74 protein-coding genes and 1 pseudogene (1 of these 75 only partly in view) are annotated in these 54933 nt (G+C 42.8%); 10 read left to right on the top strand and 65 right to left on the bottom strand.

Annotation, left to right across the window (positions count from 1 at the left end; all coding sequences use genetic code 11):
- On the top strand, positions 1–525 hold the 3' portion of the coding sequence (locus tag ACTNEW_RS07200; RefSeq protein WP_441059483.1) for a LysR family transcriptional regulator. The gene continues 354 nt to the left of window position 1, outside the view; the window shows 525 of its 879 coding nt (coding positions 355–879); its start codon lies off the left edge, out of view; it ends in the stop codon at positions 523–525.
- A 90-nt stretch (positions 526–615) separates the two neighbouring features.
- On the opposite strand, the gene ACTNEW_RS07195 is transcribed toward ACTNEW_RS07200, so the two are convergent.
- The 3 genes from ACTNEW_RS07195 to ACTNEW_RS07185 form a co-directional block, all read right to left on the bottom strand.
- Positions 616–1446 (bottom strand): P-loop NTPase, encoded by an 831-nt coding sequence (locus ACTNEW_RS07195; protein WP_441059481.1) that lies wholly within the window; start codon positions 1444–1446, stop codon positions 616–618.
- A 17-nt stretch (positions 1447–1463) separates the two neighbouring features.
- On the bottom strand, positions 1464–1817 hold the full coding sequence (locus tag ACTNEW_RS07190; RefSeq protein ID WP_441059479.1) for a metal-sensing transcriptional repressor: 354 nt from the start codon (positions 1815–1817) through the stop codon (positions 1464–1466).
- A gap of 68 nt (positions 1818–1885) precedes the next feature.
- Entirely contained in the window at positions 1886–2113 is a 228-nt protein-coding gene (locus ACTNEW_RS07185; RefSeq protein ID WP_441059477.1) for a hypothetical protein, read from the bottom strand.
- A 269-nt stretch (positions 2114–2382) separates the two neighbouring features.
- On the opposite strand from ACTNEW_RS07185, the gene ACTNEW_RS07180 reads away from it, so the two are divergent.
- Positions 2383–2955: a xanthine phosphoribosyltransferase gene (locus ACTNEW_RS07180; protein WP_441059475.1), complete on the top strand. Its 573-nt coding sequence runs from the start codon at positions 2383–2385 to the stop codon at positions 2953–2955.
- A 293-nt stretch (positions 2956–3248) separates the two neighbouring features.
- On the opposite strand, the gene ACTNEW_RS07175 is transcribed toward ACTNEW_RS07180, so the two are convergent.
- From ACTNEW_RS07175 to ACTNEW_RS06950, 46 genes are all read right to left on the bottom strand, one after another.
- Positions 3249–4682, bottom strand: a complete 1434-nt coding sequence (locus ACTNEW_RS07175; RefSeq protein ID WP_441059473.1) for a substrate-binding domain-containing protein — start codon at positions 4680–4682, stop codon at positions 3249–3251.
- Between the two features lie 15 nt (positions 4683–4697).
- Complete coding sequence (locus ACTNEW_RS07170; RefSeq protein ID WP_441059471.1) at positions 4698–5282, bottom strand: WYL domain-containing protein; 585 nt, start codon at positions 5280–5282, stop codon at positions 4698–4700.
- Between the two features lie 107 nt (positions 5283–5389).
- Positions 5390–5551 (bottom strand): rubredoxin, encoded by a 162-nt coding sequence (gene rd / locus ACTNEW_RS07165; protein ID WP_441059469.1) that lies wholly within the window; start codon positions 5549–5551, stop codon positions 5390–5392.
- 125 nt (positions 5552–5676) lie between these two features.
- Positions 5677–6396, bottom strand: a complete 720-nt coding sequence (locus ACTNEW_RS07160; protein WP_441059467.1) for a type 1 glutamine amidotransferase — start codon at positions 6394–6396, stop codon at positions 5677–5679.
- Complete coding sequence (locus ACTNEW_RS07155; RefSeq protein ID WP_441059465.1) at positions 6393–7730, bottom strand: MurT ligase domain-containing protein; 1338 nt, start codon at positions 7728–7730, stop codon at positions 6393–6395. Before ACTNEW_RS07155 ends, ACTNEW_RS07160 begins: the two co-directional genes overlap by 4 nt.
- A gap of 17 nt (positions 7731–7747) precedes the next feature.
- Positions 7748–8650 (bottom strand): phosphatidylinositol-specific phospholipase C/glycerophosphodiester phosphodiesterase family protein, encoded by a 903-nt coding sequence (locus ACTNEW_RS07150; protein WP_441059463.1) that lies wholly within the window; start codon positions 8648–8650, stop codon positions 7748–7750.
- A 281-nt stretch (positions 8651–8931) separates the two neighbouring features.
- Positions 8932–9468, bottom strand: a complete 537-nt coding sequence (locus ACTNEW_RS07145; protein WP_441059461.1) for a bL17 family ribosomal protein — start codon at positions 9466–9468, stop codon at positions 8932–8934.
- A gap of 127 nt (positions 9469–9595) precedes the next feature.
- Positions 9596–10555, bottom strand: coding sequence for a DNA-directed RNA polymerase subunit alpha (locus ACTNEW_RS07140; RefSeq protein ID WP_441059459.1), 960 nt, complete (start codon positions 10553–10555; stop codon positions 9596–9598).
- An 87-nt stretch (positions 10556–10642) separates the two neighbouring features.
- Complete coding sequence (gene rpsD / locus ACTNEW_RS07135) at positions 10643–11236, bottom strand: 30S ribosomal protein S4 (RefSeq protein ID WP_441059457.1); 594 nt, start codon at positions 11234–11236, stop codon at positions 10643–10645.
- Between the two features lie 18 nt (positions 11237–11254).
- Positions 11255–11650, bottom strand: coding sequence for a 30S ribosomal protein S11 (gene rpsK / locus ACTNEW_RS07130; RefSeq protein WP_441059455.1), 396 nt, complete (start codon positions 11648–11650; stop codon positions 11255–11257).
- Between the two features lie 52 nt (positions 11651–11702).
- On the bottom strand, positions 11703–12071 hold the full coding sequence (gene rpsM, locus ACTNEW_RS07125; protein WP_441059453.1) for a 30S ribosomal protein S13: 369 nt from the start codon (positions 12069–12071) through the stop codon (positions 11703–11705).
- Between the two features lie 316 nt (positions 12072–12387).
- Positions 12388–12501 (bottom strand): 50S ribosomal protein L36, encoded by a 114-nt coding sequence (gene rpmJ, locus ACTNEW_RS07120; RefSeq protein WP_003497809.1) that lies wholly within the window; start codon positions 12499–12501, stop codon positions 12388–12390.
- Positions 12502–12658: 157 nt separating this feature from the next.
- Positions 12659–14041 carry a monomethylamine:corrinoid methyltransferase gene (locus ACTNEW_RS07115; protein WP_441059451.1) on the bottom strand — a complete coding sequence of 461 codons (1383 nt, stop codon included), beginning with the start codon at positions 14039–14041 and terminating at the stop codon, positions 12659–12661.
- A 2-nt stretch (positions 14042–14043) separates the two neighbouring features.
- Positions 14044–15141: a BMP family ABC transporter substrate-binding protein gene (locus tag ACTNEW_RS07110; protein ID WP_441059449.1), complete on the bottom strand. Its 1098-nt coding sequence runs from the start codon at positions 15139–15141 to the stop codon at positions 14044–14046.
- 311 nt (positions 15142–15452) lie between these two features.
- Entirely contained in the window at positions 15453–16379 is a 927-nt protein-coding gene (locus ACTNEW_RS07105) for an ABC transporter permease (protein WP_441059447.1), read from the bottom strand.
- Positions 16376–17446, bottom strand: a complete 1071-nt coding sequence (locus ACTNEW_RS07100) for an ABC transporter permease (protein WP_441059445.1) — start codon at positions 17444–17446, stop codon at positions 16376–16378. Before ACTNEW_RS07100 ends, ACTNEW_RS07105 begins: the two co-directional genes overlap by 4 nt.
- A complete protein-coding gene (locus ACTNEW_RS07095) occupies positions 17443–18954 on the bottom strand; it encodes an ABC transporter ATP-binding protein (RefSeq protein WP_441059443.1) in 1512 nt (503 codons plus the stop codon). Before ACTNEW_RS07095 ends, ACTNEW_RS07100 begins: the two co-directional genes overlap by 4 nt.
- 44 nt (positions 18955–18998) lie before the next feature.
- Complete coding sequence (ade, locus tag ACTNEW_RS07090) at positions 18999–20708, bottom strand: adenine deaminase (RefSeq protein ID WP_441059441.1); 1710 nt, start codon at positions 20706–20708, stop codon at positions 18999–19001.
- A gap of 219 nt (positions 20709–20927) precedes the next feature.
- Complete coding sequence (hflC, locus tag ACTNEW_RS07085) at positions 20928–21797, bottom strand: protease modulator HflC (protein WP_441059439.1); 870 nt, start codon at positions 21795–21797, stop codon at positions 20928–20930.
- Between the two features lie 21 nt (positions 21798–21818).
- Positions 21819–22844 (bottom strand): FtsH protease activity modulator HflK, encoded by a 1026-nt coding sequence (gene hflK, locus ACTNEW_RS07080; protein ID WP_441059437.1) that lies wholly within the window; start codon positions 22842–22844, stop codon positions 21819–21821.
- A gap of 529 nt (positions 22845–23373) precedes the next feature.
- The gene (gene infA / locus ACTNEW_RS07075) at positions 23374–23592 is read right to left on the bottom strand and encodes a translation initiation factor IF-1 (RefSeq protein ID WP_005428560.1); all 219 of its coding nucleotides are present in this window, start codon (positions 23590–23592) and stop codon (positions 23374–23376) included.
- Between the two features lie 26 nt (positions 23593–23618).
- The gene (gene map / locus ACTNEW_RS07070; protein ID WP_441059435.1) at positions 23619–24374 is read right to left on the bottom strand and encodes a type I methionyl aminopeptidase; all 756 of its coding nucleotides are present in this window, start codon (positions 24372–24374) and stop codon (positions 23619–23621) included.
- A gap of 3 nt (positions 24375–24377) precedes the next feature.
- Positions 24378–25022 carry an adenylate kinase gene (locus ACTNEW_RS07065; RefSeq protein WP_441059433.1) on the bottom strand — a complete coding sequence of 215 codons (645 nt, stop codon included), beginning with the start codon at positions 25020–25022 and terminating at the stop codon, positions 24378–24380.
- 87 nt (positions 25023–25109) lie between these two features.
- Entirely contained in the window at positions 25110–26426 is a 1317-nt protein-coding gene (gene secY, locus ACTNEW_RS07060) for a preprotein translocase subunit SecY (RefSeq protein WP_441059431.1), read from the bottom strand.
- Positions 26426–26866: a 50S ribosomal protein L15 gene (rplO, locus tag ACTNEW_RS07055; protein ID WP_441059429.1), complete on the bottom strand. Its 441-nt coding sequence runs from the start codon at positions 26864–26866 to the stop codon at positions 26426–26428. The genes secY and rplO overlap by 1 nt, the downstream gene beginning before the upstream one ends.
- Positions 26867–26915: 49 nt before the next feature.
- Entirely contained in the window at positions 26916–27098 is a 183-nt protein-coding gene (gene rpmD, locus ACTNEW_RS07050; protein WP_441059427.1) for a 50S ribosomal protein L30, read from the bottom strand.
- A 14-nt stretch (positions 27099–27112) separates the two neighbouring features.
- Positions 27113–27622 carry a 30S ribosomal protein S5 gene (rpsE, locus tag ACTNEW_RS07045; RefSeq protein ID WP_441059425.1) on the bottom strand — a complete coding sequence of 170 codons (510 nt, stop codon included), beginning with the start codon at positions 27620–27622 and terminating at the stop codon, positions 27113–27115.
- 17 nt (positions 27623–27639) lie between these two features.
- On the bottom strand, positions 27640–28008 hold the full coding sequence (gene rplR / locus ACTNEW_RS07040; RefSeq protein ID WP_441059423.1) for a 50S ribosomal protein L18: 369 nt from the start codon (positions 28006–28008) through the stop codon (positions 27640–27642).
- Positions 28009–28025: 17 nt separating this feature from the next.
- Positions 28026–28565 (bottom strand): 50S ribosomal protein L6, encoded by a 540-nt coding sequence (gene rplF / locus ACTNEW_RS07035; RefSeq protein WP_441059421.1) that lies wholly within the window; start codon positions 28563–28565, stop codon positions 28026–28028.
- Between the two features lie 85 nt (positions 28566–28650).
- On the bottom strand, positions 28651–29052 hold the full coding sequence (gene rpsH, locus ACTNEW_RS07030) for a 30S ribosomal protein S8 (RefSeq protein WP_441059419.1): 402 nt from the start codon (positions 29050–29052) through the stop codon (positions 28651–28653).
- Between the two features lie 62 nt (positions 29053–29114).
- On the bottom strand, positions 29115–29300 hold the full coding sequence (locus ACTNEW_RS07025; protein ID WP_022008349.1) for a type Z 30S ribosomal protein S14: 186 nt from the start codon (positions 29298–29300) through the stop codon (positions 29115–29117).
- A 145-nt stretch (positions 29301–29445) separates the two neighbouring features.
- Positions 29446–29985 (bottom strand): 50S ribosomal protein L5, encoded by a 540-nt coding sequence (gene rplE, locus ACTNEW_RS07020; RefSeq protein WP_441059417.1) that lies wholly within the window; start codon positions 29983–29985, stop codon positions 29446–29448.
- 22 nt (positions 29986–30007) lie between these two features.
- Positions 30008–30319, bottom strand: a complete 312-nt coding sequence (gene rplX / locus ACTNEW_RS07015; protein ID WP_441059415.1) for a 50S ribosomal protein L24 — start codon at positions 30317–30319, stop codon at positions 30008–30010.
- Positions 30320–30330: 11 nt separating this feature from the next.
- Entirely contained in the window at positions 30331–30699 is a 369-nt protein-coding gene (rplN, locus tag ACTNEW_RS07010) for a 50S ribosomal protein L14 (RefSeq protein WP_441059413.1), read from the bottom strand.
- 13 nt (positions 30700–30712) lie between these two features.
- Positions 30713–30967 carry a 30S ribosomal protein S17 gene (gene rpsQ, locus ACTNEW_RS07005; RefSeq protein ID WP_008707264.1) on the bottom strand — a complete coding sequence of 85 codons (255 nt, stop codon included), beginning with the start codon at positions 30965–30967 and terminating at the stop codon, positions 30713–30715.
- A gap of 21 nt (positions 30968–30988) precedes the next feature.
- On the bottom strand, positions 30989–31198 hold the full coding sequence (gene rpmC, locus ACTNEW_RS07000) for a 50S ribosomal protein L29 (protein ID WP_118039832.1): 210 nt from the start codon (positions 31196–31198) through the stop codon (positions 30989–30991).
- On the bottom strand, positions 31188–31625 hold the full coding sequence (rplP, locus tag ACTNEW_RS06995; protein WP_441059411.1) for a 50S ribosomal protein L16: 438 nt from the start codon (positions 31623–31625) through the stop codon (positions 31188–31190). Before rplP ends, rpmC begins: the two co-directional genes overlap by 11 nt.
- Positions 31625–32281 (bottom strand): 30S ribosomal protein S3, encoded by a 657-nt coding sequence (rpsC, locus tag ACTNEW_RS06990; protein ID WP_441059409.1) that lies wholly within the window; start codon positions 32279–32281, stop codon positions 31625–31627. Before rpsC ends, rplP begins: the two co-directional genes overlap by 1 nt.
- Positions 32282–32292: 11 nt before the next feature.
- Entirely contained in the window at positions 32293–32682 is a 390-nt protein-coding gene (gene rplV / locus ACTNEW_RS06985) for a 50S ribosomal protein L22 (RefSeq protein ID WP_441059407.1), read from the bottom strand.
- A gap of 88 nt (positions 32683–32770) precedes the next feature.
- The gene (gene rpsS, locus ACTNEW_RS06980; RefSeq protein WP_015542253.1) at positions 32771–33052 is read right to left on the bottom strand and encodes a 30S ribosomal protein S19; all 282 of its coding nucleotides are present in this window, start codon (positions 33050–33052) and stop codon (positions 32771–32773) included.
- A gap of 15 nt (positions 33053–33067) precedes the next feature.
- Positions 33068–33913, bottom strand: coding sequence for a 50S ribosomal protein L2 (rplB, locus tag ACTNEW_RS06975; protein WP_441059405.1), 846 nt, complete (start codon positions 33911–33913; stop codon positions 33068–33070).
- Positions 33914–33993: 80 nt separating this feature from the next.
- The gene (gene rplW / locus ACTNEW_RS06970; protein ID WP_441059403.1) at positions 33994–34293 is read right to left on the bottom strand and encodes a 50S ribosomal protein L23; all 300 of its coding nucleotides are present in this window, start codon (positions 34291–34293) and stop codon (positions 33994–33996) included.
- Positions 34293–34913 (bottom strand): 50S ribosomal protein L4, encoded by a 621-nt coding sequence (gene rplD, locus ACTNEW_RS06965; RefSeq protein ID WP_441059401.1) that lies wholly within the window; start codon positions 34911–34913, stop codon positions 34293–34295. The genes rplW and rplD overlap by 1 nt, the downstream gene beginning before the upstream one ends.
- A gap of 21 nt (positions 34914–34934) precedes the next feature.
- A complete protein-coding gene (gene rplC, locus ACTNEW_RS06960) occupies positions 34935–35567 on the bottom strand; it encodes a 50S ribosomal protein L3 (protein WP_441059399.1) in 633 nt (210 codons plus the stop codon).
- A 117-nt stretch (positions 35568–35684) separates the two neighbouring features.
- Positions 35685–36002, bottom strand: coding sequence for a 30S ribosomal protein S10 (rpsJ, locus tag ACTNEW_RS06955; protein ID WP_441059397.1), 318 nt, complete (start codon positions 36000–36002; stop codon positions 35685–35687).
- A 429-nt stretch (positions 36003–36431) separates the two neighbouring features.
- Positions 36432–37499 (bottom strand): hypothetical protein, encoded by a 1068-nt coding sequence (locus ACTNEW_RS06950; RefSeq protein ID WP_441059395.1) that lies wholly within the window; start codon positions 37497–37499, stop codon positions 36432–36434.
- A 186-nt stretch (positions 37500–37685) separates the two neighbouring features.
- On the opposite strand from ACTNEW_RS06950, the gene ACTNEW_RS06945 reads away from it, so the two are divergent.
- Positions 37686–38585, top strand: coding sequence for a phosphatase PAP2 family protein (locus ACTNEW_RS06945; RefSeq protein ID WP_441059393.1), 900 nt, complete (start codon positions 37686–37688; stop codon positions 38583–38585).
- A 299-nt stretch (positions 38586–38884) separates the two neighbouring features.
- On the opposite strand, the gene ACTNEW_RS06940 is transcribed toward ACTNEW_RS06945, so the two are convergent.
- The 5 genes from ACTNEW_RS06940 to ACTNEW_RS06920 form a co-directional block, all read right to left on the bottom strand.
- Positions 38885–39139 carry an HPr family phosphocarrier protein gene (locus ACTNEW_RS06940; protein ID WP_441059391.1) on the bottom strand — a complete coding sequence of 85 codons (255 nt, stop codon included), beginning with the start codon at positions 39137–39139 and terminating at the stop codon, positions 38885–38887.
- On the bottom strand, positions 39136–40086 hold the full coding sequence (gene whiA / locus ACTNEW_RS06935) for a DNA-binding protein WhiA (RefSeq protein ID WP_441059389.1): 951 nt from the start codon (positions 40084–40086) through the stop codon (positions 39136–39138). Before whiA ends, ACTNEW_RS06940 begins: the two co-directional genes overlap by 4 nt.
- Before the next feature lie 16 nt (positions 40087–40102).
- Positions 40103–40981 carry an RNase adapter RapZ gene (rapZ, locus tag ACTNEW_RS06930; RefSeq protein WP_441059387.1) on the bottom strand — a complete coding sequence of 293 codons (879 nt, stop codon included), beginning with the start codon at positions 40979–40981 and terminating at the stop codon, positions 40103–40105.
- A 19-nt stretch (positions 40982–41000) separates the two neighbouring features.
- Positions 41001–41912 carry a UDP-N-acetylmuramate dehydrogenase gene (gene murB, locus ACTNEW_RS06925; RefSeq protein WP_441059385.1) on the bottom strand — a complete coding sequence of 304 codons (912 nt, stop codon included), beginning with the start codon at positions 41910–41912 and terminating at the stop codon, positions 41001–41003.
- 135 nt (positions 41913–42047) lie between these two features.
- On the bottom strand, positions 42048–42770 hold the full coding sequence (locus ACTNEW_RS06920; RefSeq protein ID WP_441059383.1) for a tRNA threonylcarbamoyladenosine dehydratase: 723 nt from the start codon (positions 42768–42770) through the stop codon (positions 42048–42050).
- A gap of 347 nt (positions 42771–43117) precedes the next feature.
- Here ACTNEW_RS06920 and ACTNEW_RS06915 point away from each other — a divergent pair, with 347 nt between their 5' ends.
- The 5 genes from ACTNEW_RS06915 (at position 43118) to ACTNEW_RS06895 (ending at position 46228) form a co-directional block, all read left to right on the top strand.
- A complete protein-coding gene (locus ACTNEW_RS06915; RefSeq protein WP_441059381.1) occupies positions 43118–43534 on the top strand; it encodes a stage V sporulation protein AB in 417 nt (138 codons plus the stop codon).
- A 165-nt stretch (positions 43535–43699) separates the two neighbouring features.
- Positions 43700–44170: a SpoVA/SpoVAEb family sporulation membrane protein gene (locus ACTNEW_RS06910; protein WP_441059379.1), complete on the top strand. Its 471-nt coding sequence runs from the start codon at positions 43700–43702 to the stop codon at positions 44168–44170.
- Positions 44167–45240, top strand: a complete 1074-nt coding sequence (locus ACTNEW_RS06905) for a stage V sporulation protein AD (protein ID WP_441059377.1) — start codon at positions 44167–44169, stop codon at positions 45238–45240. Before ACTNEW_RS06910 ends, ACTNEW_RS06905 begins: the two co-directional genes overlap by 4 nt.
- Before the next feature lie 15 nt (positions 45241–45255).
- Positions 45256–45612, top strand: coding sequence for a SpoVA/SpoVAEb family sporulation membrane protein (locus ACTNEW_RS06900; RefSeq protein WP_441059375.1), 357 nt, complete (start codon positions 45256–45258; stop codon positions 45610–45612).
- 1 nt (position 45613) lies between these two features.
- Complete coding sequence (locus ACTNEW_RS06895; protein ID WP_441059373.1) at positions 45614–46228, top strand: stage V sporulation protein AA; 615 nt, start codon at positions 45614–45616, stop codon at positions 46226–46228.
- Between the two features lie 69 nt (positions 46229–46297).
- Here ACTNEW_RS06895 and ACTNEW_RS06890 read toward each other — a convergent pair whose 3' ends face one another.
- The 6 genes from ACTNEW_RS06890 to ACTNEW_RS06865 form a co-directional block, all read right to left on the bottom strand.
- Positions 46298–47122: a carbohydrate ABC transporter permease gene (locus ACTNEW_RS06890; RefSeq protein WP_441059371.1), complete on the bottom strand. Its 825-nt coding sequence runs from the start codon at positions 47120–47122 to the stop codon at positions 46298–46300.
- 100 nt (positions 47123–47222) lie between these two features.
- Positions 47223–47672, bottom strand: coding sequence for a GNAT family N-acetyltransferase (locus ACTNEW_RS06885; RefSeq protein ID WP_441059369.1), 450 nt, complete (start codon positions 47670–47672; stop codon positions 47223–47225).
- A gap of 23 nt (positions 47673–47695) precedes the next feature.
- Entirely contained in the window at positions 47696–48223 is a 528-nt protein-coding gene (locus tag ACTNEW_RS06880; RefSeq protein WP_441026994.1) for a GNAT family N-acetyltransferase, read from the bottom strand.
- Between the two features lie 49 nt (positions 48224–48272).
- Positions 48273–48710, bottom strand: coding sequence for a flavodoxin family protein (locus ACTNEW_RS06875; RefSeq protein WP_441026992.1), 438 nt, complete (start codon positions 48708–48710; stop codon positions 48273–48275).
- Positions 48711–48723: 13 nt separating this feature from the next.
- Positions 48724–49146, bottom strand: a complete 423-nt coding sequence (locus ACTNEW_RS06870) for a GNAT family N-acetyltransferase (RefSeq protein WP_441059367.1) — start codon at positions 49144–49146, stop codon at positions 48724–48726.
- Positions 49143–49505 (bottom strand): MmcQ/YjbR family DNA-binding protein, encoded by a 363-nt coding sequence (locus ACTNEW_RS06865; RefSeq protein WP_441059639.1) that lies wholly within the window; start codon positions 49503–49505, stop codon positions 49143–49145. The genes ACTNEW_RS06870 and ACTNEW_RS06865 overlap by 4 nt, the downstream gene beginning before the upstream one ends.
- Positions 49506–49761: 256 nt before the next feature.
- Between ACTNEW_RS06865 and ACTNEW_RS06860 the strand changes: the two genes are divergently transcribed.
- Together ACTNEW_RS06860 and ACTNEW_RS06855 are read left to right on the top strand one after the other, a co-directional pair.
- Positions 49762–50085, top strand: a complete 324-nt coding sequence (locus ACTNEW_RS06860) for a MobC family plasmid mobilization relaxosome protein (protein WP_173752639.1) — start codon at positions 49762–49764, stop codon at positions 50083–50085.
- A 27-nt stretch (positions 50086–50112) separates the two neighbouring features.
- A complete protein-coding gene (locus ACTNEW_RS06855; RefSeq protein WP_441059364.1) occupies positions 50113–51267 on the top strand; it encodes a relaxase/mobilization nuclease domain-containing protein in 1155 nt (384 codons plus the stop codon).
- Between the two features lie 362 nt (positions 51268–51629).
- Here ACTNEW_RS06855 and ACTNEW_RS06850 read toward each other — a convergent pair whose 3' ends face one another.
- The 5 genes and pseudogenes from ACTNEW_RS06850 to ACTNEW_RS06830 all read right to left on the bottom strand — a co-directional run.
- Positions 51630–52016 (bottom strand): GntR family transcriptional regulator, encoded by a 387-nt coding sequence (locus ACTNEW_RS06850; protein ID WP_173752637.1) that lies wholly within the window; start codon positions 52014–52016, stop codon positions 51630–51632.
- 267 nt (positions 52017–52283) lie between these two features.
- Positions 52284–53084 carry an AraC family transcriptional regulator gene (locus ACTNEW_RS06845; protein WP_235250507.1) on the bottom strand — a complete coding sequence of 267 codons (801 nt, stop codon included), beginning with the start codon at positions 53082–53084 and terminating at the stop codon, positions 52284–52286.
- Positions 53085–53346: 262 nt separating this feature from the next.
- Positions 53347–53736: pseudogene (locus tag ACTNEW_RS06840) on the bottom strand (UDP-glucose--hexose-1-phosphate uridylyltransferase); the annotation flags it as partial.
- 22 nt (positions 53737–53758) lie between these two features.
- Positions 53759–54607, bottom strand: a complete 849-nt coding sequence (locus ACTNEW_RS06835) for a transposase (RefSeq protein WP_441059361.1) — start codon at positions 54605–54607, stop codon at positions 53759–53761.
- The coding region (locus ACTNEW_RS06830; protein ID WP_441059359.1) for an ISL3 family transposase at positions 54549–54933 on the bottom strand (385 nt) is incomplete at its 5' end. The genes ACTNEW_RS06835 and ACTNEW_RS06830, both read right to left, overlap by 59 nt.

Raw genomic sequence — 54933 nt, 5'->3', positions numbered from 1 at the left:
CCGGATGTCCGGATTAAAATCACCAACAGTACTTCCATCGGATGTGCAGATCTTCTAAACAACGGACAAGTGGATTTTATTGTATGCAATTCCCCGAATTCCAGGCTCAGCCCTCATGCTCCGGAAAAAACTGTCCTGGAATTTCAGGATCTGTTTCTGGTAAATAAAAAAGCTTTTCCCATTAAGGAAAAGCTTTCTCTGAAAGAACTTCTGGATTATCCGATTCTCATGCTCTCTCCGCGAAGCACCACCAGCGAATATCTGCACCAGATTTTTGCTGCTCACGGTCTCCGGCTGCTTCCTGAAATAGAGCTGAACAGCAACGACCTTCTTCTGGATCTTGCACGGATCGGACTCGGCATTGCCTGCGTCCCGGATTATATGTGCAGAAAGGAAAAGGAGCTTCAGCAGATACAGCTGAAGGAAGCTTTTCCCAAAAGAAAACTGGTTATTGTAAAACAGGAAATGCTGCCGCTCAGTCAGGCGGCAGCACGTTTTCTGGAATATTTCCATGAGGCGGATTAAAGTATACAGATAGCGGAAATGCATTTTCTTGCACACTTCCGAGCATGCAGATGGCGAAAATGCATTTTCCAACACGCTCCGGCATTGTGATTACTGAGGCATCACTGCATCGGCAGCCTCAATATATGCATTCAGGATTTCATCAAATTCACCGGCATCCGCTTTCTGTGCGTAGGATACATCAATCGGCATTTTGCCCAGTACCGGTACCTTCAGTTCTGCTGCTATTTCATCAATATGGCTTTCTCCAAAGACTTTGATCTCTTTGCCGCAGTCCGGACATTTCACATAACTGTAGTTCTCCACGATACCAAGTACCGGAATCTTCATCATCTCAGCCATGTTGTAGGCTTTTCTGACGATCATTCTTACAAGATCCTGCGGAGAGCTTACAATGACAATTCCGTTCAGAGGAAGAGACTGAAAAGCGGTCAGCGGAACATCACCGGTTCCCGGAGGCATATCGACAAACAGATAATCGATATCTCCCCAGATGACATCTGTCCAGAACTGTTTCACCATATTTGCGAGGATCGGTCCTCTCCAGATGACCGGGGTTTCCTCAGTAGGAAGAAGAAGATTAATGGACATTACTTTGATTCCGTTTCTGGTCTCCATCGGGATGATTCCATCATCATTGGCATTGGCTGCGCCTTTGAGACCGTACATTTTAGGAATGGATGGTCCGGTAATATCCGCATCCAGAATACCGACTTTATATCCTTTTGCAGCCATGCGGTTCGCAAGAGATGCCGTTACGAAAGATTTGCCTACGCCGCCCTTGCCGCTTACTACTCCGATCACGTGTTTTACATTTGAGAAAGCATTCATTGCCTCCTGCATGCTCTGAGGATTGTTCTTTTTTTCACATCCCTCACAGCTGGATTTGTTACATGTTGTGCTGTTGCATTCTTTTGCCATGATATCTCTCCTTTGATCTATTTCATAAAACGGTCGATAGCCCTCTCCAGTTCCTTAATGGCATCCTTGTCACCGTGCTCCACGGCATCCACAATACAATGCTCGATATGATCCTGAAGAATTATCTTGCCTGTATTATTGATTGCGGATTTAACCGCGGAAAGCTGGATCAGTACTTCACTGCAGTCACGTCCGGCCTCCACCATACGGCGGATGGATTCCAGATGACCGATTGCTCTGGAAAGCCGGTTCAGTACAGCCTTGGTCTGCGCATGACTGTGATGATGTCCATGTTCTCCATGCGAATGCGTGATCACTGTTCCGTCTTCAAGAACATGTACATGTGTCTCTTTGGTTTCTTTTTCGTCCATAACAGCCTCCTTACCGACTTTCTTTCCGTTCTATTCTATATTGCGTAAAGCTTATTATAACACACAAGTCAAATCTCTGTAAAGGAACATCGCTGTTTAATTTCTGATGTTACGATATCAAATATAATCGTCCCGTCTGCCAGTATTGTCTGTTCATAGGAAACTTTTTTTCCCTTAAATTTCTCCCTGATATAAGCCTCCGGATCCTCAATCTCAATTTCTTCTACAAAAACATCTCTCATCTGATTGCGGGGACATTTATTAAAAATTTCCCAGATTACCTCATATTCTTTCATTACAGCATATACCCTCCATTTCCCTGTTTCTTATTTCCTGTGTTTTTTATTCTCTTAACTTTTTGCGCTTTGTTTATTGAACTCTTTGCTTATTTTTAAGTTCTTTATTCTTTTCGTCCTTTACTCTCTGAGCATTAACACTCTTCTGTTAAAATATTATAAATTTTTTATGTTATTTTGTCAAAAAAAGTAATTGCACTCAATCAAAGAATATCGTATCATAGAATACAATTCAACTTCAAGCATATCAATCAAAGGAGAGAAAAGTCATGCAGCTCTTAAAAGAAAGAATTCTGAAAGACGGCACGGTCAAACCGGGCAATGTTTTAAAAGTAGACAGTTTTCTGAATCATCAGATGGACATTGATCTCATCAATGAAATCGGCAAAGAGTTCAAATCCCGCTTTTCCGACTGTCCGATCACCAAAATCCTCACAATCGAAGCTTCCGGCATCGGTATTGCCTGTATTGCCGCTCAGTATTTCCATGTTCCCGTTGTTTTTGCAAAAAAAGCGCAGAGTGTAAATCTGGACGGAGAAATGTACCGCACGAAAGTCCAGTCGTTTACCCACAAAAAAGTATACGATGTAATTCTGTCAAAAAAATTCCTCGGTCCTGAAGATCATGTACTTCTCATTGACGATTTTCTTGCCAATGGATGCGCCCTTCTCGGACTGATCGACATTGCGCGGGAATCCGGTGCAACATTGGAAGGTGCAGGTATTGTTATCGAAAAAGGTTTTCAGGAAGGCGGCGATCGCATCCGGAATATGGGAATCCGTCTGGAGTCCCTTGCCATCATTGAATCCATGAGTGATGATTCCCTCACATTCCGTGAATAGTGCCGGATTCCTGATCTCTAAGGAACATTGCGGAATTCTTTTTTATAAAGCCTCATAGAAAAAGGGTCCTTATACACTCATAGAAAAAGCAGGTATTCTCATACCTGCTTTTCATTGACGATACCCAAAACTCAGAAAGAACCTACAGACTATCATCTGTCCGGTGTCCTTTTCATTTATCGTTTTCTCTGAAAATCATCCATAATCACGGTTCTATCCCAATAATCACTGCATCACAATTCTTCCATGTTACTCAGAAATGATTACAACACTTTTCTGGCAGTTATCAATGATCACAGACCCTCTCTGGTATTTCCAAGAATTGACAGAATCGAATCTTCGGGAATTTCTTTTGAAGGATTCCCTTCTGTATTCTCAGAATCCATCTGTTTCTCATCTGTACCGACGTTTTCCTGTTCTCCCGCAGGTTCCTGTTCACCTGTTTCTTCAGAATCACCGGATGTCTCCATATCTCCGTTCTCCCCTTCTGCTTCAGGAAGGATTTCTTCACTCTGATAATAACCACTGTCGATCAGAGATTCATAATTTCCCTCATTGATCAGCTGGGCATCACACAGATAGGTACTTATGATTTTTTTGCCATTATCATATTCCTGATAATCATTGGTCTCCGGCTTCTCTCCCTTCAGGCAGGTATCCACCATTTCGACACATTTTTCTGCCAGGTTACTGCGGTTCATGAAAATACTGCAGGAAATTTTCCCCTGAACCAGATAGCGAACTGCATCTATTTCACATCCGCATCCTGTGATCATCGGCCAGTATTCATCCGACGGAACAAATCCCCGCTCTTCCAGAACATCTGCTGCTCCGCATGCTGCATCGTCAAATCCTGTACAAATAATATCCGGAAGTTCTGTATCCTGATAAAATTCATCCAAAATAGACTGTATTCTCTTCTCTGCTCTCTCACGTCCCCATCGCAGAATTCCCGTATCTTCAAAGGAAGTCTGTCCTGAACGGCATACAAGAGTACCGTCATCCAGATATGGCTGAAGAATTTCCATTACCCCATTGTACAAAAACAGCGCCTGAGAATCATCCAGTGATCCCATCAGAAATTCTATCGTTCTGGATTCACCGGCTTCTTTTACTTTATCCAGCTCCTGTTCTTTGACAATTTCCTTTGCAATCATCTTTCCAATAGAACGTCCGCTGAATGTAGTATAATAATTCACTCCTGCTGTGTCACGGATCAGCTTATCATAAGAAAATACATAAATTCCTTTTTCTTTTGTTTCAGAAAGAATTTCTGTCAGTCCGTATTCATCCACCGGAGTAATAATCAGGGCAGGAATTTCTTCGCTAATCATATCCTCAATCTGCGTAATCTGCTTCTCACAATCTCCTTCTGCAAAAACAAGTTCTGCTTCATATCCGAAAGCCTCCAGATCGGCTTGGAGTTCCTGTCCATCCGAAAACCATGTACCTTCATCGGAATCAGGAAGAAGTACCCCTACTCTGACAGCAGGCTCCTCCGGTTCTTCCTCATCCTCCGTATTTCCTGCTTCCTGGCCAGATTCCTCTTCTGCATCGGATTCTTCCGTTTCTTCCGTCACCTCTGTATCCGGGCTCTCTCCTTCTCCCGCCTGTTCCAGTTCTGCACTCTCATTTGCAGTTTCCGTAGCTTCATTACTGCCGCATCCGGCAAAGAATGCAGCAGCAAGCGTCATTCCCAGCAGTATTCCTACGGTGTTTTTTTTCATGCTTCCATATCCTTTCTAGATACCTTTATATTCTTTTGCAAGACTTTTCAGATAATCACGATAGGCCTGTGCTAATTTTTTCGGTTTTACAATATGTACTTCTCTGCCCATGGCTGTCAGCCAGCCAAAAAACTGAGGATTTCCCAGCTGTTTCGCTGTCACAGTAAAAAATCCCTGTCCTTTGTCTTTGTATTCCGCATCATCGCCAAAGAATAATTTCACTTCTGTCTCCATGCGACTGCTGCAGAGAAGCTTCATCGGTTTCTCCCCTGTAGTTTCCCCCATGGAGAATTTCCATCTCTCTCTGTCTGAATCAAAAATATTCCCTTCGGAATTCTTTGTTTCTGAAGATTTCCCATTCGCCTCTGTCTGACCTGCCAGATAATACCCGCCAGGTCTGCCTCTTTTGAATCTTACATCCATACCAAAATCCCGAAGCGTTTCCATATCATCATAAATGCTCTTGCGTTCTGCCTGAATACCATATTCTGTCAGGCCGGCAAGAATATCCTGCATGGATAGTACGTGATTCTCCCCAGATTCACGCAGCATCCGTGCCAAATATAAGATCTTAGCTTTCTGATTATGCGATTTAGCCATACTTCTCCCCTTATTTACTGTAAATTCTGTACAGCGTCCGTATCTTCTTATGTGAAAAAGAAAGGTGTCAAAAGCTGATCTGCTTTCGGCACCTTCGTAACCGGCTTTTATTCTGCCGGTTCAAACTCATCCTTACCAACTCCACAGATTGGGCAAACCCAATCTTCCGGGAGATCTTCAAATGCTGTTCCCGGTGCAATACCGTTATCCGGATCTCCTACCTCAGGATCATACTCATAGCCACATGGGCCACATACATATTTCTGCATATTTATTCACCTCATTTTTTCCTGTACGGTCAGCTTTCTTCTCATCATAATGCATGATAAAAATGAAACCGCCGCAGTATTTTATCTACCGTCATTATACATTCCGCAGTCGTCGAATGCAAGTATTATTTCAAGAATCTCCGACAGATATATTCGTTCGCTTCTTTTTCCTCTCTGTCATCCAACGGAGGAAGCTCCACATCACTGCCATATTTTTTCTGAAGTGCATGTAAAATCAGCCAGTCCGCAAGCTGCGGGTTTTTGGGAAGAAGAGGACCATGCAGATAAGTTCCGATCACATTTTTATATACAACCCCTTCATAGCCTGTTTTACCGTCATTTCCGGATCCGTACAGAACTTTTCCCAATGGTTTACAGTTGTTGATGCAGGTACGGCCGCCATGATTTTCAAATCCCACGATAGGCATCTCAAAAAGATCACTCTGAAGAATAATATTGCTGATCAGGCGCCCTTCTCCCTGTTCTGTATACAGATCCACCAGATCCAGTCCGGTAATCATACCCTGATCCGTTTTGTAATAACTGCCCAGCAGCTGATATCCGCCGCAGATGGCAATCACAACGCCGTCATCTTCTACGTATGCCTTGAAATCTTTCTGGATTTCCTTTAATTTCTCACATACCAGCATCTGTTCCCTGTCTGATCCGCCTCCCAGCAGAACAATATCCAGTCTGGAAAAATCAATGGTATCGTTGAGTTCGAACGCAATTGTTTCTGCTTCAATCCCTCTCCACTGGCATCTTCTCATCAGGCACTGGATGTTTCCTCTGTCTCCGTAAAGATTCAGGAGATCCGGATATAAATGTCCTATGGTAATTTTCATTTCAGTTCACCCTCCAGCTTTTTCAGTATATTTCTGGTGCTGAAAAGCGCCGTATAATTGACAAGTACATAAAGATTCCCGGTTCCGTCCTGAATGCGGCTGCGGATTGCTTTTTCCACATCAGATTCCAGGATAGAAGGAATATCCACGTATTTCAGGCGCAGCCTCATATCCTGACAACGGATTCCGCTCACTGTGATGGATTGAATGCTTTCCTCCCGGAACCGGTCAAAATCCACATCCCAGAGCCAGGAAATATCAATTCCATCCTGTGCATTATCATTGATGGCAATAATCACATCCTTCGGTGCCGGATCCTGCATGACCGCAGTAATGTTCTGATTAAATCCTGCCGGATTTTTGGCAAGATTCAATACGATTCCTGTCCCCTGAATACGGAACTGCTCCATTCTTCCATTCTCCGGATTAAATTTTTTCAGCATTTCATTGAAATGTTCCCCGGAAAAGCCCGCTGTCCTCACACCAGCGTAAGCAGCCAGAATATTATAAACATTATAAAATCCCTTATAATTGGCTGCAATCAGTTTGTCTTCCACTCGGAAAGAAATCTGATCTCCCACTTTTACGTCATATGCATCAAAATCCGGCCGAGGACGTTTAAAACCGCATTCTGGGCATTCATAATCTCCAAGCTGACTGTAATGATAAAAGCGGTAGGAAAGTCTTGCTCCGCATTTTTTACAGAATCTTCCCTCACGGATCTCATTGGTTTCATTTTTCATCACAGGATTACTGATTCCATAAGAAGCAAATGGATTTCCACTGTCCATGGCAAGATAAGCGGACAATGCATCGTCTCCATTTACAATTACTTTCATTCCTGGTACCTTCCGGATCATCTCTTCCAGAATATTCATGGTAATATCAATTTCACCATACCGGTCAAGCTGATCCCGGAAAAGATTCGTCATTACCATAAAATCCGGATGAATGGCCGGAAATATATAGCGTGTAGATGCCTCATCCGCCTCAATACAGGCATAATCCGCATCAATATGTCCATTCAGTCCTGCAGCCAGTACATAGGCAGCCACGACTCCATTGATCATATTAGACCCTGTGTGATTACAGATGACCTTCTGGCCTTCCGCCTCAAGAGCAGCACACAGCAGGTTATTGGTAGTTGTCTTTCCATTTGTTCCGCATACGACAAATGTCTTTTTCCGCACCTCCGAAGCAAGTTCTTCCAGAATAGGCGGATATATTTTCTGAGCAATCTGTCCAGCCCAGGTAACACCCTGGCGTCCCATTTTTCTGCAGACGAAGCCAGCGGCTTTGGCAGCCCAGATTGCTGCGAGTTTTCTTATCTTCATTTCTGTTTTCCTTTCCGTCAGGAGCTCGTTTTCTCTTCCAGAAGCGTATCTGTACAAATTCCGGCTGCACCGGCTTTCAGATATTTCTCAGCTTCTGCTTGATCATTGACTGTATAAACAAACACCCGAATCCCCTGCTCATCAAAGATTTCCTGAATCTCCTCTGTCCAGTATTCCCTGTTGATTGTTACTGTCGGGATTCCTGTCTCTTTACAGTATTCTGCAATCTTTTTCAATTTTTTTACAGAATATTCCTGCCAGAGGGAGTACATATAGGACGGAAAATGATTGACTTTTTCCAGTGCATCATACATTTTAGTGTTATAAATTTCCGGAATCATCTGCCCCATCACAGAATCTGCCCCGGCAGCTCTGGCAATTTCCGCAAATGCTTTGAAATCACTGTAAGTATTTTTGGAATTTCTGGATTCGTATCCACCGCAGTCAATGATCACATATGCATCCGGATATTTTTTCAAAAGACGCAGAAGATCTTCCAGTGTAAGGGGAGTATATTCACCGTAAATGGCAGTATTCTTAAAATCTCCGGACATCAGAACTTTTTTGCCGTCACCTTCCCACTGTTCCATGCAGTCTTCCCAGTCATGCCTGCAGACCCATACACCATCAGCGGTCTGTGTCAGATCTACTTCAAACAGGCGGGCTCCCTGCTCGTAATAATACTCGAAGCCTTCTTTACAGTTCAGATATGTTTTCCCATCCATGCCGCCCAATGCATGAACAACCGACTGATAATGATCCCAGGAAAAGTTTCCAGCCTCCTGTTTCTTTCTTGACATGGCATAAAATGACTGGATAGCCAGAATCAGAAGCCCCAGAACCAGAAGATCCAGCAGAATCAGTCCGAGTCTGACCCACAGCTTCCCCCGTCGTTTCGTCTTTCTTTTTTTTCTGCTCATTTTTGTTTTCCGGCATGAATTCTGCCAAAACATGCCAGTTCCTCTCTTCCTCTAAACATAACCGCACTCGCATGACAGTTTTCAACTGACCATAACATCTTCCTGCAGCCGCATAACACGATTTTACGATAATTCTGCCGAATAATCAACCTTATACGCAGGATTTGTCTGAAAAGCTTCCCATAAACAGCCGCAACCCTTCTCCAAAAGTGAAACATTTTCCGACACATATAAAAAGAGGATATCTACATTTCTGTAAATATCCCCCTGCTTATCATGAATTATACTAATTCAATTAAAACTTCCATTGCGCCGTCACCTTTACGCTGTCCAATCTTAACGATTCTGGTGTATCCACCATTACGGTTAGCGTATTTCGGTGCAATTTCCTCGAACATCTTCTTAACCATATCAACGTCTTTGGTATTTTTCTTTCTGCCAGCGCCCTTTGTAGGAACTTCTTTTACAGGATAGAAAACTTTTGCCATCTGACGACGTGCATGAAGTCTGGAAGGAGCATCTTTTGTGATTTCTTTCTGAACTTCATCGTATACAGTTTTCTTCTTACCGTCAACCACTTCTTTTACTCTCTTGCCTTCAGCATCTTTGCGAGCAACTTTAGCGGTTACAGTAACGGTTTCAAAGTTATCTCTTTCACGAACAGCCATAGCGATCATGCCTTCAGCAATCTTGCGAATTTCTTTGGCTTTCTGCTCAGTTGTAACAATTTTTCCATGATACAGAAGGTTTGTTACCTGGTTTCTGAGTAATGCTTTTCTCTGATCAGCTGTTCTGCTTAATTTTCTATATTTTGCCATGTTATTTTCCTCCATCTGTGGGACAGCAGGTCATGCTTGTTCGGTCTTACTGGCTTGCTGCTTTGGCATCCCCACTCATATTCTTTTGCTTTCCTTATGAAAATTATTCGCTACTGTGCAATAACGATTATTCTTCTGCAGGCTGTAACTGCAAGCCCAGCTCTTTGAGCTTGGCAAGAACTTCTTCCAATGATTTACGGCCCAGGTTACGAACCTTCATCATGTCATCAGAAGTCTTGTTGCACAATTCTTCAACAGTATTAATACCAGCTCTCTTCAGGCAGTTATAGGAACGAACAGACAGCTCAAGCTCATCAATGCTCATTTCCAGAACTTTTTCTTTTTCATTGTCTTCTTTCTCGATCATAACTTCTGCAGTTTTTGCATTTTCGGAAAGATCAATGAAAAGGCTCAAATGCTCGCTTAATACTTTTGCCGCAAGGCTTACTGCTTCATCCGGATCCAGTGTACCATTGGTATATACATCCAGTGTCAGCTTATCGAAATCGGTCACCTGTCCAACTCGGGTATTTTCAACAATCATGTTTACTCTATCTACCGGAGTATAAATTGCATCAACTGCAATCACACCGATCGGCATATCTTCTGATTTGCCTTTATCAGCACTTACATATCCGCGTCCCTTGGTAATCGTCAGCTCCATTGCAAGTCTGCAGTCTTTGCCACCGTTCAGGGTAGCAATCACCTGATCCGGATTCATGATTTCAATGTCCTGATCAGCCTGAATATCTGCCGCGGTAACCACACCTTTGCCCTCACACTCAATGTATGCGGTCTTCGGTTCATTATCACTGCTGGTATTCTTGATTGCAAGATTCTTCAGATTCATGATGATTTCCGTAACATCTTCCTTCACTCCCGGAATCGGACTGAATTCATGAAGTACTCCATCGATTTTCACCTGGCTTACTGCAGCTCCAGGCAGGGAAGACAGCATAATTCTTCTGAGAGAATTTCCCAGTGTGGTTCCATAACCTCTTTCAAGAGGCTCTACAACGAATCTTCCGAATTTTTTATCTTCAGATATCTCGGTAATTTCGATTTTAGGTTTATTAAAATCAAACACTATAAGGTTCCCTCCTTCTGGGTTTATCAACGTTTGAGGGTATTATTTTATAAGAATGCCTGCACAAGCAGGCATTCACTTTATGCTTTATTTGGAGTACAACTCGACGATAAGCATCTCGTTTACAGGAACATCAATTGCTTCTCTGCGAGGAAGTTCCTTAACAGTTCCGCTTAATGCTTCCTGATTTACATCCAGCCATTCCGGAACCAGTCTTCCTGCTGTTACTTCCAGAATTCCTTTGTATCTTTCAGAACCTTTGCATTTTTCTTTGATTTCAACAGTATCGCCAGCTTTTACAAGGTAAGACGGAATGTTTACACATTTGCCGTTTACCAGTACGTGTTTGTGGTCAACGATCTGACGAGCTTCTTTTCTTGTTCTTGCAAATCCCATACGGAAAATTACATTGTCAAGTCTTGTTTCCAGCATAACCATCAGGTTTTCACCAGTCTGGCCAGGCATTCTGTCAGCTTTTTTATAGTAATTACGGAAAGGTTTTTCCAGTACTCCGTAGATGAATTTTGCTTTCTGTTTTTCTCTTAACTGTAAACCGTACTCAGAAACTTTTCTGTTTGCACGTTTTAACTGTCTTGTGGATTTTTTATCAATTCCTAAATAAATCGGATCCAGGCCAAGGGATCTGCATCTTTTCAGGACAGGGGTTCTATCTACTGCCATCTTGTGCTACCTCCTAAATTAGACTCTTCTGCGTTTTGGTGGACGACAACCGTTATGTGGTACCGGTGTTACGTCACGGATGCTGGTTACTTCGAGACCGCATGCCTGAAGGGCACGGATCGCAGCTTCACGTCCGGAGCCTGGTCCTTTAACCATAACGTCAACAGTTTTTAAACCATGAATCAGAGCAGCTTTTGTTGCAGTCTCTGCTGCCATCTGTGCTGCATAAGGGGTAGATTTCCTTGAACCTCTAAATCCCAGACCGCCGGCACTTGCCCATGAGAGAGCGTTTCCTTCGTTGTCAGTCAGTGTAACAATTGTATTGTTAAAAGAAGACTGGATGTGTGCCTGTCCGTGTTCAACGTTTTTCTTGACACGACGCTTTGTCGTAACTTTTTTGGTTGCTTTTGCCATTTTAAAACTAACCTACACTTTCCTTGTTGTTCTATCATTTATAAGTTTCAAATTATTTCTTCTTATTAGCTACCGTTCTCTTCGGACCTTTGCGGGTTCTTGCATTGGTCTTGGTCTTCTGACCACGAACAGGAAGTCCTTTACGATGACGGATTCCTCTGTAGCATCCGATTTCCTGCAGTCTCTTAATGTTCATGGCGATTTCACGGCGAAGGTCACCTTCTACCATCATTGTCTCATCAATGACAGCACTGATTCTCTTCACTTCATCGTCTGTTAAATCTCTGACACGAGTGTCCGGATTTACATTTGCCTGTTCAAGGATTTTGTCTGCGCTTGGTCTTCCAATCCCATAGATATAGGTAAGACCGATTTCGATACGTTTTTCTCTTGGTAAGTCGATACCAGCTATACGAGCCATGTACTGATTCCTCCATTTTCTTTCCTGAAAGTCCTGCGTTCCGTGCACCACTTGCACAATATGTACAAGGTGAAATGGGGTGCCTCTGCCGCCGCTTTCGATCTTTAAGTTCCTAATTGGGGTGCCTCGGTAAAACACCCAGCCGCTGTTGGCGTTTGGCGGCCTTTCCGAATCTTTCGCGGTCTTATGGACCGTCTGCCTCTCGGTATTAGGCAATACATGCTTTAATTTTTATGAAAAAAATTATAAAAAACAGTCGGAACAACCCATCCGGGCGTTTCCTACTGCAGCCGCACGTTCCACAAACTGTTAAGGATCAACCCTGACGCTGTTTGTGTTTTGGATTTTCACAGATTACTCTGATAGATCCTTTTCTTTTGATGATCTTGCATTTTTCGCAGATCGGCTTTACAGATGATCTTACTTTCACTGGAAATCCTCCTTCCGTAGTATAGGCATTGAATCTGCAGTTTCGGACGCACTCCTGTCGTTCCAAAGCGCGTCCGCATTATAGTTTAGCACCAACATTTGCAAATTGCAAGCATTTTTTGGGATTTCTTTATATATATTTTTTTATCATCACAATATCATTCCAAAAACTGAATTCCCATCTCTGACAGCTCTTCTTTTACTTCCTCATACATACGCTCCCATTCCGGAAGAGGTGTAATCGTCTCCATATCGTATGCTTCGTCAAAAGGAACTCCAGGATTGCCGCCCTCTTTCTGGAAAACGGGTTCATATTTTTCCAGCAGCTTCAGAACGATTTCATTGGCTTTGGAACGGGTCATATGCTGCCTTGCAACAGCCTTTCCGACTTCCGCCATCAGACGGATCTCCAGACCGGTTCCATGAGGAGCGTTTCCGTTGGCAGCACCAATCCCTTCCAGATGACCGCCGCAGACAGTTACTACGATGGCATTGGCAGCTACTTCATAAAGAAGTTCTTTTGTCATGGCACCGCTGGCCGGCCACAGATCACATACAATAATGGCAGGTGCCTGTGTAGCAAATGTCTGACAGAGAACTGCCTGAAGCCACAGACATCCACGTGCAGTGGTAGCCACATCCGAAATATGAATCGGGTGGCAGAGATGATAATCCGCATTGCAGATCAGATTTGCAGCAAGGATTGATGCGATCATAACAACCGTAGCCCCCGGAGCATCTCCTCCGAGACCTCCAACCATTGTGCAGGCAAGAGAAGCATTTTTCATTCCATAATCAAAGGAATTTGCTGCACGGAGCAGATTGCCGTTGTCAATCATCAATTCATTAAACGTTGCTACAAGGTGAGAATCGCATGGACGCAGTGCCCTGTCATAAGATGCCGCAAAATCACCAATCTCGGTAACTGCACTCTCCGCAGCCAGAAGCCCCATCCCTTCACGGCCCACTTCTTTCAGCGCGCTGTGAAGATACTGGAGTTCTCTTCGTACTGCAAAAACTTCTGTCACTTCACCGTTTCTCACAGGATAACCATCAACATCCACCAGAGAACCGCAGGTCAGAAGATCAATGAGCGGTTCTTTGGCAACACTGCGGATTATCGGCAGATACAACCGCTCCGGTGTCGGGCATCCCGGATTTCCGGCCCAGATCACCGGTTCCCTTTCATCCTCGATCTTACGAGCCACAAGAGTAACCGCATCTTTTCCTTCTCCCATGGTCAGAGAGGTTTTCATATTTCGGATTCCTTCCTCAATTTCTTCCTCTGTAAAAGAAATCACCCTCTCTGTGGAAAGATTATAAATACCGATTTCCAGGATCAGTCTTTTTGCTGCCTCAAACATCTTCTGAAAGAGCTCTTCATCCTCCGGAATGATAACCTGCTTATCCCAGGAAAAATCATATTCATCCTTATAATCCAGCATGGTATCCACAATATACTCCATATCCCAGTCTTCTTTGGATACCTTTTTACCGGTCTGACCTCTCTGGTACAGCTCTAAAAATTTCTTATAATCCATACTTATTTTCCACCTTTAACGTTTTCAACAAAGAAATCCTGCGCAAGAATCTCTTCATCCGCCATGGTTTCGCCATCTGCAACGAGAACATTTCCTTCATCATCCTTCAGTTCTCCTGCATAAACAACAATCTCACCGCTGGCAATTTTATCTTTTACTTCCAAAACTTTCTGCTGGATTTCTTCCGGAACTAATTCAGAATTAAAGTCAGCAAGTGCGGAACATTCTCCGCCTTCATAATAATCTGCGGAAATATCGATGGTTCCGTCTGCAGTCTTCTGAATGATATCCTGGAAAATAGGTGTCCAGTTCCATACAAAGGAGGTCATAACTGCACCTGGTGCAGATGCTTCCATGTCAACATTATATCCGACGCAGTACGCACCGTTTGCTTCACAGGTCTGCGGAACTGCCGGTGAAGAAGCTTCCATACCCATATATTTGATACCGCTGTCAATCAGGGTTTTCGCATTGTTTGCCTCAATATCAAGGTCATACCAGCTGTCAGCCCATACTACCTGAACCGTTGCATCCGGGTTCGCATATTTCGCGCCAAGTGCAAACGAGTTGATTGCAGTTCTTACAGACGCATCATCCATACTTGCCTCAAATCCAAGCTCATTGGAGCCTTCATTCATCAGTGCACAGAGGTATCCTGCCTGGAACATACCTTCATAACCGCGAATCTGGAATTCTACGATATTCTCATAAACATCATTGTTATACTGTGCAAAAACCACTTCCGGGAATTCTTCCTGAAGTTCTGCCAGCACTCCTGCATATCCTGTAGAACATCCGAAAATAATATTTGCTCCGCTGTCCACCAGTTCTTCTACTGCTGATTCGATCAGAGCAGGATCTTCTTCTGAAATTTCTTCCATGGTCAGAAGATTGGTCTCCGTATCAATCCCAAGATTTTCACAAGCTTCTACCACACCGGCATGAAGTGCCTGAGCAAATCCACCATCCTCAGCAACAGAATAGTGAAGTTCTCCTACGATCAGTTCACTGACATCCATCGGCTCTGATGCGGATACAGGTACTGCACACATAGTCAGTACAGATGCTGCTGTTAAAAAGCTGATTGTTGTTTTTTTCATGTTGTTTTTCTCCTTTGCATAGTGTGTATATATTGGTCAGAACATCCCTGCTCCCTGTCCTGCAGAATCTGCAGGAAAAGATCCAGAGCTGTTCCCGTCCGCTCAGATCATATTTGAAAATTGCTTTCCTACAGTTTTCAAATACGCTTCAGGGCGGACAGCAGCCGGCATTTGCCGGATATGCACATTTTTCATCTTTCCTGACGCACTTGCTGCGTCAATAATGGTAGATTTGGAAGTTCACTTCCAAACTTCTGCTCCCTGCAGTTCTCATTGGAAACCTGTACAATGAGCAGAACCTGTATTTACACTTAACGGTTCTCACGGTCATACGGCTTACAGAGAGCAGCCGGCTGTGCTGTATGAACTTTCCTGAAATTTCCCGTGGCAAGAATAAATGCAATAATCGTAGCAATGTAAGGCATTGCACTGAAGATTTCTGTCGGCACACCTGGAAAATAAATCTGCAGATTACTTCCAAGACAGCTGATAAACCCGAACAGCAATGCTCCCAGTGTCAGCTTCAGTGGATTCCAAGAGGAAAAAGCAACCAGAGCAAATGCAATCCATCCTTTTCCGGCTGTCATTCCAGGACTCCAGAAATTTGTGTTCGCAAGTGTTACGCATGCCCCGCTGACAGCAATCATCGCACATCCCAGAATCACATACGCATAACGCATGGCAAAAATATTCATACCTGCGGAATCCAGCGCTGCCGGGTTTTCTCCCAAAGCCCGGAGATACAATCCGTATTTTGTCCTGTATATATAAAAGAGAGATAACGGCACGATCACATACATTGCATATACCAGCAGGTTCTGCTGAAAGAAGATCGGTCCGATCACCGGAATCTCCTTCAGCAGCGGGATCGGCATCGTCTGAAACTTAAGATTCGCGGCTACCCCCGTCACATCCTTGCCGAGAAATCCGCTGAGACCTGTTCCGAAAGTCAGCATCGCCATACCGCACACCGTCTGATCTGCCTGCAGTGTCACAGTCAGAAACGCAAACACCAGACCAAAAGCAGCACCAGTCAGAAGCACGACGAGAAAAGAAAGCGCCAGATTCTGCGTATTGACAGCAGTAATATAACCGGCCACTGCTCCCATGAGCATAATGCCCTCCACACCAAGATTCATGATTCCCGCGCGTTCAGAAAATGTCTCTCCTATTCCTGCATACATCACAGACACCGCATAAACAATGGCACCTGAAAGAATTGAAATAATCAGATTCATGATGCTTTCCCTCCTTTCTCCGCAAATACAATTTTATATCTCTGAAAAAAGTCCCCTGCAATCACGATGATCATAATTGCTCCCTGAATCATCGTTGCGATCTGTGCCGGAACTCCCATGACCTGTACCGTTGCACTGCTGTTCTGCAGTCCGGCAAACAGGACTGACACAATAATCACCACGATCGGGTTAAAGCGGCTCAGATATGCGATAACGATTCCTGTATAACCCGCATTATTGGGCATATTTTCCTGTACACGCCCGGTCACCGCCGCATACTGTACAAATCCTGCCAGACCGGCAAGTCCACCGCTTAAGCCCAGAACCAGAAGGATATTTTTGCGGATATTGATTCCGGCATACCTGGCTGCAGTCAGGCTCTTACCGATCACATTAATCTGGTAACCGCTGGTCGTACACCGGTAAAAGAAAAACAGAAGCAGGGCAATGAGAGTCACCACAGGAAACGCCAGGCTGATCTCCAGCCCCGGTATTTCCGGTATTTCAAAAATTTCCGGTATTTTCTCTGTCTGGCCAACATTCTGTCCCTTGGCCTTCCACGGTCCCAGGCAAAGATAACTCAAAAGGATCAAAGCCACATAATTCAGCATCAGTGTCGTAATACTCTCATCAACACCCCAGAATGCTTTTGGAACCGCACACAAAAGTGCCCAAAGTGCCCCACCTGCGAAACAGCACAGAGCAAGCATGACCATTCCCGGTACTCGCGGAAGTTCCGGACCGTACAAAACATAAGCGGCACCAAAAATAGCTCCTACGGCATATTGTCCCTCTGCCCCGATATTATTCAGATTCATACGAAAAGCGATAGACACGCCAAGTCCGCAAAGCATCAGCGGCAGTCCGGATTCAATCGCTTTGCGGATGCCTCTCATGGATAAAAATGCCTTACGGAACATTTTCGCATAAACTTCTATAGGATTAAATCCTACGGCAGCAATGATAAATGCACAGAATACCAGTGCCACACCAGTAAACAGAACGGAATTCAAAAAGACGGAAAATCCCGAACTGGTCGTTTTTTTCTCTAACCGTATCTTTTTCATAATTGTTCTCCTGACATCAATTTTCCTATGGTTTCGTAATCTGCACTTTCCCGGTCAAGAACAGCCATCATGTTTCCGTCACACATAACGCCGATTCTGTCTGCCATCTGGAAAATTTCGTCCAATTCCTCTGAAACCAGAAGAATGGCTGTTCCTTTGGCACTTTCCTCCAGGAGAATCTTATGAATTGCTTCCGTAGCCCCGATGTCCAGTCCTCGTACCGGGTAAGACGCCACCAGAAGCGATGGATTCCCGTTTACCTCTCTTGCGATCAAAAGCTTCTGCTGATTACCGCCGGACATCAGACCTACCGGAGAATGAATGCCAGCTGTCTTAATATCATAACGTTCGATATAAGAAGCCGCTGTCTCATCCATTACTTTCTTTTTCAGGATTCCCCTGCGGCTGAATTTTTCCGAACCGAAATGTTTGAGAATCATGTTTTCCGCCATATCCAGTGAAGGGACAAGTCCCATGGAAAGACGGTCTTCCGGAATAAACGATACACCCTTGTCAATATGCTTTCGAACGCTAAGGGAAGTAAGGTCTTCTCCATTTACCGTAACCTTACCCTTCTGAATTTTACGAAGCCCTGCTATTGCCTCTGTAAGCTCTTTCTGACCGTTTCCTGCAACACCGGCAATACCAAATATTTCGCCGGCATGAATCGTAAAGGAAACATTTCTGACTGCCTCCAGCCCTTTGTCATTTTTGACAGACAAGCCCTCAGCCTGAAGAACAATTTCTTCCGTAAACGTACGGTTCTGCCGTACCTGAGGCACAAATTCCCGGTCTCCCACTACCGCCCTCGTAAGACGGTCAATGGTCGCATCCGCTGCTTCCATGGTATCTTCCACCCTGCCGCCTTTCAGTACAGTAATTCTGTCCGCATTCTGCATGACTTCGTTCATTTTGTGGGAGATAATAATCACACTCTTTCCACTGTCTGCCATTTTCCGGAGTACCTTGAACATTTCCACTGCTTCCTGTGCAGTGAGTACCGCAGAAGGTTCATCCAGTATCAAAATATCCGCACCACGGTAAAGAAGCTTGATAATCTCCACTCGCTGCTGTTCTCCTACAGAGAGCTGCCAGACTTTTACCGATGCATCCACATCCAGATGAAATTCTCTGGAACAGGCATCGATTGCCTCTTCCATTTCCTTCTGCCGGAGAATTTTTTTGCAGTCAGGCATATAAAGAAACACATTTTCTGCAACAGACAGGGGAGGGATCAGACGGAAATGCTGATGCACCATACCAATCCCCATATCTACCGCCTGTTTCGGTGATCTGATCGATACTTTCTTTCCGTGATAATATATTTCTCCGGAATTTGGTCTGTAAATTCCGGTAAGAACATTCATCAGAGTACTCTTCCCTGCCCCGTTTTCCCCCAGCAATGCATGGATTTCTCCCGGATAAAGCGACAGGTTTACATTTTCATTGGCTATTACATCACCAAACCGCTTGGTGATGTTCCGCATTTCAATAACCGGTTCTTTCATTCGTTACTTCTCCTGTTAGATTTCAAATCCGCGTATTTTCCCATCTATTCGTATTCCTCTTCTTTACAGAAACAGGATTTTTCAACCAGATAAACACCTCCCGGTGTAATTCTTGCCCTTGGAATGACCGGCAGAGCAAGAAATGACATGGTAATAAAAGGATCAATTCCCTCCGGAACGCCCATGTCACGGGCAAGCAGCAGCATCCTGGCGAGATTTGCCGACACTTCTTCGTGCGGCTGAGCTGTCATCAGTCCCATAATTTCCAGAGGCTGAGTCACAGGCTCCTGACCTTTTCTCACAATGGTATAACCGCCTCTGCACCGGATCAGTTCCTCAAGAGCATCCTCCATAGAGGCATCGTCATCTCCGATTACGATCAGATTATGAGAATCATGACCTACTGTGGAGGCTATGGCACCTCCATGTATAGAAAATCCCTCCAGAATACCCTTCCCAACCATTCCGGTAGCATGATGCCGTTCAAACACCAGGATTTTCTGATATTTCTCATTCGGACAGAATCTGCCGTTATGAACTGGCACCTCTTCAAAAGAAAAATCTGTGAGGATTTCCCCCGATATTATATGAATCACTGGCTGTTTTTCACCGGAAATCGGCATATCAAATACCTCCGGTCCCGGCCAGGATATATGAACGGTATCCAGAAGCTTTTCCGGAACGGTCATGGAAGCAGGACCGTTCTCCGTAACAGGGATTCCCTTATGGAAAACCTGCGAAACCTGCACTTTTTCCACATCATCCAATATAACCAGATCTGCCTGATACCCCGGTGCAACTGCCCCAAGTCTGTCCAGTCCGTAACAGCGTGCTGAATTCCAGGTAGCCATCCGATATGCATCCGCAGGTTTCATTCCAAGCGTGATGGCTTTCCGGATGTTCCAGCTGATATGACCATTGGCGGCAATATCTTCAATATGCTTGTCATCTGTACAGAAGGAAAACATATCTGTGGAAATTCTATCATTCAAAATCCCCCTCACAATGGCTTCCAGATTTCTGGCTGCTGTTCCTTCCCGGATGAGAATGTGAATGCCGTTTCGTGCCTCCCTGATTGCATCTTCATAAGTCGTGCATTCATGATCTGTACGAATACCTGCAAGGCGATAACAGGCTCCGTCTTTTTCAGAGAGTGCGCCTCCATGACCATCCATCACTCTCCCTTCTCTTCGGAACAATTCCAGCTTCTTCATCATTTCCGGTTCACACTCCAGGACAGATCTGACGTCCATCACCTCACCAAGACCCAGAATATGGGGATCCTTCATCATCGGCTCCATCTGTTCCGCATGCATGACCGCCCCATTTTTTTCAAACGAAACAGCCGGAACACAGGACGGCATCATTACAAATACATTTGCCGCACATCCGGATGCATCATCAATGATATACTGTATCCCGTCCGTACCTGCAACATTGGCAGCCTCATGGGGATCCACAATAAAAGTAGTCGTACCATGCTTCAATGCCTGGCAGATCAGCTGGGATGGATTCAAAAGTGTCGATTCCAGATGAAGATGGGCATCAATAAATCCTGGAACCACAAATTTCCCCGCTAAATCCCACTCTTCCTCTCCTTCATATGATCCAACTCCCAGGATCGTATCTCCGTATAGTGCAATATCCCCATTCAGCCATTCTCCGGAAAATACGTTAAGCACTACTCCATTCTTCAGAACTACCGGTGCCTTCCTGCGTCCCAGCGCACACTCTGCCATTTCTTTTTTATACATAAGCTTCTCCTTTACAAAAATTGCCCTGATACTGACAAAAAAGGTCAAACCAAAAGTTTGACCCCTTTATCCTGCTTACTCAAAAAATAATTGTTCTGTTATTTTCCGTACTTTTGTTTACAGAAATTTTAAATTATTCCCTGATATTTGTCAATATCCCGCTGGATTTTCCTGGAAAAATATTTCTTTACGGATTACTGCTCACTCTTTACAGCGGCTTTACGACTCTCCGTTAAAAATCTGCGCAATCGGTGAATCAGAAGAAAGAATCACTGTCTTATCCGTTCCGCTCATGGATTTCTCAAGAGCATCAAGACTGCGGACGAAAGAATAAAATTCACTGCGTTCTTCTTCGCCATAGGCCTGTGCCAAAATCTTCATGTATTCCTGCTCTCCTTCTGCTTTCAGGATTTCCGCCTGTTTCTCTGCCTCAGATATTTTAATTGCAATTTCTTTATCTGTGGTATTTCGGATAACCTTCGCTTCAGAATTGCCTTCTGCGGTATAAGTTGCCGCAATATTGTCGCGTTCTGAGATCATTCGTTCATATACCGCTTCCTTGTTATCATCCGGAAGATCCAACTGCTTTGTTTCAAATTCCAGAAGATTAATTCCATACTGTGTCATATTATCTTTTACAGAATTCAGAACAATTTCTGATAATTCTCCGTCACGGCTGGTAATTACTTCATCCTGAGACATACTGCTGATGGCATTTTTTGTGGAATTATAAACTGCTGTATTGATTCGGCTTTCCCCACTTTCCAGAGAGGAATTCAATGTCTGCGCAAATTTCAGAGGATCCTCGATCCGCCAAAGAACATAGCTGTCACAGATCATCGTTTTTTTATCCCTGGTAATGACATCTGATGGTGAAAGGTCATAAAGCAGGGTCTGTTTTGGAAGTGTTGCTGCCGTTTCCAAAAATGGAACCTTCAGGCTGATGCCGGGAGAACTGATCACACGCTCTACTTTTCCAAAACGGCGGATCAGCTTATACTCATCCTGTGCTGTGACAGTCACCGACATCGCACCTGCCGTGAGAATTGCCACACCTGCAATGATTGTGATAATACTTCTTTTTTTCATATTTTATCCCATACCTTTCCATTAATCATCAGCTTCTGTTATCTGTGCATCTGCATTCACGGAAGTACTTTCTGTATTCTCCGGTATTTCCACAAATGATTCAATTGGAAGAATTTTTTGTATTCCGCTTCCGTTATCAATGATCAGCTTCATGTCCGGCAGCACATCTTCCATTGTTTCGTAGAACATTCGCTTCTTTGTTATCTCCGGATTTTTTATATATTCCTCATACATGGCATTAAATTTTGCCACTTCAGCTTCTGCTTCGTTGATACGGACCTGTTTTTCCGCTTCCGCATCCTGTATGATCTGGTCCGCCTTTGCTTCCGCCTCCGGAAGTTTTTCATTACGGTATTTATTCGCATTATTCAGCGCTGTTTCTTTTCCCTGTTTCGCAGTTTCCACTGCTTTGAATGCTTTCATTACCTCCTGTGTCGGCGGCTCAGAATCCTGAATTGTGATATTCACCAGCTGGATTCCGATATCCTGTTCTTCAATTTTTTTCATAATCATTTCTTTGATCTTACTCTGGATTTCACTCTTACCGGTCGTAAGGACAGAATCCACATCATAGCTTGCTATCACCGTACGGATACTTCCCTGAGAAATATTTTTCAGGATATCTTCCGGCTCCTGTGAGGTATACAGATATTTCACGGGATCTGCAATCCGATATTCTACATAAAAATCGACATTAATAAAATTATAATCTGATGTGATCATGATTCCTTCGTTGTTGATTGTTTCGTTTGTAGGCTCTTCGTATCCAATGGGAAAGCCCTGAATCGTTGTATTTACTTTATAAACTTTCTGAATAAACGGAAGCTTAAAATGAAGTCCTGTCTCCGATACAGCCTTCGGCACTCCAAAGGTAGACAATACGGCCTGTTCCTGTTCCTGAATCTGGTATGTACAATCTGTTGCCAGCAAACCGATTACTGCTGCCCCCGCCGCCACAAGAATAATTCTTTTTACATGCTTTCCGCCTTTTTGCATCCTTACTTTCTTCTTTGAATTGTTTGTATTCATTTCTTCATACTCTGTCATTCTGTTTCCTCCTTCACATTTGGGGAATAATTTGGGAATCTCTTTTCCATGGTAAAAGAATTCCCATTTTTCTTTATTCACTTTTTAAAGAAAAGAAAAAGACTTTTATTTCAGACAGTTACATTCTGTATTCTGTCTCAAAATAAAAGTCTTGCAGATTATCTCATATCGCGGACACCCGTTCCCGGACATCGTACTGACGCATATATGTACCATTCCCTGAAACACATTCCCGGTTTCAAATCAATGGCCGCTACTCCCTTTTCTTTGTTAAGATATTAACACTTTTTCAGACATAATGCAAGCATTTTCTATCAATTGTCTGATATTTTTTGCATTGTTTGTGTTACTGTGAAGAGAGTGAAAGCAACCATTGTTTGACTGAACAGCTTACTGCTAATTACCCTTGCTGAGCTTTCACTAACTGATGTAATCCATCTTCTTTGGACACACTCCTGTAATAAAAAAGCCGCAGCAGAAAAGATTATATCAGTAATAATATCTTCCCGCTGCAGCCTTTCTATTTGTTTTATTTATCTCGCCAGATAATTCTGCCTTTAGACAAATCATACGGAGAAAGTTCAATGGTAACCTTATCTCCCGGAAGGATACGAATAAAGTTCATTCGTAATTTGCCACTGATGTGTGCCAGCACAACATGTTTGTTTTCTAATTCTACTTTAAACATTGCGTTCGGCAGCTTCTCCAATACAGTGCCTTCCACCTCAATCACATCTGCTTTAGACATAATAAACCTCCTGTGTCTTCGTTCTGTTACTTGGTGAGAGTCAGAATTTCCGGTTCACCATCTGTAATCAGAATGGTGTTCTCGTAATGAGCGGAAAGGGAACCATCCATGGTCACCACTGTCCAGTCATCATCCTCCCATGCTACGTCAGCCCGGCCAAGATTGATCATCGGCTCTACAGCCAGTGTCATACCCGGCATCAGCTTAATCCCTCTGCGCTTCTGAGGAAAGTTAGGAATCTGTGGATCTTCATGAAGATGCGTTCCGATTCCATGTCCTACAAGATCACGCACAATACCATAACGATATTTGGCGGCATAAGCGCCGATGGCCTTTGAAATATCATTTAGATGATTGCCTGCTTTCGCGTATTTCAGTCCTTCAAAAAAGCACTGCTTCGTCACATCCATCAGCTGTTTTGCTTCCGGTGCAACTTCACCTACTGCATAAGTGCGGGCTGCATCTGAGTGATAGCCTTTATATATCAATCCGGCATCGATCTTTACAAGATCACCTTCCTGGATGATTTTTTTCTCGGAAGGAATTCCGTGCACCACCTCATCATTCAGACTGATGCAGAAGGAGCCTGGAAAGCCCTGGTAATTTAAAAAGTTCGGAATACAGCCAAGAGAACGAATCATCTCTTCTCCGATGCGATCCAGTTCTTTTGTGCTGATTCCAGGTCTAATGTAAGTGGCAAGGTCATCATGGACTTTTTCCAGAAGATGACCTGCCTCCCGCATAAGTTCTATTTCGTGTTCTGATTTAATAGAAACTGACATTCTTTATTCTCCCAAGATTGCCACGATTTCCCGGAATACTTCTTCCAGGTTCTTGGTACCGTCAACAGTTTTCAGAACACCCTGTCCGGTATAGTAATCAATAAGGGGCTGGGTCTGATCATGGTAAACCTTCAGACGTTTGCTTACGGTTTCCGGTTTGTCATCATCGCGAAGTACCAGTGCCTCGCCGCAGGTATCACATACACCTTCTGTCTTTGGTGCAGCATACACAACATGATAAGTAGCACCGCATTTCAGGCAAGCACGTCTTCCGGACATACGATTTACGATGTTTTCATCCGGTACGTCTACATCGATGGCATAATCAATCTTACTGCCTAATTTGTTCAATGCATCTGTCAAACATTCCGCCTGCGGAATTGTTCTCGGAAAACCATCCAGTACATAACCCTTCTGAGCATCCGGCTGCTGAATTCTGTCTACAACCAGATCACAAGTCAGTTCATCCGGAACCAGAAGTCCCTGATCCATATAAGTTTTTGCTTTTTTGCCAAGCTCTGTGCCGTTTTTGATATTGGCACGGAAAATATCACCTGTGGAAATATGCGGAATACCGTATTTCTCAGCAATTTTCTTAGCCTGTGTTCCTTTACCTGCTCCCGGTGCACCCAACATAATGATTCTCATACAAATACCCTCCGTTTCATGTTTTGCTTCATTTGTGTTTTGTATACAAATCAAGGCTGTGGCACATCCGTACCACAACCTTCATTTTTAATTGTTCAAGAAGCCCTTATAATTGCGGACAAGCATCTGGGACTCAATCTGTTTCACAGTTTCAAGAATAACACCCACAACGATGATGATGGATGTTCCGCCGAAGGAAACATTTGCCCCGAACACCCCGTTAAAGAAGAACGGAATGACAGCCACAATAATCAGACCTACTGCACCTATAAATATAATATAATTTAAGATTTTCGTCAAATAGTCTGACGTAGGTTTTCCCGGACGAATACCAGGAATGAAACCGCCCTGCTTCTTAATATTGTCCGCAACCTCCAACGGATTGAAGGTAATGGATGTATAAAAATATGCAAAGAAAATACAAAGAACGATGTATACCAGCAGACCCCATGTATACTGCGGCTGAGCCGGATTACACCAGTTGCCTGAACTTAAACCTCTCAGAATCTCGCTGCCAATACCTGTCCCGTCTGCTTTTCCGGCAAACTGAGCAATAATGCCCGGGAAAGACATGATAGAGGAAGCAAAGATGATCGGAATAACACCGGCTGTATTGACCTTCAGAGGAATATTGGTAGACTGTCCGCCCATCAGCTTTCTTCCTACCATTTTCTTGGAATACTGTACCGGGATTCTTCTCTCGGCACCATTCAGAATCAATACAAAGACAACTACTACCAGAATAATCGCACAGATGATCAGTCCTGCAAGCATTCCTTTGGCAATTGTTTTTCCTTTTACAAAGTTCTCGTACAGTAATCCCATATCACTCGGGATTCGGGAAATGATATTCACACAAAGTACGATAGAAATACCGTTTCCAACACCCTTCTCTGTAATACGCTCACCAATCCACATCAGCATTGCAGAACCAGCTGTCAGGCAGGCTACTACAACAAGACCTTTGCCGAAGTTCATGTTTTTGATAACATTTCCACGGCTGAATCCGATTGTCATTGCAGTAGATTCAAACAGAGCAAGACCAACGGTCACATAACGTGTGATTGCAGTAAGTTTCTTACGTCCTTCTTCTCCATCTCTCTGCATCTCTTCCAGTGCCGGAATAGCAATGGTAAGAAGCTGAATGATAATGGAGGAAGTGATATATGGGGTAATATTCAGTGCGAAAATAGACATGTTCTCAAAGGAACCACCGGTAAACGCATCAAAGAAATTGAATGCGTCACCGGTATTATTCTGAAACCACTCTTTAAAAACGCTGCTGTTAATCCCCGGAATTGGAAGCTGGGAACCGATACGGATGACAAGAATCATCCACAGTACATAGAGAAGCTTACGACGCATCTCTTTTACTCTAAAAACATTTTTAAGAGTCTCAAACATTAAATCACCTCTACTGTACCACCTGCAGCTTCGATTTTAGCTTTTGCGGTCTCGCTGACAGCGTTTACTTTAACATTCAGTTTCTTGGTCAGCTCACCGTTTCCAAGAATTTTAACGCCGTCACCAGCTTTGGAAATTGCGCGGCTCTCCAGTAAGCTCTCAACAGTAACTTCTGCGCCGTCTTCAAAACGATTCAGAACATCAACATTGATCGCGATGATTTCCTTGGAGTTTCTGTTTGTGAAACCTCTCTTAGGAAGACGTCTGTATAAAGGCATCTGTCCACCTTCGAATCCCGGTTTTTTGTGTCCGGAACGAGCTAACTGTCCTTTGTGTCCTTTACCGGCTGTCTTGCCGTTTCCTGAACCATGTCCGCGGCCTCTTCTGAAGTTATCGCTGTGCTTAGAACCTTCTGCTGGTCTTAAGTTTGATAAATCCATGTTTGGCACCTCCTTATTTTTTATTCAATCAAATTTCAATCAAAGCAACTTATGCTTCTTCTACTTTTACCAGGTGCTGTACCTGCTGAATCATACCTCTGGTTGCCGCATTATCCGGCATTTCAACTGTTTTGTGCATTTTGGTAAGACCCATAGCTGTAACAGTTTTTTTGTGTTTCGGAACTGCGCCAATCGGAGATTTTACTAATGTAACTTTTAATGTACCTGCCATTTTCGTTCTCCTCCTTACGCCAGAATCTCATCAACAGATTTTCCGCGAAGTTTTGCAACTTCTTCCGGAGTTTTTAACTGACTTAATCCTTCGATAGTTGCCAGAACTACGTTCTGTTTATTTCTGGATCCCATACATTTGGTACGGATATTTTTGATACCCGCAAGCTCGATGACCGCACGTGCCGGACCACCAGCGATAACACCGGTACCTTCCGGAGCTCTCTTCAGAAGCATTTCAGCGCTTCCGAATTTGCCAACGAAGTCATGAGTAATGGAACCATTCTCATCTCTTGCTACAGTAACTAATTTTTTCATTGCATCTTCTTTTCCCTTGCGGATTGCTTCAGGAATTTCAGCTGCTTTTCCTAAACCTGCGCCAACGTGTCCGTTGCCGTCACCTACAACTACTAAAGCTGTAAATCTCATGTTACGGCCACCCTTAACAACCTTGGTTACACGTTTAATTGATACTACTTTATCTTCTAACTCTAACTGACTAGCATCAATAAGATTACGTCTCATGTGCGATTTTCCTCCCTTTAGAATTTCAGTCCAGCTTCTCTAGCTGCATCTGCCAGTGCTTTGACTTTTCCGTGGTAGATATAACCGCCTCTGTCAAATACAACTTTTTCGATACCTGCTTCGATAGCCTTTTTGCCGATTACGGTTCCAAGATATGCTGCTGCTGCAACATCATCGGTGTTCTGAAGTTCAGCTTTTACATCTTTCTGAAGAGTAGAAGCTGATACTAAAGTTTTGCCTGCAACGTCATCAATGATCTGTGCATACATATGCTTGTTGGAACGGAATACAGCTAAACGAGGAGTTGTAGCAGTTCCGCTTAAATGATGACGCAATCTTCTATGCTTATTCTGACGAATGTCCGCTCTGGATGCTTTACTAATCATTTTCTCACTCTCCTTAATTATTTCTTACCAGTCTTACCAACTTTGCGTCTGATAACTTCATCAGCATACTTGATACCTTTGCCCTTGTATGGCTCAGGTCTTCTCTTATCTCTGATTTCAGCCGCATACTGGCCAACTTTTTCTTTGCTGATACCGGAAATGATAATCTTGTTTCCATCAACTTTGGATTCCAGACCTTCCGGATCTTCCATTTCTACCGGGTGAGAATATCCAAGAGAAAGAGTAAGTTTCTTACCCTGTTTTGCTGCTTTATAACCTACACCGTTTACTTCAAGAGTCTTGGTGTAGCCTTCGCTTACACCTACCACCATGTTGTGGATCAGGCTTCTTGTTAAACCGTGTAAAGATTTCATTTTCTTCAAGTCGTTTGGTCTTGCTACTACTACATGACCATCTTCAACTTTGATATCCATTTCTGTCGGAAGCGCTCTTTCAAGTGTTCCTTTTGGTCCTTTTACGGTTACCACGTTTCCTTCAGCGACTTTTACTTCAACGCCTGCAGGAATGACTACTGGCAGTCTACCGATACGAGACATATGTTTGTCCTCCTTACTTAAATTGTCGGAGAGGTTTTCCCCCTCTGTTTTCAGTTGATTGATCTATAAAAACCCTGACGGGATTTTACCATACGAATGCTAATACTTCGCCGCCAACCTGAAGTTTACGAGCTTCTTTGTCAGTGATCACACCTTTGTTGGTGGAAAGGATTGCGATTCCAAGACCGCCAAGTACCTTTGGCAGTTCATCCTTGCCTGCGTAAATACGAAGACCAGGTTTGGAAATTCTCTTAAGACCAGTGATGATCTTGTCATTCTTTGTTTCACCATATTTCAGAGTGATGTGGATGTTTTTTACAACACCATCTTCGATTAAATCGTATTTTGCAATGTATCCTTCATCAACAAGGATGTTTGCAATTGCAAGTTTCATTTTGGATGCCGGAACATCTACAGTATCATGTTTTGCAGTGTTTGCGTTACGGATTCTTGTAAGCATATCTGCGATCGGATCGCTCATTGTCATGTTAGTTTCCTCCTCAATTCAGACTTGACATGTCGTTTATTTTTCGTAAGTTCTATTGTTTTTTACCAGGAAGCTTTTTTAACTCCCGGGATCTGGCCTTTGTATGCTAATTCACGGAAGCAGATTCTGCAGATTCCGTATTTTCTTAAATATGCATGTGGACGGCCACAGATTCTGCAGCGATTGTATTCTCTTGTGGAGAATTTCTGTTTACGCTGCTGTTTGATTTTCATTGCTGTCTTAGCCATGAAACGTTCCTCCTATCATCTTTCCTGACTCCAGCAGATGCTGTCGTCATAACGGTTTCCAGTTGAATATCTGATTTCCTGACCCCGGCTTACGCCGGTGGTCATTCAGTATCTGCCGGGGACTTGACGTCACCCGTTCGAGATATTATTTTGCAAACGGCATATTGAATAATCTCAGTAATTCGCGTGCTTCTTCGTCAGTCTTTGCAGTTGTAACAAAGATAACGTCCATACCTCTTACTTTATCTACTTTATCATATTCAACTTCCGGGAAGATCAGCTGCTCTTTGATACCAAGAGCGTAGTTTCCTCTTCCGTCAAAAGCGTTCGGGTTTACACCACGGAAGTCACGTACACGAGGAAGTGCAAGGTTGATCAGACGATCAGCAAACTCATACATTTTCTCGCCTCTTAATGTAACTTTACATCCGATCGGCATACCCTCTCTGATTTTGAAGTTAGCGACAGATTTCTTTGCCTTTGTAGCAATTGCTTTCTGTCCTGTGATCAGCTCCATATCTGCGATTGCAGAATCAAGAAGCTTTGCGTTTTCTTTTGCTTCACCAACACCCATGTTTATAACGATTTTCTCGAGTTTTGGCACTTCCATAACGTTTTTATATCCGAATTTTTTGGTCATGGCATCCATGATCTCATTTTTGTAAAGCTCTTTTAATCTACTCACTTATGTCTGCCTCCTCTCTCAATTAATCGATTACAGCGCCTGTTGCTTTTGCAACACGAACTTTTTTGTCACCATCCATCTTGAAGCCAACTCTGGTAGCTTTGCCGTCAACCATCAGCATAACGTTGGAGATATGAAGCGGAGATTCTTTTGTGATGATTCCGCCGTTCTGGTTTGCTGCAGACGGTTTGCTGTGTTTTGTAACCATGTTGACACTTTCCACGATAACGGTGTTGTCTTTTACGTTAACGGCAAGAACCTTGCCTTCTTTGCCTTTATCTTTTCCAGCGATAACTTTTACAGTATCACCTTTTTTAATCTTCATAGCTGACATTAGGCACCCTCCTATAATACTTCCGGAGCTAAGGAAACGATCTTCATGAATTTCTTTTCACGAAGTTCTCTGGCAACTGGTCCAAAGATACGGGTTCCTCTCGGAGTTAAGTCGTCTTTAATGATTACTGCAGCGTTTTCATCGAAGCGGATGTAAGATCCGTCTTTACGACGAGCGCCTTTTCTTGTACGAACAACAACGGCCTTTACAACATCGCCTTTTTTAACAACGCCGCCTGGTGTTGCATCTTTGACAGTAGCAATGATTGTGTCACCGATATTTGCATATCTTCTTGTAGAGCCGCCCATAACACGAATACAAAGGATTTCTTTTGCACCAGTGTTGTCGGCAACTTTCAGTCTAGTTTCCTGCTGAATCATACTGGTTTCCTCCTTATTTAACTTTCTCTACAATTTCAACCAGTCTCCATCTCTTATCCTTGGATAACGGTCTGGTCTCCATAACTTTTACGGTATCACCGATATTGCACTCATTATTCTCATCATGAGCTTTTAATTTATATGTTCTCTTCACGATTTTTTTGTAAAGAGGATGTTTTACATGGTCTTCAATTGCAACGACGATGGTTTTGTCCATCTTATTGCTGACAACCTTGCCCACACGGGTTTTTCTCAGATTTCTTTCCACGATTTTGTCCTCCTATATTCACTATTTCGCAGCGTTTGTCTGCTCAGTGATTACTGTCTGGATTCTGGCAATATTTTTACGAACCTCTTTGATTCGGCTTGTATTGTCTAATTGATTGGTTGCATTCTGAAATCTCAGGTTAAAGAGTTCTTTTTTAGCAGCTACTAATTCTTCATTCAATTCTGCAGCTGATTTTGCCTTTAAATCTTCTACGAATTTATTAATTTTCACTGTTATCACCGCCTTCTAAGTCTGCACGAGAAACGATTTTACATTTACATGGTAACTTGTGCATTGCAAGACGTAATGCTTCACGGGCAACTTCTTCGGAAACGCCTGCAATTTCGAACATTACACGTCCTGGTTTTACAACTGCTACCCAGTATTCCAGGGTACCTTTACCGGAACCCATACGAGTTTCTGCTGGTTTTGCTGTTACTGGTTTATCTGGGAAAATCTTGATCCAAACCTGACCGCCACGTTTGATATAACGTGTCATAGCAATACGGGCTGCTTCAATCTGGTTGGATTTGATCCAACACGGTTCGGTAGCCACAAGACCGTACTCACCATAGTTGATTTTATTGCCTCTTAAGGCTTTTCCTCTCATGGAGCCACGGAATTGTTTACGACGTTTTACTCTTTTTGGCATTAACATTATTTATCGCTCCCTTCCTTAGTTCCTTTTGTTGGAAGTACTTCACCATTGTAGATCCATGCTTTTACACCAACTTTGCCGTAAGTGGTATCTGCTTCTGCAAAACCATAATCGATGTCTGCACGAAGAGTCTGAAGCGGAATAGTTCCTTCGCTGTAGAACTCTGTACGAGCCATATCAGCTCCGCCAAGACGTCCGGAAACAGATGTTTTGATTCCCTTTGCTCCGGCTTTCATGGTTCTCTGCATGGTGGATTTCATTGCACGTCTGAAAGAAATACGGTTTTCCAGCTGAAGAGCGATGTTCTCAGCAACAAGCTGTGCATCTCTGTCCGGTCTCTTAACTTCTTTGATATCAACGATTAATTTCTTGGAAACGAATTTCTGTAATTCAGCTTTTACTTTTTCGATCTCAGCGCCGCCTTTACCGATTACGATACCTGGTTTTGCTGTATAGATGATGATCTTTACTCTGTCAGATGCTCTCTCGATTTCAATCTTGGAAACACCTGCGCTGTATAATTTCTTTTTCAGGAATGTTCTGATATTGTAATCTTCTACCAGATTGTCAGCAAAGTCTGCCTCTGCATACCATCTGGAATCCCAATCTTTGATAACACCGACTCTAAGGCCATGTGGGTTAACTTTCTGTCCCATGCTTATCCTCCTTATTTCTCATCCAGCACGATGGTAATATGGCTTGTTCTCTTTTCGATTCTATAAGCTCTTCCCTGTGCTCTTGGCTGAATTCTCTTCATTGTAGGTCCTTTGTTTGCAAAGCACTCAGCGATGTAGAGGTTATCTGCGCTCATACCGTTGTTGTTCTCAGCATTTGCAATTGCTGATTCCAGTAATTTTTTAAGCACGCTGGAAGCGTATCTTGGATTGTATGTCAGGATACCAAGTGCTGTCTGCACGTCCTTACCACGGATTGCATCTAATACGTAGCAGGCTTTCTGAACAGAAATTCTTGCATAAGATAATTTTGCAGACGGTCTTGTCTCTCTATTATTCTCATTTCTGGCTCTCTTAATCTGGCTTCTATGTCCTTTTGCCATTTTAAAGTGCCTCCTTTCTACTTATTCAATGTCAGGTCAAAACCGCGCTGCTGTCCGAAAGGACAACAGGCAGTTCATTTTTTCAATTCTAGCGAACGCCGGATTTCTTTTCGTCTTTTCCGTGTCCTCTGTAGGTTCTGGTTGCTACGAATTCACCAAGTTTATGGCCAACCATATCTTCTGTGATATATACCGGCACATGTTTTCTTCCGTCATGAACAGCGATTGTGTGTCCAACGAAAGACGGGAAAATTGTAGAACGGCGGGACCAGGTTTTGATGACAGATTTATCGTTTGCAGCGTTTAAAGCATCAACTTTTTTCAGTAAGCTTGCATCTGCAAAAGGTCCTTTTTTCAGTGAACGAGACATGCTTTAACCTCCTTATTATTTCGATAAAGCTTTTCCATCGCGTCTTCTTACGATGAGCTTGTTGGACTGTTTGTTTTTCTTTCTGGTCTTCAGACCAAGAGCAGGTTTGCCCCATGGTGTACATGGACCCGGACGGCCGATACCGGTCTTTCCTTCACCACCACCGTGTGGATGGTCATTCGGGTTCATTACAGAACCACGAACAGTAGGTCTGATTCCCATGTGACGAGTACGTCCAGCTTTACCGACATTGATCAGGTTGTGGTCTCCGTTGCCTACTACACCAACAGATGCACGGCAGATGATCGGAACCATTCTCATTTCACCAGACGGTAATCTTAAGGTTGCATATTTGCCTTCTTTAGCCATTAACTGAGCACCGTTACCAGCAGAACGAACCATCTGGCCGCCTTTTCCTGGATGAAGCTCAATATTGTGTACCATAGTACCAACCGGGATAAGCTCTAATGGTAAGCAGTTACCAACACGAACTTCTGCTTCCGGTCCGTTCATAACTTTCTGGCCTACTTTTAAGCCTTCCGGTGCAAGAATATATGCTTTCTCGCCATCTGCATAGCAGATCAGAGCGATGTTTGCTGTTCTGTTCGGATCGTATTCGATTGTTTTTACAGTTGCAGCGATACCATCTTTTCTTCTCTTGAAGTCGATGATTCTGTATTTTCTTCTGCTTCCGCCTCCGCGGTGTCTTACAGTGATTTTACCCTGGTTGTTACGTCCAGCGTTTTTCTTCAGGGACACTACAAGAGATTTCTCAGGTGTGCTGGTGGTGATTTCGGAAAAATCAGAACCAGTCATGTGTCTTCTGGAAGGTGTATATGGGTTATAGGTTTTGATTCCCATGATTGTTCTCCTTTCGAATTTCTTATCGTGCTTTCGTGCACATATCCGCGATGCCGTTCGACATCACTCGCTACCGTTAATTAAAGACCTTCAAAAATCTCGATATCCTTGCTGTCTTCTGTCAGAGCTACGATAGCTTTTTTGGTTTTAGCAGTTTTTCCAACTACCATACCACGGCGTTTTTTCTTACCATCAAGGTTCATGGTATTCACGCTTTTTACTTTTGTTCCTTCGAACATTTTTTCCACAGCTTCTTTGATCTGGGATTTATTTGCTTCCGGATGAACTAAGAAAGTGTATTTCTTTTCAGCCATTGCATTCATGGATTTTTCTGTGATTACAGGTTTCTGAATCACATCATAATATTTGATATCAGCCATTATGCGAGCACCTCCTCGATCGTTGCCACTGCATCTTTGGTTGCGATTACGGTGTTATGTCTCATAACATCGAATACATTGATGTTTCCAGCGGTTTCAGTCTGTACATCTGCGATGTTTCTTGCGGAAAGAACAACATTTTTATCTTCTCCTGCAAGAATTACAAGAGCTTTGTCAGCTTTCAGGTTGGTAAGAACCTTCTGCATTTCTTTTGTCTTTACTTCTGCAAGTGTCAGATTGTCAACTACTACAAATTTATTGTCCTGAACTTTGGAAGTCAGAGCGGATTTCAGAGCTGCTCTTCTTTCTTTTTTGTTCATTTTTACATCATAATCTCTTGGAGTCGGAGCGAAGATAATTCCGCCGCCTGTCCACTGTGCTGCGCGGATGGAACCCTGTCTAGCATGACCTGTTCCTTTCTGTCTCCACGGTTTTCTTCCGCCGCCGCTTACTTCAGAACGGGTTTTTGCCTTCTGAGTACCCTGGCGTTTATTTGCAAGCTGACGAACAACTGCAAGATGAACAAGATGCTCATTAACTTCTACACCGAAGACTGCATCGTTCAGCTCCATTGTGCCAACTTCATTGCCTTCCATATTATAAACAGTTACGTTTGCCATTTGAGTGCTCCTCCTTTCTCATTATAAGGACTTTACTGTTTCTTTGATTGTTACCAGAGATTTCTTAGGTCCTGGAACAGCACCTTTAACTAACAGTAAGTTGTTTTCTGTATCTACACGTACGATTTCAAGATTCTGAACAGTTACCTGAACATTTCCCATATGACCTGGCATATGTTTGCCCTTGAATACCTTGCTCGGATCAGAACAAGCACCGTTGGAACCTGCATGACGATGATATTTGGAACCATGAGCCATAGGTCCTCTGGACTGTCCGTGTCTCTTGATTGCGCCCTGGAAGCCTTTACCTTTGGATACTGCAGTTGCATCGATGTGATCGCCTGCAGCAAAGATATCAGCCTTGATTTCCTGTCCTACTTCATATTCGCCTGCGTTGTCAAATTTGAATTCTTTTACGAATCTCTTTACAGCAACGCCTGCTTTGTCAAAGTGGCCTTTTTCCGGTTTGTTCACCAGTTTTTCTCTGATGTCGCCGTAGCCAACCTGAACTGCTGCATATCCGTCGTTTTCTTCAGTTTTAATCTGAGTTACGACACATGGACCTGCCTGTAAAACGGTTACCGGAATCAGCATTCCTTCATCATTGAAGATCTGAGTCATTCCGACTTTTGTAGCTAAGATAGCTTTCTTCATTCTTTCTTCCTCCTTATAGCGGATTACCATTACGGCAATCATATACATTTAGAAATACCTTTCGGTATCTTCTAGCAATTGGATCACCAATATTCCGAACGATTTCCTGCTCAGAACTTATTTGGTTTTCATTTTGATATCGATATGAACACCAGCCGGCATTTCCAGTCTGGACAGTGCATCAACTGTCTTCTGGGTTGGTGTCAGGATATCAATCAGACGCTTATGTGTGCGCTGCTCGAACTGTTCACGGCTGTCTTTATATTTATGCACTGCACGAAGGATGGTCACTACTTCCTTCTTGGTAGGAAGCGGAACCGGTCCGCTGACAGTTGCACCGTTTTTCTTTACAGTGTCGATGATTTTTGCAGCAGATGCATCTACTAACTGATGATCATAAGCTTTTAATGTGATTCTCATTACCTGATTTGCCATAAAAAAAGTCTCCTCCTATTCGTACTCGGTTATCGGTACGACAAGCGGCGACTGTACACATCTCCACGCGTGTCCTAAAACATTTCTTCGCGTGCCCATCCCAAAATGGTTTTCTGAACTTGTACAGTGACTTGTCGTCAGTTTCCTAACTTGACATTCGCTCCACGGAAAACCCGCCTCTCATCGGCAGCAACCTCACGCTTCATAGCTATCATGTCACAGCACTAGTGAGTATACACGATTGTTTCTCATAATGCAAGAGTTTTTTTCAATTTCTTTTCTTTTTTTATTGTTCTTTTTTTTATACAATATATAAAGTATATCAGATCATTTCTTCGATGTATCTGCTGTATTAAATCATTTCTCAGATGCAGCAGAAGCAAAATGAGGACCACTATACAATGGCCCTCACATTTCTCTCCAGATTACTTATTCTTCTTCATAATCCTCATCTGCACCGATAATATCGGAATAATCAAACAAAGTAACTTTCGTGATCTCATCTCTTACGATATCCGGTGCATCGCCCTGCTTCTTCGCCATATCTGCAAGCTGTGCTGCAGAGCGAATCGGAATAGCCATCTTTTTGATTTCAACCGGCTCTTCTTTTTCTCTTACAGGCTGGTTTTTGGGTCTTGCGCTCTTTCGTTGTCTGTTCCCTGCCGGAGCGGCTTTACGAGCCTGCTTCGCTATCGGTACTTCTGTTTCATCAGCGGTAGCTGCAGCGATTTCTTTCTTCAGAAGTTCATGAGCTTCACTGGTGGCAGTCTGAACATTGGCACGTTTTCTCGGCTGTTCTTCCTCTTCGTCATCCAGCTCATCTTCATAAACTTCATCGACAAAACCACCTGTCTTAATGATTCTGCGTTTTTTCTTTTCTTCTTTTTTGCGTGATTTTTCGCTGCGGAGCATCTCCCGGTCTTCTTCACGCAGCCTGCGTTCTCTTTCCTTTTCTTCACGCTTCAGCTCTTTTGCAGATTTGACATAGGTTTCCTCATCGTCGTCATCATCATAGTCTTCTTCGGAATCTTTCTTCCACAGTTCGGCAATGACATAAAGAATAATAAGAAACAATACTGCAAGGCCCAGAATAATCAGACCTTCAATGCTTTCTGTAGCAATCAGAAGATATCCCAGGAAAGGAATCGTGATCGCTACTTTTGGCACATAATTCTTCACAGCAACATTAACGGTCTCTGTTGAATCAGCATTCGGATCAATCACTGTACCTGTATGGTTCTCCAGATCAAGGCTTACGATATTATAACGGTATACGCCTGTGTCACCCTGAACCAGAATCGGAGTACCGACCGGTATCTCATCTGTCTTAACCGGAATTGCATATGTAACAGATCCGTAAGTAAGATTCGTGTCCTTTCCCGAATCATCCATGATTTCCGTTGTCACACCAAGAAATGGCGGAACTGCAAGGGCAACAACACAAAGTATTGTACATATCACAATAAAATGTACGATGAATTTCAAAAATTTTGACATTATAACATCCTCGCTTCTGTTTTTTGCTTAATTTCTGTTGCGGTTGTTCCTGTTCGCTTCCTTATCCGCGAAACATAACCTGTGTTTTCAGTTATTTATTCTATCGATTATTATACCTTGTTTTTTTCTTCCGGTCAACTTATAATGTCCATACAATCATTACTTTTCAAAGGAAGGGATTATTTCATGGAGTTTTTACATTTTCTTTCCGGATACCGTACTCCGGCACTGGATTTGTTTTTTCAGGCAGTAACTTACATGGCGCAGGAGCTTTTTACTGTTGCTGTCATTTGCTGGTTCTACTGGTGTTCCGACAAAAAACAGGCTTATTCTCTCGGATTTACCTATTTTTCTTCCGGACTTCTGGTGCAGGGACTGAAAATCACATTTCGTATCCCACGCCCGTGGATACTGGATCCGAACTTTCAGCCTGTAGCATCCGCTCTTCCGGGCGCAACCGGTTATTCTTTTCCAAGCGGCCATACCCAAAGCATCACCGCCCTGTTCGGAACACTCTTCCTCCGTTTTAAAGAAACGTGGAAAAAGCTGCTCTGTGCTGCCGTCATTCTTCTGGTCATGTTTTCCCGTATGTACCTGGGATGCCACACACCCAAAGATGTTCTGGTTTCTTTCACCATAACCATTCTCTGTGTCTTCCTGGCCAATTACTTCTTATATAAAAGGGATTTCGCTGCAGGACACCAGGGAGTCCTTTCACTGATCATGGCAGGAATCTGCATTTTGCTCTGCGTATATTCGATTCTTCTTAACCGCAACGGCATCATATCCACCGATTATACCGCCGACTGTCTCAAGGCTTCCGGCGCCGGCCTGGCATTTTCCGCAGGTTTCTACATAGAAAAGCGTTATATCCGTTTCTCTCCGCCAGAAAAATTCAGAGCAAAGCTGATCCGTATCACTGCAGGACTTGCCGTAGCAGCTGTACTTCTTGAAGGATCCAAAGCAGTCATCGGCACTTCTTTAGCCGCTTCTTTTATCCGTTACTTTGTCACGGTTGCATGGATTATCGTCATCTACCCCTGCATATTTACGAACCTGCATACCAGTATAAGCCACATTAAATAACCATATGTTTCGCTGGTCTGCTTTCCCGATAGCAGAGTACTTTCCTATGAACATATACGATATAATGGTACAAGAAAGAATCCTGCTTTGCAGGATTCTCCGCCTGCGGCGGATTGCTTTAGCAATATATTTCCTCTCCGCCGCAGTGCGATCCCGCCCGGAGGGCTTTTTTATATTACAGGAAAATGCGGAGCACTTTTCTGTAATATTAAAAATTGCCGGAAAGTGGTCTTCCTTCCCGGCAATTTTGATTCAGCCAAATTATGATTATAAATCTCTCTGCTTCCCCTGATATTCAATTATTGATTACTTAAATACTTCTCAATACTGGTCATTGCTGCCTCTTCATCTTCTCCGTTGGCAGAAAGTGTAATTTCTTCACCGGAATCCAGACCAAGAGTCATCATTCCCATAATGCTCTTTGCATTCACACGTTTACTTCCAATCTCAACATAAATCTCGCTGTTAAACTGGCTTGCCACCTGTACAAGCTGTGCTACCGGGCGTGCTTCAAGTCCAGTAGAAAGATTAATAGTGATTGGTTTTTTAATCATAATAATTCCTCCTTGTTGTTCCCCCGCAATTCCTCTGCGATTTTACTCAATTTTCGAAGTCGGTGATTGACCCCCGATTTCCCAACCTGCGGATTCAACATCATACCTAATTCTTTTAATGTAGCCTCCGGATACTGCAGCCTCAATTCCGCGATTTCGGCAAGACCATCATTGAGATTCTGAAATCCGATCATCTTCTCAACCAGTTCAATGTCTTCCATCTGCTTCACGGCTGCATTCACCGTCTTATTGATATTCGCAGTTTCACAGTTCACCTTCCGGTTCACTGTATTGCGCATTTCTTTCAGAATCCGGATATTCTCCAGATTCATCAGTGCAACATTGGCCTCCATAAGTGCCAGCATATCCACAATCTGGTCGCCTTCTTTCACATAGACCACATATGATTTTTTACGCTGCACAATCTTTGCGTCAATCTGAAAGCTGCGGAGAATATCCTGCAATTGCTGCGCCTTTCTTTCATCTGCACATACGATTTCAAAATGATACCCTTTACGCGGATCACTGATGGAACCGGATGCAAGAAAAGCGCCTCGGATAAATGCTCTTTTGCAACAGTTCTGCTGAGTGACCAGACTATTACAGGAAAAAAGCATTCCTCCATCCGAACTATCCAGAACGAGTTTCGTTCCCTGAAGCACTTCCTGAACCTGTTTATCATCGGATAATTCCACATAATAAACCTGTCCTTTCTTCTGGTTGCTGCTCTCCCGGATAGATATTTCTGTCTCTATATTAAAGGTTTTTCTCAATAATGTAAAGTACTTTCTTATAACTGCGTCATTTTCCATCTGAAGTTTCAGATGTCCCTCCTCCGTCAGTTTCCCGTTCGCGCTTAACAGAGCTGCGATTTCTGCTATCCTGCAGTGACGTGCGGAGCTGATCTGTCTGGAAAGTTCTTCTTTCACCATCCCTGAAAAAGACATTTTCCAACCTCACTTTTTATTTTTTAATAAGGGCATCCCTGCCGATATCCCTGTGTTCCAGACGCAGACCGTATTCTCTGGTCTCTGATAAACGGTCATAAAGAACCCTTGCCAGTGTCACCGAACGGTGCTTGCCGCCGGTACATCCGATTCCGATCACCAGATTGGTTTTACCCTCGCGTACATAATTCGGAATCAGAAATTTCACCATGTCTTCCAGTTTGTCCGCAAACTCCCGTGCCGTATCATTGTCCATCACATAATGATAAACTCCGTCATCCATTCCGGTGAGCGGCCTCAATTCATCCACATAATACGGATTCGGAAGAAATCTTACGTCAAACACCAGATCTGCATCTGCCGGAATTCCATACTTGAATCCAAATGATAATACAGAAATCACCATATTGTGAAAGCCTGTATTTTCCACAAATATCTTTTCAATTTCTGTCTTCAGTTCCCTTGTCAGAAGATGTGTGGTGTCAATAATGTAATCAGCCCTGTCTTTGAGGAATCTGATTTTCTCTCTTTCCAGGCGGATTCCCTCATCCACACGCCCGTTCATGGCAAGGGGATGGCTGCGTCTTGTTTCTTTATAACGTTTGACCAGTACGCAATCCTCCGCATCCAGAAACAGAATTTCAAATTTATAGCCAATTATTTTCATACGATCCAGAACAGCTTCCAGCTCTTCCAGAGAACGTCCGCTTCTGGCATCGATTCCAATGGCTACATTCTCCACATCGGTTCCCTGTCCGCCGTCCATCAGTGACGCAAATTTTTCCACAAGAGGGATCGGAAGATTATCCACGCAAAAATATCTGGCATCCTCCAGCATTTTTAATGCAGTACTTTTTCCTGCTCCTGACAGCCCTGTTACGATTACCAAGCGCATGTTTTCTCTCCTGTATTATTCAAAATTCACCGAGAAATTTTACTTCCGGTTCCAGTGTCACACCGTACTTTTCAAAAACTTTATCCGATACATTCTGCATCAGTGTTCTCACATCCTGTGCGGTAGCTCCACCGGTGTTAATCACGAACCCGCAATGCTTCTCAGAAACCTGTGCACCGCCGACCCGGTATCCTCTCAGTCCGCAGTCCATGATCAGCTTACCGGCAAAATATCCTTCCGGACGCTTAAATGTACTTCCCGCGCTTGGATATTCCAACGGCTGCTTGCTTGTGCGCTGTTCGGTCAGTTCCCGCATCCGTTCTTTAATCCGTTCCTGATCCCCCGGCTCGAGAGCGATCACAGCCTCCAGGACAAGATATCCAGCTTTTTTTATGATACTGGTACGGTAACCCATCTCCAGCTCGTCGACTTTCAGAATGCGAATCTGTCCTTCCTGATCCATAACGGTCACTTCTTCCAGTACATCTTTCATTTCTCCGCCATAAGCGCCCGCATTCATGACCACTGCACCTCCCAGAGTTCCAGGAATTCCTCCGGCAAATTCAAAACCGGTAAGTGAAGCATTTTTGGCTGCTGCTGCAATAGCAGAAAGAAGCGCACCGGATGCTGCACGTATTTTATTTCCGTCTACCGTTACACCGGAAAAATTCCGGAAAGTCTGAATAATCACACCGCGGTATCCCTGATCACTCACCAGAAGATTGCTTCCATTTCCGAGAATGAAATACGGAAGCTCTTCTCTACGGCAGATCTCCAGGATCTTTTGAATCTGTTCATACGTTTCGGGGATCAGAAAATAATCAGCAGGTCCTCCGATGCGGAATGTCGTATGACGATCCATCGGTTCCTCCACAAGAACTCTTTCTTCTCCCAGAAGCTCACAAAACTGTTGTCTGATTTCCTGATTCACAGATATCAACCTCAATCTTTCTAAATCTGTCTATTTTTTTATTACATATTATTACATATAAAATACCCGTATACATTTTTTATCACTTAATATACTGCATACGAATCTTTGGCAAATATCAAATCTTCTACTTTATTATTTTGACGAAATCTCCAGAAGATCCCGGACAACCTCCCCGGCGATCAGAAGTCCCGCCACACTGGGTACAAAAGAAATACTTCCCGGTACCGGCCGCTCCGTATTTCCCTTCTTTTCTTCTGTCTCATTCACCTTGATCGGGCGTTCTTTGGAATACAGCACTTTGACTTTGCGAATACCGCGCTTCCGAAGTTCCGTGCGCATAACTTTCGCCAGCGGACACACACTGGTTTTGGAAATATCGGTAATCTCAAATCGTGACGGATCCAGTTTATTTCCGGTTCCCATACTGGAAAGAATCGGTGTTTGGCATTCTTTGGCTTTCTGGATCAGAAGCAGCTTGGCCGTTACTGTATCGATTGCATCCACGATATAATCATAGGAATGAAAATCAAACATTCCTGCAGTATCTTCATTATAAAAAGTTTCATAAGTATGCACCAGAATGTTCTCATCAATATCACGAATCCGTTCTTTGGCAACCTGCACTTTACTCTTACCGATCGTCGAGCGCAGCGCAAAAAGCTGTCGATTAATATTCGTCAGAGAAACAGTGTCATGATCTACCAGTGTCAGGCTGCCCACACCGCATCTGGCAAGGGCCTCTACAACATAAGAGCCTACACCGCCGAGACCAAACACGGCAATTCTGGCTGAAGCAAGTTTATCTGCGCCTTCTTTCCCCACAAGAATTTCCATACGGGAAAATGCATTCTGCATATGCATACCTCCTCGATTCTATCATCGCAATCACCGCCCATTTTTACAGTCGCAAGCCATAGTCTGCATTCTGTCAGCAGACATACCCTTTCAACTTATCCTGGATCGTGTTTGAAAATTGCTCTGGAGTGTGTTTTCAAACACACTCTTGTACATCGAAAATGAAATAGCTTCCGTTATTTATTTTCCGATGCATCAGGCTTTCTCATTATACTATCTGCCACGGAAAATGTACAGTTCTTCATACATATTTTCGAATTCCGTATAATTTTTCCAGTTCTTCCGCATACTAATGGATGATTATTTATGATTCGCTGCAGCATTATTCAGACAAAGGAGGAATTATTATGTGGCAGCAGATATTTCTGGCATTCGCAGGTCTGTGCGCCGGATTCATCATTGCAGGCGGCGTTACAGGTCTTATGATCGGTCTTTCTATTGTTCCCCGATATGCCGGAATTACACATACTTCGGAACATATGCTCCTTTATGAAGACGTCACCTTTTGGGGAACCATTCTGGGAAATCTCTTTTATCTTTCCGGAATTGTGTTGCCTCTTGGTACACCTTTTCTGATCCTTTACGGAATGTTTTCCGGTATCTTCCTTGGCGGATGGATTCTTGCACTTGCAGAAATTGCAGATGTATTTCCCATTTTTTCCAGAAGAATCCGTTTCACAGAAGGTATGCCGCTGGTTATCATCTGCATAGCCCTTGGAAAAACAGCCGGCTCGCTTCTGTATTATTATCAAGGCTGGCAATAAAACGGAATTATACCAGTTTCCTATTATACGGACAGACAGGCAAAAAGTCAAAGCTAGAATGCATATTCTGCTGATTTTTTTCACAGACTAAAGAAAAGAAAGGAAAGGACATTACTGTTCACCGGTGCTTCGAGCAAGGTGAACAGTAACGAAAGGATTGTTACTATGGCAACAGAACAGCAAAAGCAAAAACAAAAAGAATATGAAAAATATGTGAAAGAAATCACCCCCACGCACAGTCTGCCACTGAATATGGCAAAAGCATTCCTGACAGGCGGTCTCATCTGTGTGATCGGACAGTTCATCCTCAATTTTGCCAAAAACAAAGGACTGGACCAGGAAATGTCCGGAAGCTGGTGTTCTATGATCCTGATTTTGTTAAGTGTCATATTAACAGGTTTGAATCTTTATCCGAAAATTGGAAAATTCGGAGGGGCAGGAGCCCTGGTTCCCATCACCGGTTTTGCCAATTCCGTAGCTGCTTCTGCCATTGAATACAAAGCAGAAGGACAGGTTTTTGGAATCGGGTGTAAAATCTTTACCATTGCAGGACCTGTTATTCTGTACGGGATTATGAGTTCCTGGGTTCTCGGACTGATTTACTATATTCTCAAATCGATAGGAGTGTTTGTATGAATTTACGAAAACAACAGGGTACTTCCAGTATCGTTCTGGAAAAGCCTGTATATATTCAGAGCGCTGCATCCATTGCAGGGAAAAAGGAAGGCGAAGGACCGCTTGGCAGCTGTTTTGATATGATTTGCGAAGATCCGCTCTTCGGAACCGATACCTGGGAAGCAGCCGAAAGCACCATGCAGAAAGAGGCTGCTCTTCTCGCTATCGGAAAAGCAGGTCTGAAACCGGAAGAAATACGTATGGTATTTGCAGGAGATCTGCTGGCACAGTCCATCGCTTCTTCTTTTGGGATTGCGGAAATGGGAATCCCTTTTTATGGTTTATACGGAGCCTGCTCCACAATGGGAGAATCTCTTTCTCTCGGTGCAATGGCGGCAGCTGCGGATTATGGAGATCATATTCTTTGTGCCACTTCCAGTCATTTTGCCAGTGCGGAAAAAGAATTCCGTTATCCTCTGGGCTACGGATGCCAGCGCCCCCTCTCCTCCACCTGGACAGTGACCGGCAGCGGTGCCTGCGTTCTCGGAACACAGCCCCCGTCTTTTCGCTCTGACAGTGATTCCATGCCGCTTCGAAAAGGCCGCTGCTGCGCTGCCATCACCGCAGTTACCACCGGAAGGCTGGTGGATTTCGGACTGAAGGATTCGCTGAATATGGGCGGATGTATGGCACCGGCTGCCTGTGATACCATCTATCAGCATCTTTTTGACTTCGGGCGATCGCCTTCTGATTACGATGCCATTGTCACCGGCGATCTCGGAATCATCGGCCAGAAAATCCTTCTGGATCTTCTTTCCGAAAAAAATATTGATATCCGTCAGGTTCATCAGGACTGCGGACTGCTTATTTTTGACAATCAGGCACAGGATACCCATTCCGGAGGAAGTGGATGCGGATGTGCAGCCGTTGTACTGTGTGCACATTTGCTTCCCAATATCCTGTCAGGCAAATGGAAAAGAATCTTATTTGTTCCAACCGGTGCCATGCTTTCCAAAGTAAGTTTCAATGAAGGTACTCCTGTAGCAGGAATTGCTCACGCTGTCGTCATCGAACAAAAACAGGTTTCTTAAACGGAGGTCATACACATGGATTATATCAATGCATTCTGGGTCGGAGGACTGATCTGCGCTCTGGTTCAGATTCTGCTTGACAAAACCAAACTTATGCCGGGCAGAGTCATGGTACTGCTGGTCTGCTCCGGTGTAGTTCTAAGCGCTGTCGGAATTTATCAGCCTCTTACTGATTATGCCGGAGCAGGCGCTTCTGTTCCGCTTCTTGGATTTGGTCAGGTTTTGTGGAAGGGCATGAAAAAAGCCATTGACAAAGACGGATTTATCGGGCTCTTTACAGGCGGATTTACCGCCTGTGCAGTGGGTGTTTCCGCAGCACTGATTTTTTCCTATATTGCAAGTCTGGTATGCAAGCCCAAAATGAGGGAATGATATGAGCGGAATCCTATATCTGCAAATTGACGATAACATTCTGATCCGACAGCCTCATATCTGCCTCCAGGACATTGCCAGGCTCTCCTGCAGTGAACCGGAAATTCTCCACCGGGTACGTGTCATCCCTGTCACAACCCTTGATCCGGTCAAACCCGGCCGTTATGTAATGTCCGTCATGGATCTGGTGGATCTCATTCAGAAAAAAGAGCCGGAACTTAAAATTGTTCCCATCGGTCAGCCGGATTTCATTCTGACATACGACACCGGAAAACAGCCCAATCCTCTCTGGCGTTTTCTGAAAGTTACGGTGGTCTGCCTGATTTCCTTTTTTGGCGGAGCGTTTTCCATTATGACTTTTAATAACGATGTAGACATCGGAACTTTATTCAGCCAAATCTATACACAGGTTACCGGTCACGTCTCCAGCGGCTTTACCATATTGGAGTTTTCCTACTCTGTCGGACTGGGCGTGGGGATTCTGTTTTTCTTCAACCATTTCGGAAAAAAGAAACTCACCTGCGATCCCACTCCCATGCAGGTACAGATGCGTCTGTATGAAGACAATGTCAATACTGCCATCCGGGAAGATGCAGGCAGATTTCATCAGGAATAAAAAATACTTCTCCCCAACTCTCAGGAATTAAAGTTGGGGAGTCTTTCAGGCAAATATCTCATGTTTTTTTTATCCTTTTACTCCTGTTGTGGCAATTCCTTCGATAAACTGTTTCTGGAACGCCATAAACAGAATGATCATCGGAATGATCGCAAGTACTGCCCCGGCCATCAGCTGCGGATAGTTTGTTGTGTACTGTCCCTGCAGCATTGCAAGGCCTGATGATAACGGCATTTTTTCGACAGAAGTATTTACAATCAGGGGCCACAGAAGATCTTTGTACGCAAAGAGAGCTGTGAATATCGCCAGAGATACCAGACCGGATTTTGTCAGCGGCAGCATGATTTTCAGAAAGATCTGCCCCGGATTACATCCATCCAGGATAGCCGCTTCTTCCAGGTCATTTGGTATGTTTAAAAAGAACTGTCTCAGCAGAAATATCCCGAATGTACTTGCCATACCCGGCATAATCAGTGCAAAGAGAGTATTTGTCATACGCAGTTTTGCAACAAAAAGATACTGCGGCAGAACAAAGATCTGTCCCGGCACCATCATTGGCATTAATACAATGATAAATAATATGTTTTTCAGTGGAAATTTCATTCTTGCAAATGCATACGCTGCCAGCGCACTGAATACTACCGCAAACAGAATGCGGAATAATATCAGCAGCAATGTGTTCAGATAGAACCGGATAAACGGCAGTTCTTTCCATACATCTGAATAATTTTTCCAGAATATGTTTCTGGGTATGATCGTAGGAGGAACTTCCAGTGATTCAGATAAAGTTTTCAATGACGTAATGATACTCCACAGGAACGGAAATACCATAATACATGCGCCTAGAATCAAAACCGCATAGATGATCACTGTGTTGAAAGTCTGCTTCTTCATATATCTTACACTCTTTCTGACTAATGCCCATTTTTTGTTTACGACACATACCAATATTACTAAAACTCCAAACCTGCTTAGCTGGATACACAACTGGAAGTTATCTCTCCTTTATCATAACATAGTTTGTAAGAAAAATTCCTTGTCGTTCTACCTGTTGCTCTTTTACAACTTTATATCCTCTTCTTTCAAAAAATGGTCTCGCTGTAATAGAAGCATGGGTAACAATATTTCCCTGAACTGCTTGTTCCAGACAATTACAAATATCAGAAGCAATCCCTTTTCTCTGATAATCTGTATGGACAAACAGTCGATCAAGATAACCTTTGCGATCAATATCTCCAAATCCTACGATAATTCCGTCATTAACCGCAACCACGCTATAATGCTCTTGAAATGACTGGTCCCAATTTTTCAAATCTATTAGTCCTGTCGCCCATACATCTAATTGCTCTTTTGAATAATCTTTCGCATTTATTGTGTGAACTGTGTTATAAAAAAGCTCTGCCATTTTGTCACAGTCAGATGACTGATATTCTCTAATAAGCATATTTAAGTTCTCCAAATACTGATTTAAAGTGCTATCCAATATCGTTGAATGATTCCGCTCTCGCTAAGTCCAACATCATCAGGCACTTCATTTTCCAAAACTCCGCCATTTGTTATTATTGTTTTTCTTGAAGCCTCATTCGTTTTATCACATGTGAGCAAAACTCTTTTTTCTCCAAATTCTCTACAAACTGGTAACAGCAAGTTTAGCATTTCAATAGCATATCCTTTCCGTCGTTCGGACGGCAAAATGCTATAACCAATGTTCCCGCCATATTGAAAGAGAAACTGTGACAATGGATGACGGTAATCAATGATTCCGACAACTTTTTCATCATCAACCCGAACTGCTAAAAACACCTCAGAAGGAACGTATCCTTTCCTATATTTCTTTTTCAATCTACTTTCAAATTCAATCCACTCAGAAAAACTATTTACATCTTCAAGACCTGCGCACCCATCAAGACTATCGCCATTTTTAATCATAGCCGCTTTATATTGCATAACTTGATCTGCATATTCAATTGTTGGCCTTACTAATTTCAATCTCATACACTTTTCTCCACAAATCTGATTTATTACTGTCTTGTACAAGTATTCATTATTCCTGCAACCCTTTTACAAAGCATACCGCATCTTCCACATCTTTTATATCCGGATGTCCTTTCGCTATGCCACCAACCAATTTAAACGGTCCGAATGTATCATATCCTTTACAGCCGAATTTTCCAATTACACTGGCACGTTTTTCTTTCAAAATATCTTCAAGCGACTTATAATTTGCACTCCCACCATAAGTACAGATCAAAAATACCTTTTTATCCTCCGGCAGATTTTCCGAAGCAAATTTCAATATCGTCTGATGAAACTTTGAAAAGTATATGCCGGATGCCAAACCAATCCTATCATATTCCGATAAATCTGCTTTTGATTGATGCGCAGCGTTTATCAGGTCAACGCCACACTCTTCTGCAATTTTCTTCACTACCTTCTTTGTATTTCCATGATGCACGGATGCATAAACAATTACCGTTTTCATTTTTCCCTCCAACCTAACGATGCCATTCCATCGTATATTCTTCTTCTGATGTACTCTCATCTATTCCCTGATTAATAATTTGGAATTCATAATGCTGGTAAAATGACACTGCTCTCGTATTCTTCTTATAAACATTCAACCTCAAATTATCTCGTGACTTCATAACGGTATGAAGCAGTCCCGTCCCGACACCTTTCGATTGTTCCGCTGCTCTTACAAAAATCCCTGCAATATAGGTATCAATCAAACCGATAAATCCTCTGATCTGTCCATTTTCTTCTGACACAAATACTTCAGCTTTCGGTATCATGTCTTTCACCATTTCATAATTATCTTTCCAATAATCTGCCCCTATAAAAGAATGTGACTCCATATTGACCTGAAGCCATATGGACATTACCTGATTCAAATCCTTATTTTCAAATCTTCTTATCATTTCCGCAATCCATCAATCAAATCATAACTCATATCCAGAAAATCCAATGTTTTAGATTCTCCTACTGTTCCATCCAGCAAAATCGTAATCCAATGCTGCTTATTCATGTGATAGCCAGGCAGGAAACCATAGGTCTGGATAATCATTCCTGTCATTTCCGGATCACATTTCACATCTATAATTTCCACGGTACCGTCTCCATCCAATCCAAGTTTGGATCTCTCAACATTCATAATCACCGCATACCATTTTCCATTTTGGTGGCGAAGTACCGCACTGTCCGGTGAACTGCTCCATAAGTATTCTGGAATTGTTCCATACTGCTTCTTCACATATTCAAAGATTTCTTTTCTATCCACTCTTTTTTCACCTCTGGATGTTCTCGTATCTTGACAATAATCATACCACATTTTCATGAGCTGCACTACCTGTTCAGTTTCTCAAATTCTTTTGCAATTCTCTACTTCACCTGAATTTATCTATTAGAGGGTAGAACAGCAAGGACAGGAAGTGTATATACACTTCCACAAAAATGGCAATTCAGGGAACCCTGCCCTAAATTGAAAACCCCGAAGCACCCCAAAACCGAATTACGTACAGAAGGAGAAAATAGACATGTCAAACAGAAAAAGAAACATCCAAATATTGTTTTGTGTTACTCCAGAGGAAAAGAAGCTGATCCGCCAAAAGATGATTCTGTCAAAGACCAGAAACATGGGCGCCTATCTTAGAAAAATGGCTATCGACGGCTATATCATCAACACCGACACAACCCCGATCAAGCAGATGTACGAAGAGATGCACAAAATCGGTGTAAACATCAACCAGATTGCAAAAAAGGTAAATACCACCGGTGATTTGTACCCGGAAGAAATGGAAGAATTGAAAAGGATGGTAAGCGAGATATGGCATATATTAAAATCTTCCCCATTAAAGTAACTGACAAAAAAAGCGCTGGACTATATTATGAATCCGGACAAAACCGAAGAAAAATTACTGATTTCCAGTTTTGCCTGTTCCCCAGAATCTGCTGATCTGGAATTTGCTTTCACCAGAGATGAAGGTAAAAAGAACGTGATGGATAAAGGCAACAATCTGGCATTTCATTTAATTCAATCTTTTAAGCCTGGAGAGGTTGACGCTGAAACCGCACATAAGCTCGGCAAAGAATTTGCTGACGAAGTACTAAAAGGGAAATATGAATATGTCATCAGTACCCATGTTGACCAGAATCATATTCATAACCATATCATTTTTAATGCTACCAGCTTTGTTGACCATCATAAATATGTCTCCAACAAACGCAGTTATCATAAAATCTGCAGGATCAGCAACCGTATTTGCCAGGAAAACGGTCTGGCCACCAGTATGCCAACCGGCGAAAAAGGGAAATCTTATAAAGAAAATATGGAATATCATTGTGGAAACAGCTGGAAAGCAAAATTAAAAGTCGCTGTAGATAAAGCGATCTGGTCATCCATCAACTATGATGAGTTTCTTCAAAAAATGAAGCTTGCCGGATATGAGATCCGTCAGGGAAAGAACCTGGCTTTCCGGGCACCGGAGCAAAAAAACTTTACAAATATGAAATCTCTGGGTAGCTATTACACAGAAGAAAATGTATTACTCCGCCTTGAGAAAAACCGGCATAAAACAAAATCTCCACGTAACGTCTCCAGAGAAGTACGGCTTTTTATCAATATCTCTGCTTACGTGAGCACCGGCAATCGTGCCGGATTTGAACGGTGGGCACAACTCAATAATCTGAAAGAAGCAGCACGAACCTTCAATTATCTATCCGAAAACAATTTGCTGAATTACGAAGACTTTAGGCAGCATATTGCAGATATTGATAATTCTTTTATTGCTACGGAACAGCGAATTTCTGAATTAAGCTCTGAAATATCCCACCAGGAACTTATTCAGAAACATTGTTCGTCCTACCGTACCTGCAGAAAAATAGTAGAAGATGCAAAAACAGCACCGGATCCTCAGAAATATAAAGCCGCTCACCAGTCAGAATACAAACTGCATGATTCCTTAAAACAGCAATTACAGGAACTGGGCATTACCAAATTACCTTCCCCGGAAAGACTGCAGAAAAAAAATAGACAACCTTAGAAATGAACGTTCTTCTGCGACCAAAGAAAAGCATGATTTAGAAAAAAGACGATCTACATTAAATACCATAACCGCCAATTTCAACACCTTGCTATCCAATGACGCACATTTCAAAGATATTTCTGAACACCGGCAAGAGGAACATGATTTATAATAATCTCCATATGCTATGAGCTAAGGTCAATTACACTGTACATCATTGGCCTTAGCTCATTTTTTACTCTTCATCAATTTCAAACAAAAATTCCTCCAAACTCAAAACGGGTTTAGAGGGCAGATGGAATTTTATCTGGGCGTGACAAATCCGCACACCAAAGCACCGTTTTTTATTGGCGGGCCTATGCCTTTCTATTAATAGTTCTTTATTGATGACACCTTAGTTTATCGCAGTAATTCTGTAACTGTTCAATAGCTTCGGATTTGCTAAATCCCAATGCAAACATCTTGCTCAAATATGAGCAACAAAGTTCTTTAATGGTATTTTGCTTTACCTGCTGTATGCAATCATAATCTTGCGTGACAGAATACTTTCCGCCCTTAGAGCAAATAATAAGGTGGTCTTGTTTTACCGCTTTATAAGATTTCAAAACAGTATTTGGATTGATATGAAGTATTTCAGCCATTTCACGAACAGACGGAATACTATCCCCAGAGGAAAGCTCATTACTCAAAATGGCATATATCAGCTTCTGGGTAAGTTGTCTGGAAATAGGGGTTATGTCGTGAAATGCCCATTTTTCATAATTCATTTTTCTCCTCCAACAATCGTAAAAATTCATCCGTAGAAGTCCATAGAATAAAAATAAGCATAAGCAATATGCCAACTGGTATCAGCAGTATTCCGATTACAAAACAGCGAAATTGACTTTGACCGTGCAGAAGTAATAAAAGGCGGAGAGCATATTGCTCTGACCGCAAAAGAACATGATATTCTGGCTGTCTTGTACCGCAATTCAGGTCGTATCGTAACAATAGATACATATTTCAGATTTTTATTGAATTTATTAATCTATATGTTATGACAACATATCTTTCAGACATGTACTCCGATAGTCACTCGGCGATATTTTATATCTTTCCTTAAATACCCGGTTAAATGTCCTCTGACTTTCAAATCCACTGTCCAGGCAAATATTTGTAATAGAATCGCTCGTATTTTCCAAGCGATGACATGCATAGTTAAGTCTTGCATCATTAAGATACTGGTTGAAATTTCTGTGGAAGGTTTTGGAAAAGAGTCTGGATAAGACATATTTACTAACACCCAGATCTTTTGCCATTTCTTCCAATGATAACTTTTTCTTGAAATTTGCTGATATATAGGAAACCGTCTGATAGATAAGATCTTTGCTCCCCACATGACTCTTTTCTACCAGATTCAGTTTTCCTACGCAACGTGCTAACACAATTTGAAGATACGCCTGTGCAACAATGATATCAGACTGTTTCGTTTCCAAAATCGCATTGATAACCCTGTACACCTCCGGTTCAACCTTTTCAGCTTTTATAACCGGATATTCAGGTGCCATGGTTTGCATAATCTCTGCAAATTTACCAATCGTAAATGGCGATGCAATCAGATAAGTCGCTTTATTTACACCGGGTGTCAATACCTGATAGTGATGAATAATATCTGGAAATACAAATCCTATATCTCCTTTTTTCATATGGTAAAGTTCCTGCCCGACACCAAGCTCTAATGTCCCACTCGTTATGCAAACAATTTCCAGTGCATTATGAAGATGTGGCTCAATATGTTTTGACTTTTTATTTACCGCTATGATCTCCTCTTTTGTATCAACATATTTTAACTGCATGAAATATTCCCCTTTGCAACATTTGTCTATATCTTCTTTCGATTTGGCAAGCAATCCTTTTTCATCTATCCTATAATCAACTTGTAAACAAGGAAAGGAGGAATCGCAAATGAGCAATCTTAAAAAATATCTGAACAACCTTTTAGTATTCTACGCTGAATATTTTGAGCATCCATACCATGTATAAATACTAAAAGGACTATTTTGTGAAAACTGAACATTTTTTCTTAAGACCATTTCACAAAAATGAAGTGGTCCTTTTTTATAAACTTTTAACAAATCTTTTGAATGCAGCTTTCCCTTCCTCTGTTCTCTTATAAACTCCTGCATCCTCAAGAACTTTCGTAAATACAATTCCAATTTCTTTCTGTACAATAGAATGAATGTTGCTGTCTGTAATCTCGTATTTTGACAGCCATTCCTCTGCCCAGTCAGCATGAGCAGCCATTGTTTCATTCTGTCTCAGGTCCTCATGATTGAGAATTGCCTGTTCCAATTCTGCCATTTCTTTTTTCAGTCTGGCAGGTAATACAGCCAGTCCCATAACTTCGATCAATCCAATATTTTCTTTTTTAATATGATGGTACTCTGCATGTGGATGAAAAAGTCCGAGCGGACAATCAGCGGTTGTGATATTATTACGCAAAACCAGGGTTCTTCCGCAATTGCCCGTATTATCCATTTGACAATATAAGCTTTGCGGCTAATAGCTCCTTACCACAACGGCCATACATGGTACGTTTTATCATTTTCAATTTGCTGTTTGTACCCTCAACAGAACCATTCGATAAGGGGCTGGCTACAGCATTTTCTACGGCAGATAAATCTTTCTCCAGTCCGGAAGCAAAACAGGAAAGCTCTTTCAAATCGCTGTTTTTATATTTTTCAATAAACAGATATAAGCACGGCATGTTTTTCTTTTGAAAAATCTCACGAAATTCCCGAATGCAGGACATCAGCGTCCTAAGCTGCGGATAAGTATCCATCAGATATGATTTATGACGATCTGTTATCTCGTGGTTCATCCATAGAAAACGAAAGATACCATTTCTTGATATGTGGTCATATTTCTGAAGCTTTTTCTTTTTCTGAACAGCATCCGATGAAGAACTTCTGTAGATCGAAATATCAATTTGAAAACGCCCTATAATCTTATTCATGTAATCATAAGCCGCTGTCTGGCCGCCTTTGTAACCTTTTTGGATGAGATTCCGGAAAACATCTTTTCTGCTCACACCGGAAGATAACTCTTTGATGACATAATCATAAAATTGATCCATTCCGCTGTAAAAGTTTTTGCGGCATAAAGAATCATAGTCTCCTTCAAGATATTTGGTCACTGTATTTCTGCTGCAATGAAGCATTTTAGATATCGCGCGTTTGCTGTATCCGGCTTCTGAGTATTCATGGATTGCATGATACAGTTGTACACTTTTTTCGTTGTAATCCAGAGGTTTATCCACATCACAATGCATTTTTTTTACAAGGCTCCCCGGCATCTGCAGCTGTTTCACTTGTTCCATAATCTATAGGAATCCGAACATCTACGGGAATCACAGAATTTACTGTGTTCTTAACGGCTTCCAGAAGATTTTGATGGAGATGGAATCGATCCGCTATCTGCATGGCATCCGGTAGTATTTCCTGGATAGCAGACGAATACGCACTTGCCCTGTCCCGTGTGACTGTTTTAACGTGTTTATTATTTTTAAGCCACTCCTTGAGAGTCATTCCATCGCGCCCATCAAGAATTGCAACCGGCCTATGAGTAGCCTGATCGACAATGATTGTTCCATAGGTATGACGTTTTTTAAATGCAAAATCATCAACACCGATGGCGCTTCCACAT

It is taken from the genome of Blautia sp. HCP3S3_G3, from assembly GCF_052063365.1.
Classification (GTDB): domain Bacteria; phylum Bacillota; class Clostridia; order Lachnospirales; family Lachnospiraceae; genus Blautia_A.
Note: the sequence above shows the minus strand (reverse complement) of the source record. Positions and strands in the feature narration are given on the sequence as shown.

Excerpts from the sequence above, each read along its gene's own strand:
- map (WP_441059435.1), bottom strand. The coding sequence starts at position 24,374 with ATGTCAGTTTCTATTAAATCAGAACACGAAATAGAACTTATGCGGGAG.
- ACTNEW_RS06875 (WP_441026992.1), bottom strand. The coding sequence starts at position 48,710 with ATGAAAACGGTAATTGTTTATGCATCCGTGCATCATGGAAATACAAAG.
- ACTNEW_RS06835 (WP_441059361.1), bottom strand. The coding sequence starts at position 54,607 with ATGGAACAAGTGAAACAGCTGCAGATGCCGGGGAGCCTTGTAAAAAAA.
- ACTNEW_RS06915 (WP_441059381.1), top strand. The coding sequence starts at position 43,118 with ATGTGGCAGCAGATATTTCTGGCATTCGCAGGTCTGTGCGCCGGATTC.
- ACTNEW_RS07150 (WP_441059463.1), bottom strand. The coding sequence starts at position 8,650 with ATGAGCAGAAAAAAAAGAAAGACGAAACGACGGGGGAAGCTGTGGGTC.
- ACTNEW_RS07110 (WP_441059449.1), bottom strand. The coding sequence starts at position 15,141 with ATGAAAAAAACAACAATCAGCTTTTTAACAGCAGCATCTGTACTGACT.
- ACTNEW_RS06905 (WP_441059377.1), top strand. The coding sequence starts at position 44,167 with ATGAATTTACGAAAACAACAGGGTACTTCCAGTATCGTTCTGGAAAAG.
- rpmD (WP_441059427.1), bottom strand. The coding sequence starts at position 27,098 with ATGGCAGGTACATTAAAAGTTACATTAGTAAAATCTCCGATTGGCGCA.
- rpsK (WP_441059455.1), bottom strand. The coding sequence starts at position 11,650 with ATGGCAAAAGCAACCAAAAAAGTTACGACAAAGCGTCGTGTCAAGAAA.
- ACTNEW_RS07190 (WP_441059479.1), bottom strand. The coding sequence starts at position 1,817 with ATGGACGAAAAAGAAACCAAAGAGACACATGTACATGTTCTTGAAGAC.
- rplB (WP_441059405.1), bottom strand. The coding sequence starts at position 33,913 with ATGGGAATCAAAACCTATAACCCATATACACCTTCCAGAAGACACATG.
- ACTNEW_RS07155 (WP_441059465.1), bottom strand. The coding sequence starts at position 7,730 with ATGAAGATAAGAAAACTCGCAGCAATCTGGGCTGCCAAAGCCGCTGGC.
- rplR (WP_441059423.1), bottom strand. The coding sequence starts at position 28,008 with ATGATTAGTAAAGCATCCAGAGCGGACATTCGTCAGAATAAGCATAGA.
- ACTNEW_RS07095 (WP_441059443.1), bottom strand. The coding sequence starts at position 18,954 with ATGAAAGAACCGGTTATTGAAATGCGGAACATCACCAAGCGGTTTGGT.
- whiA (WP_441059389.1), bottom strand. The coding sequence starts at position 40,086 with ATGTCTTTTTCAGGGATGGTGAAAGAAGAACTTTCCAGACAGATCAGC.
- ACTNEW_RS07195 (WP_441059481.1), bottom strand. The coding sequence starts at position 1,446 with ATGGCAAAAGAATGCAACAGCACAACATGTAACAAATCCAGCTGTGAG.
- ACTNEW_RS06895 (WP_441059373.1), top strand. The coding sequence starts at position 45,614 with ATGAGCGGAATCCTATATCTGCAAATTGACGATAACATTCTGATCCGA.
- rplC (WP_441059399.1), bottom strand. The coding sequence starts at position 35,567 with ATGAAGAAAGCTATCTTAGCTACAAAAGTCGGAATGACTCAGATCTTC.
- ACTNEW_RS07100 (WP_441059445.1), bottom strand. The coding sequence starts at position 17,446 with ATGAAAAAGATACGGTTAGAGAAAAAAACGACCAGTTCGGGATTTTCC.
- ACTNEW_RS06910 (WP_441059379.1), top strand. The coding sequence starts at position 43,700 with ATGGCAACAGAACAGCAAAAGCAAAAACAAAAAGAATATGAAAAATAT.
- ACTNEW_RS07145 (WP_441059461.1), bottom strand. The coding sequence starts at position 9,468 with ATGGCAAAATATAGAAAATTAAGCAGAACAGCTGATCAGAGAAAAGCA.
- ACTNEW_RS06845 (WP_235250507.1), bottom strand. The coding sequence starts at position 53,084 with ATGCAGTTAAAATATGTTGATACAAAAGAGGAGATCATAGCGGTAAAT.
- rpsE (WP_441059425.1), bottom strand. The coding sequence starts at position 27,622 with ATGAGACGTAATCTTATTGATGCTAGTCAGTTAGAGTTAGAAGATAAA.
- ACTNEW_RS06850 (WP_173752637.1), bottom strand. The coding sequence starts at position 52,016 with ATGAATTATGAAAAATGGGCATTTCACGACATAACCCCTATTTCCAGA.
- rpsS (WP_015542253.1), bottom strand. The coding sequence starts at position 33,052 with ATGTCTCGTTCACTGAAAAAAGGACCTTTTGCAGATGCAAGCTTACTG.
- rplO (WP_441059429.1), bottom strand. The coding sequence starts at position 26,866 with ATGGATTTATCAAACTTAAGACCAGCAGAAGGTTCTAAGCACAGCGAT.
- ACTNEW_RS06945 (WP_441059393.1), top strand. The coding sequence starts at position 37,686 with ATGGAGTTTTTACATTTTCTTTCCGGATACCGTACTCCGGCACTGGAT.
- rpsD (WP_441059457.1), bottom strand. The coding sequence starts at position 11,236 with ATGGCAGTAGATAGAACCCCTGTCCTGAAAAGATGCAGATCCCTTGGC.
- rd (WP_441059469.1), bottom strand. The coding sequence starts at position 5,551 with ATGCAGAAATATGTATGTGGCCCATGTGGCTATGAGTATGATCCTGAG.
- ACTNEW_RS06940 (WP_441059391.1), bottom strand. The coding sequence starts at position 39,139 with ATGATTAAAAAACCAATCACTATTAATCTTTCTACTGGACTTGAAGCA.
- secY (WP_441059431.1), bottom strand. The coding sequence starts at position 26,426 with ATGTTTGAGACTCTTAAAAATGTTTTTAGAGTAAAAGAGATGCGTCGT.
- ACTNEW_RS06950 (WP_441059395.1), bottom strand. The coding sequence starts at position 37,499 with ATGTCAAAATTTTTGAAATTCATCGTACATTTTATTGTGATATGTACA.
- ACTNEW_RS06880 (WP_441026994.1), bottom strand. The coding sequence starts at position 48,223 with ATGAGATTGAAATTAGTAAGGCCAACAATTGAATATGCAGATCAAGTT.
- ACTNEW_RS06890 (WP_441059371.1), bottom strand. The coding sequence starts at position 47,122 with ATGAAGAAGCAGACTTTCAACACAGTGATCATCTATGCGGTTTTGATT.
- rplD (WP_441059401.1), bottom strand. The coding sequence starts at position 34,913 with ATGGCAAACGTAACTGTTTATAATATGGAAGGCAATGAAGTTGGCACA.
- rpsC (WP_441059409.1), bottom strand. The coding sequence starts at position 32,281 with ATGGGACAGAAAGTTAACCCACATGGCCTTAGAGTCGGTGTTATCAAA.
- rplW (WP_441059403.1), bottom strand. The coding sequence starts at position 34,293 with ATGGCTGATATCAAATATTATGATGTGATTCAGAAACCTGTAATCACA.
- rplX (WP_441059415.1), bottom strand. The coding sequence starts at position 30,319 with ATGTCAGCTATGAAGATTAAAAAAGGTGATACTGTAAAAGTTATCGCT.
- ACTNEW_RS06870 (WP_441059367.1), bottom strand. The coding sequence starts at position 49,146 with ATGATAAGAAGATTTGAAAATAAGGATTTGAATCAGGTAATGTCCATA.
- ACTNEW_RS07065 (WP_441059433.1), bottom strand. The coding sequence starts at position 25,022 with ATGAGAATCATTATGTTGGGTGCACCGGGAGCAGGTAAAGGAACACAG.
- infA (WP_005428560.1), bottom strand. The coding sequence starts at position 23,592 with ATGTCTAAAGCAGATGTGATTGAGGTGGAAGGCACTGTATTGGAGAAG.
- rpsM (WP_441059453.1), bottom strand. The coding sequence starts at position 12,071 with ATGGCTCGTATAGCTGGTATCGACTTACCAAGAGAAAAACGTATCGAA.
- ACTNEW_RS06860 (WP_173752639.1), top strand. The coding sequence starts at position 49,762 with ATGTCAAACAGAAAAAGAAACATCCAAATATTGTTTTGTGTTACTCCA.
- ACTNEW_RS07170 (WP_441059471.1), bottom strand. The coding sequence starts at position 5,282 with ATGGCTAAATCGCATAATCAGAAAGCTAAGATCTTATATTTGGCACGG.
- ACTNEW_RS06885 (WP_441059369.1), bottom strand. The coding sequence starts at position 47,672 with ATGCTTATTAGAGAATATCAGTCATCTGACTGTGACAAAATGGCAGAG.
- ACTNEW_RS07175 (WP_441059473.1), bottom strand. The coding sequence starts at position 4,682 with ATGAAAAAAAACACCGTAGGAATACTGCTGGGAATGACGCTTGCTGCT.
- ACTNEW_RS07105 (WP_441059447.1), bottom strand. The coding sequence starts at position 16,379 with ATGAATCTGATTATTTCAATTCTTTCAGGTGCCATTGTTTATGCGGTG.
- rapZ (WP_441059387.1), bottom strand. The coding sequence starts at position 40,981 with ATGCGCTTGGTAATCGTAACAGGGCTGTCAGGAGCAGGAAAAAGTACT.
- ACTNEW_RS06855 (WP_441059364.1), top strand. The coding sequence starts at position 50,113 with ATGAATCCGGACAAAACCGAAGAAAAATTACTGATTTCCAGTTTTGCC.
- ACTNEW_RS07115 (WP_441059451.1), bottom strand. The coding sequence starts at position 14,041 with ATGGATTATAAGAAATTTTTAGAGCTGTACCAGAGAGGTCAGACCGGT.
- ade (WP_441059441.1), bottom strand. The coding sequence starts at position 20,708 with ATGTATAAAAAAGAAATGGCAGAGTGTGCGCTGGGACGCAGGAAGGCA.
- rplV (WP_441059407.1), bottom strand. The coding sequence starts at position 32,682 with ATGGCAAAAGGACATAGAAGCCAGATTAAGAGAGCCAGAAATGAGAAT.
- ACTNEW_RS07185 (WP_441059477.1), bottom strand. The coding sequence starts at position 2,113 with ATGAAAGAATATGAGGTAATCTGGGAAATTTTTAATAAATGTCCCCGC.
- hflK (WP_441059437.1), bottom strand. The coding sequence starts at position 22,844 with ATGACAGAGTATGAAGAAATGAATACAAACAATTCAAAGAAGAAAGTA.
- ACTNEW_RS07160 (WP_441059467.1), bottom strand. The coding sequence starts at position 6,396 with ATGAAAATTACCATAGGACATTTATATCCGGATCTCCTGAATCTTTAC.
- rplN (WP_441059413.1), bottom strand. The coding sequence starts at position 30,699 with ATGATTCAGCAGGAAACTAGACTGAAAGTTGCCGACAACACTGGTGCA.
- rpsH (WP_441059419.1), bottom strand. The coding sequence starts at position 29,052 with ATGACAATGAGCGATCCGATCGCAGATATGCTTACAAGAATCCGTAAC.
- rplP (WP_441059411.1), bottom strand. The coding sequence starts at position 31,625 with ATGTTAATGCCAAAAAGAGTAAAACGTCGTAAACAATTCCGTGGCTCC.
- ACTNEW_RS07025 (WP_022008349.1), bottom strand. The coding sequence starts at position 29,300 with ATGGCTAAGACAGCAATGAAAATCAAACAGCAGCGTAAACAGAAATTC.
- hflC (WP_441059439.1), bottom strand. The coding sequence starts at position 21,797 with ATGAAAAAAAGAAGTATTATCACAATCATTGCAGGTGTGGCAATTCTC.
- ACTNEW_RS06900 (WP_441059375.1), top strand. The coding sequence starts at position 45,256 with ATGGATTATATCAATGCATTCTGGGTCGGAGGACTGATCTGCGCTCTG.
- ACTNEW_RS06920 (WP_441059383.1), bottom strand. The coding sequence starts at position 42,770 with ATGCAGAATGCATTTTCCCGTATGGAAATTCTTGTGGGGAAAGAAGGC.
- ACTNEW_RS07180 (WP_441059475.1), top strand. The coding sequence starts at position 2,383 with ATGCAGCTCTTAAAAGAAAGAATTCTGAAAGACGGCACGGTCAAACCG.
- rpsJ (WP_441059397.1), bottom strand. The coding sequence starts at position 36,002 with ATGGCAAATCAGGTAATGAGAATCACATTAAAAGCTTATGATCATCAG.
- rplF (WP_441059421.1), bottom strand. The coding sequence starts at position 28,565 with ATGTCTCGTATCGGTAGACTGCCAGTAGTCATTCCTGCAGGCGTTGAA.